At 68.7% G+C, this 57,671-nt stretch carries 31 protein-coding genes and 1 pseudogene (2 of these 32 running past the window's edge); 24 read left to right on the top strand and 8 right to left on the bottom strand.

Features of this window, described 5'->3' with window-relative positions; translation table 11 throughout:
• From gcvP to G6N31_RS06460, 13 genes and pseudogenes are all read left to right on the top strand, one after another.
• Window positions 1-263: the 3' end of an aminomethyl-transferring glycine dehydrogenase gene (gene gcvP / locus G6N31_RS06520; RefSeq protein WP_234815478.1), read on the top strand. Its footprint begins 2,596 nt before the window's first position; the window shows 263 of its 2,859 coding nt (coding positions 2,597-2,859); its start codon lies beyond the left edge, outside the window; it ends in the stop codon at window positions 261-263.
• Window positions 264-281: 18 nt separating this feature from the next.
• A complete protein-coding gene (locus G6N31_RS06515; protein ID WP_098006131.1) occupies window positions 282-1,010 on the top strand; it encodes a thioesterase II family protein in 729 nt (242 codons plus the stop codon).
• A 565-nt stretch (window positions 1,011-1,575) separates the two neighbouring features.
• Window positions 1,576-3,354 (top strand): AMP-binding protein, encoded by a 1,779-nt coding sequence (locus G6N31_RS06510; RefSeq protein WP_098006133.1) that lies wholly within the window; start codon window positions 1,576-1,578, stop codon window positions 3,352-3,354.
• Window positions 3,351-8,808 (top strand): annotated as a pseudogene (locus tag G6N31_RS06505) (type I polyketide synthase). Before G6N31_RS06510 ends, G6N31_RS06505 begins: the two are co-directional and overlap by 4 nt.
• Window positions 8,809-8,854: 46 nt before the next feature.
• Window positions 8,855-10,591, top strand: a complete 1,737-nt coding sequence (locus tag G6N31_RS06500; protein WP_098004618.1) for an AMP-binding protein — start codon at window positions 8,855-8,857, stop codon at window positions 10,589-10,591.
• Complete coding sequence (locus G6N31_RS06495) at window positions 10,588-15,375, top strand: type I polyketide synthase (protein ID WP_163722074.1); 4,788 nt, start codon at window positions 10,588-10,590, stop codon at window positions 15,373-15,375. Before G6N31_RS06500 ends, G6N31_RS06495 begins: the two co-directional genes overlap by 4 nt.
• A 4-nt stretch (window positions 15,376-15,379) precedes the next feature.
• Window positions 15,380-20,836: an SDR family NAD(P)-dependent oxidoreductase gene (locus G6N31_RS06490; RefSeq protein WP_098004620.1), complete on the top strand. Its 5,457-nt coding sequence runs from the start codon at window positions 15,380-15,382 to the stop codon at window positions 20,834-20,836.
• Window positions 20,836-26,232 carry a type I polyketide synthase gene (locus G6N31_RS06485; protein ID WP_098004621.1) on the top strand — a complete coding sequence of 1,799 codons (5,397 nt, stop codon included), beginning with the start codon at window positions 20,836-20,838 and terminating at the stop codon, window positions 26,230-26,232. The genes G6N31_RS06490 and G6N31_RS06485 overlap by 1 nt, the downstream gene beginning before the upstream one ends.
• 44 nt (window positions 26,233-26,276) lie before the next feature.
• A complete protein-coding gene (locus G6N31_RS06480; RefSeq protein ID WP_234815404.1) occupies window positions 26,277-30,629 on the top strand; it encodes a type I polyketide synthase in 4,353 nt (1,450 codons plus the stop codon).
• A gap of 22 nt (window positions 30,630-30,651) precedes the next feature.
• The gene (locus G6N31_RS06475) at window positions 30,652-31,668 is read left to right on the top strand and encodes an efflux ABC transporter ATPase subunit, DrrA-related (protein WP_098004623.1); all 1,017 of its coding nucleotides are present in this window, start codon (window positions 30,652-30,654) and stop codon (window positions 31,666-31,668) included.
• Window positions 31,665-32,483, top strand: a complete 819-nt coding sequence (locus G6N31_RS06470) for an ABC transporter permease (RefSeq protein WP_234815400.1) — start codon at window positions 31,665-31,667, stop codon at window positions 32,481-32,483. The genes G6N31_RS06475 and G6N31_RS06470 overlap by 4 nt, the downstream gene beginning before the upstream one ends.
• A 107-nt stretch (window positions 32,484-32,590) precedes the next feature.
• A complete protein-coding gene (locus G6N31_RS06465; RefSeq protein ID WP_234815405.1) occupies window positions 32,591-33,379 on the top strand; it encodes an ABC transporter permease in 789 nt (262 codons plus the stop codon).
• Between the two features lie 51 nt (window positions 33,380-33,430).
• On the top strand, window positions 33,431-34,681 hold the full coding sequence (locus tag G6N31_RS06460) for a phthiocerol/phthiodiolone dimycocerosyl transferase family protein (RefSeq protein ID WP_098004625.1): 1,251 nt from the start codon (window positions 33,431-33,433) through the stop codon (window positions 34,679-34,681).
• A 5-nt stretch (window positions 34,682-34,686) separates the two neighbouring features.
• Here G6N31_RS06460 and G6N31_RS06455 read toward each other — a convergent pair whose 3' ends face one another.
• On the bottom strand, window positions 34,687-35,517 hold the full coding sequence (locus G6N31_RS06455; protein WP_098004626.1) for a class I SAM-dependent methyltransferase: 831 nt from the start codon (window positions 35,515-35,517) through the stop codon (window positions 34,687-34,689).
• Window positions 35,518-35,604: 87 nt separating this feature from the next.
• Here G6N31_RS06455 and G6N31_RS06450 point away from each other — a divergent pair, with 87 nt between their 5' ends.
• The 3 genes from G6N31_RS06450 to G6N31_RS06440 are packed head-to-tail and all read left to right on the top strand — an operon-like array spanning window position 35,605 to window position 37,531.
• Entirely contained in the window at window positions 35,605-36,279 is a 675-nt protein-coding gene (locus tag G6N31_RS06450) for a flavodoxin family protein (protein ID WP_098004627.1), read from the top strand.
• A 21-nt stretch (window positions 36,280-36,300) separates the two neighbouring features.
• Window positions 36,301-36,804 carry a DUF2505 domain-containing protein gene (locus G6N31_RS06445; protein WP_098004628.1) on the top strand — a complete coding sequence of 168 codons (504 nt, stop codon included), beginning with the start codon at window positions 36,301-36,303 and terminating at the stop codon, window positions 36,802-36,804.
• Window positions 36,797-37,531 (top strand): nitroreductase family protein, encoded by a 735-nt coding sequence (locus tag G6N31_RS06440; RefSeq protein WP_098004629.1) that lies wholly within the window; start codon window positions 36,797-36,799, stop codon window positions 37,529-37,531. Before G6N31_RS06445 ends, G6N31_RS06440 begins: the two co-directional genes overlap by 8 nt.
• 2 nt (window positions 37,532-37,533) lie before the next feature.
• Here G6N31_RS06440 and G6N31_RS06435 read toward each other — a convergent pair whose 3' ends face one another.
• Together G6N31_RS06435 and G6N31_RS06430 are read right to left on the bottom strand one after the other, a co-directional pair.
• The gene (locus tag G6N31_RS06435) at window positions 37,534-38,205 is read right to left on the bottom strand and encodes a cutinase family protein (protein ID WP_098004668.1); all 672 of its coding nucleotides are present in this window, start codon (window positions 38,203-38,205) and stop codon (window positions 37,534-37,536) included.
• Window positions 38,206-38,316: 111 nt separating this feature from the next.
• Window positions 38,317-39,627, bottom strand: a complete 1,311-nt coding sequence (locus tag G6N31_RS06430; RefSeq protein WP_163722072.1) for a PE-PPE domain-containing protein — start codon at window positions 39,625-39,627, stop codon at window positions 38,317-38,319.
• Window positions 39,628-39,930: 303 nt separating this feature from the next.
• Here G6N31_RS06430 and G6N31_RS06425 point away from each other — a divergent pair, with 303 nt between their 5' ends.
• The 3 genes from G6N31_RS06425 to G6N31_RS06415 all read left to right on the top strand — a co-directional run bounded on the left by G6N31_RS06425 (window position 39,931) and on the right by G6N31_RS06415 (window position 43,150).
• The gene (locus G6N31_RS06425) at window positions 39,931-40,803 is read left to right on the top strand and encodes a phthiotriol/phenolphthiotriol dimycocerosates methyltransferase (protein ID WP_098004631.1); all 873 of its coding nucleotides are present in this window, start codon (window positions 39,931-39,933) and stop codon (window positions 40,801-40,803) included.
• A gap of 84 nt (window positions 40,804-40,887) precedes the next feature.
• A complete protein-coding gene (locus G6N31_RS06420) occupies window positions 40,888-42,255 on the top strand; it encodes a cytochrome P450 (protein ID WP_098004632.1) in 1,368 nt (455 codons plus the stop codon).
• A gap of 73 nt (window positions 42,256-42,328) precedes the next feature.
• Window positions 42,329-43,150: a phthiotriol/phenolphthiotriol dimycocerosates methyltransferase gene (locus G6N31_RS06415; RefSeq protein WP_098004633.1), complete on the top strand. Its 822-nt coding sequence runs from the start codon at window positions 42,329-42,331 to the stop codon at window positions 43,148-43,150.
• A gap of 72 nt (window positions 43,151-43,222) precedes the next feature.
• Here G6N31_RS06415 and G6N31_RS06410 read toward each other — a convergent pair whose 3' ends face one another.
• Complete coding sequence (locus G6N31_RS06410) at window positions 43,223-44,545, bottom strand: hypothetical protein (protein WP_133117708.1); 1,323 nt, start codon at window positions 44,543-44,545, stop codon at window positions 43,223-43,225.
• Between the two features lie 378 nt (window positions 44,546-44,923).
• The gene (locus tag G6N31_RS06405) at window positions 44,924-46,075 is read right to left on the bottom strand and encodes an LLM class flavin-dependent oxidoreductase (RefSeq protein ID WP_098004635.1); all 1,152 of its coding nucleotides are present in this window, start codon (window positions 46,073-46,075) and stop codon (window positions 44,924-44,926) included.
• A gap of 23 nt (window positions 46,076-46,098) precedes the next feature.
• Here G6N31_RS06405 and G6N31_RS06400 point away from each other — a divergent pair, with 23 nt between their 5' ends.
• The 4 genes from G6N31_RS06400 (at window position 46,099) to G6N31_RS06385 (ending at window position 51,835) form a co-directional block, all read left to right on the top strand.
• A complete protein-coding gene (locus tag G6N31_RS06400; RefSeq protein ID WP_098004636.1) occupies window positions 46,099-46,890 on the top strand; it encodes an alpha/beta hydrolase in 792 nt (263 codons plus the stop codon).
• Between the two features lie 401 nt (window positions 46,891-47,291).
• Complete coding sequence (locus G6N31_RS06395) at window positions 47,292-48,902, top strand: hypothetical protein (protein ID WP_098004637.1); 1,611 nt, start codon at window positions 47,292-47,294, stop codon at window positions 48,900-48,902.
• A gap of 68 nt (window positions 48,903-48,970) precedes the next feature.
• On the top strand, window positions 48,971-50,455 hold the full coding sequence (locus tag G6N31_RS06390; protein WP_098004638.1) for a flavin-containing monooxygenase: 1,485 nt from the start codon (window positions 48,971-48,973) through the stop codon (window positions 50,453-50,455).
• Window positions 50,456-50,467: 12 nt separating this feature from the next.
• Window positions 50,468-51,835 carry a cytochrome P450 gene (locus G6N31_RS06385; protein WP_098004639.1) on the top strand — a complete coding sequence of 456 codons (1,368 nt, stop codon included), beginning with the start codon at window positions 50,468-50,470 and terminating at the stop codon, window positions 51,833-51,835.
• Here the strand turns inward: G6N31_RS06385 and G6N31_RS06380 are convergent.
• From G6N31_RS06380 to G6N31_RS06370, 3 genes are all read right to left on the bottom strand, one after another.
• Entirely contained in the window at window positions 51,832-52,665 is an 834-nt protein-coding gene (locus G6N31_RS06380) for a class I SAM-dependent methyltransferase (RefSeq protein ID WP_098004640.1), read from the bottom strand. The genes G6N31_RS06385 and G6N31_RS06380 overlap by 4 nt on opposite strands.
• 45 nt (window positions 52,666-52,710) lie before the next feature.
• Window positions 52,711-53,946, bottom strand: a complete 1,236-nt coding sequence (locus tag G6N31_RS06375) for a PE-PPE domain-containing protein (protein WP_098004641.1) — start codon at window positions 53,944-53,946, stop codon at window positions 52,711-52,713.
• A 309-nt stretch (window positions 53,947-54,255) separates the two neighbouring features.
• Window positions 54,256-55,542: a PE-PPE domain-containing protein gene (locus G6N31_RS06370; RefSeq protein ID WP_098004642.1), complete on the bottom strand. Its 1,287-nt coding sequence runs from the start codon at window positions 55,540-55,542 to the stop codon at window positions 54,256-54,258.
• A gap of 866 nt (window positions 55,543-56,408) precedes the next feature.
• Between G6N31_RS06370 and G6N31_RS06365 the strand changes: the two genes are divergently transcribed.
• Window positions 56,409-57,671, top strand: partial view of a flavin-containing monooxygenase gene (locus G6N31_RS06365; protein ID WP_098004669.1) — the 5' portion only. Its footprint extends 222 nt past the window's final position; 1,263 of the gene's 1,485 nt are visible here — the first part of the coding sequence; it begins with the start codon at window positions 56,409-56,411; its stop codon lies beyond the right edge, outside the window.

Raw genomic sequence — 57,671 nt, 5'->3', positions numbered from 1 at the left:
CGATGATCGCGATCCGTGCCGAGATCGACAAGGTCGGCTCGGGAGAGTGGTCCGTTGATGACAACCCGCTGCGCGGCGCGCCGCACACCGCGGAGTGTCTGCTGGTCGGCGAGTGGACGCATCCATACACCCGCGAACAGGCCGCCTACCCCCTCGGGGCAGCGTTCCGGCCCAAGGTGTGGCCTCCCGTCCGGCGCATCGACGGCGCCTACGGGGACCGCAACCTGGTGTGCTCGTGCCCGCCGGTGGAGGCCTTCGCCTGACCGGTAGGGTTACTCCCCATGGCAGAGGACGCTGCGGGCATCACCCCGAAGTTGTTCATCTTTCCGCACGCCGGCGGCTCGCCGCAGTACTACGTGCCGTTCGCGAAGGCGTTCGCGACCGACATCAAGCGCACGGCGGTGCAGTACCCGGGTCAACGGGGCAAGCAGGACTTCGCCTCCTTCACCGACCTGCCGGCGCTGGCCGACGAGGTGGTGAAGATGGTGTCGCCGGACGCCGACCACGGCGGTCCGATCAGCTTCTTCGGGCACAGCATGGGGGCCCTGCTGGCTTTCGAGGTGGCGCGCCGGTTCGAAGACGCGGGCCGGCCGATCGCGGCGCTGTTCGTCTCGGCGTGCGCGGCCCCGGGGCTGGTCGGCTTCGAGGACGTGCCCGACACCGACGAGGGCCTGTTGGCGGCGGTGAGCACGTTGACCGGCGCAAGTCCGGAGTTCATGCAGAACTCCGAATTCGCCGCCGCGATCCTGCCGACCCTCAAAGGCCTCAAGGCCATCGCGAACTACAACGTCGCCCCCGAGGTGAAGTTGTCGTGCCCGATCCATGCGTTCTACGGCGACGACGACGAGATCGCGACCCGGGAGAAGGTCATGTCGTGGGCCGAGCGGACCACGGGGGAGTTCACCGCGCGCGAGTTTCGCGGGCACCACTTCTACCTGCTCGAGCATCTCGGGGAACTGGTGCCGGATCTGGAGGACAAACTCTGGTCGCGGTGCCGCGCCGCGAGTTAGAGATCGGTGTGGTGTTCGCCACACCAGTCCGTTGCCGAATGTGACCCCACGGCGAAGCCGAGCACATTCTGCGAATCGCCGTGAGCATCGGCGCGCGCCATGTATCAGGCGTTGTCGTAGCTCGCTTGTTACCGGCGAGTCAGAAATTTTCATGCCCGGATGTGCGATTACCGCAAATCGTTTACGCACACGTCAAGACGATGCGAGCACTGCATTCGGCTGCTGCGGAGGCGTAACCGCGTACCCGGCAGCCGCATTGACGAGCAACTGAAAACCGCTGTATGTAGTGGGGTGTTTCCGCAGCTGGCAAAATCGGGTAGCCGTTGTGAGCAAGGAAAAAAGCCGGCGACCACCCGGTCCGCGGGCGAAAAAGGGGGCCGATCGTGCGCTTTCGTCTGGCAAGCAAGTCGTGGTCTAATCCTTCGTTGGATTTCACGACACGATCGGTGGGTCGGTGTTAGCCTTCGGGTCGAGCGGGGGCTGCGCGGCTACAGCTGCGAATCGGTTTTGCCAACCACGGCAATGGGGCCGGGGCGCACAGAGATATTGATGAAAGGACGTCGCCATGCCGTTGCTTGAGTCGACCATTCCTGGCCTTCTCGCCGACCGTGCCCGGTTGCAGCCCGACGATGTGGCCTACACCTTCATCGACTACGACGTCGACCCCAACGGCTTCGCCGAGACGCTGACCTGGGCCCAGGTCTATCAGCGTGTGCAGGTCGTTGCCCAGGAACTGCTGCGGCACGGGACCAAGGGGGACCGCGCGGCGATTCTCGCGCCGCAGGGCCTCGAGTACATCATCGCCTTCTACGGCGCGATGCAGGCAGGCTTCATCGCCGTGCCGCTGCCGGTGCCCGCCATGGGCCAGCTCGACGAGCGCGTGAACGGCGCGCTGCGCGACTGCCAGCCCGTGGCCGTGCTGACCACCTCGGCGGCCGTCGGCGAGATCATGACCTACGTCGGCGCGCAGTCGGGGGCCGCCACCCCCGCGGTCATCGAGGTCGACGCGCTGGACTTCGATTCGCCGAACACCGTCGAGGTCAACGTCGGGCCGCTGCCCAAGACCGCCTACCTGCAGTACACCTCGGGTTCCACCAGGGCCCCGGCCGGCGTCATCGTCACGCACCGCAACGTGATCGCCAATCTCGAGCAGATCTTCACCGACTACATGTCGCATCGCGGTGGGGTACCGCCGCAGGACACCACCATGGTGTCGTGGCTGCCCTTCTACCACGACATGGGGCTGATTCAGGGCGTCTTCGCGACGCTGCTGTGCCCGCCGGACGGCCCGGACGGCTCCTGGGGCCGGCCCGCGGTGCTGATGAGCCCGGTCGCGTTCCTGCAGAAGCCCGCCCGCTGGATCCAGCATCTGGCGACCTGCTCGCATTCCTGGTCGGCGGCGCCGAACTTCGCGTTCGAACTGTCCGTGCGCCGCACCAAGGACGAGGACCTCGACGGCATGGACCTCAGCGGCGTGCTGGGCATCATCAGCGGCAGCGAGCGCATCCACTCGGCGACCATCCGCCGCTTCAACGAGCGCTTCGCGAAGTTCGGAATGCCCGACACCACCGTGCGCCCGTCCTACGGCCTGGCCGAGGCGACGCTGTACGTCATCTCGGCGCCCACCGGGCACACGCCGGCCACCGTGCGCTTCGACTACGAGAAGCTCTCCGCCGGGCACGCCGAGCGGTGCGGCAGCGAGGGCGGCTCGGAGTTGGTCAGCTACGGCGCGCCGCGGTCATCGACGCTGCGCATCGTCGACCCGGAGACCCGCACCGAGCACCCCGACGGCAAGATCGGGGAGATCTGGGTGCACGGCGATCAGGTCGCGATGGGGTATTGGCGCAATCCGCAGCAGACCGAGCGCACCTTCGGTGGCGAGATCGTCAATCCCACGCCGGGGACGCCGACGGGTCAGTGGCTGCGCACCGGCGATCTGGGCGTGATGAGCGAGGGCGAGATGTTCATCATCGGCCGCATCAAGGACCTGTTGATCGTCGACGGCCGCAACCACTACCCCGATGACATCGAGGCCACGATCCAAGAGATCACCGGGGGCCGCGTCGCCGCAATCTCGGTGCTCGACGACACCAGCGAGCAGCTGGTGGCGATCGCCGAGCTCAAGAAGCGGGGCGACTCCGAAACCGAGGCGCTCGACAAGCTGCGCGCCGTCAAGCGTGAGGTCGCCTCGGCGATCAAGAAGTCTCACAGCGTCCGGGTCGCCGACCTGGTCCTGGTGGCGCCCGGTTCCATCCCGATCACGACCAGCGGCAAGATTCGTCGCTCGGCCTGCGTGGACCGCTATCGCCAGGACGAGTTCAGCCGGCTGGACGTCACCACATGACGGCAGAATTCGATGAAGCCGCGATCCGGCACTGGCTGGTCGACTACCTCGTAACCAACATCGGGTGCAGTCCCGACGAGATCGACTTCGACGCGCCGTTGAACGATCTCGCCGTCGGGTCCAGCGACGCGGTGGTGCTGACGGGCGAGCTGTCCGAGCTGCTCGGCCGCACCATCTCGCCGGTGGAGTTCTGGCAGTACCCGACGATCAACTCGCTGGCGAAGTTCCTCACCGGCGGTGAGGTCGAGCCGGTCGCCGAGGCCGCGCAGGTCAACCCGTCCGACGAGGCGATCGCCGTGATCGGGCTGGGCTGCCGGTTCCCCGGCGATGTGCACGGCCCCGACGAGTACTGGCAATTCCTCACAGAGGGGCGATCCGGAGTTCGCGAAGTACCTCCCGAACGGTGGAAGGTATTCGAGAACGGCTCACCTGAAGACGCCGCAGCCCTGGCGGGTACCACCCGCTGGGGCTCGTTTCTGAGTGACGTCGACGCATTCGACGCGGAGTACTTCGAGATCTCGCCCAGCGAGGCCGACAAGATGGATCCGCAGCAGCGGCTGTTGCTGGAGGTGACCCAGGAGGCCCTGGAGCACGCGGGCATCCCGGCCGAGTCGCTCCGGCACACCCAGACCGGCGTGTTCGCCGGCGCATGCGTCAGCGAATACGCGTTCCTGTCCACGGCGCACTTGAGCCAGGTCGATTCATGGTCGGGCACCGGCGGGGCGTTGAGCATCATTGCCAATCGGGTGTCGTATTACTTTGATTTGCGGGGTCCGTCGGTGACGGTGGACACGGCGTGTTCGTCGTCGTTGGTGGCGATTCATCTGGCGTGTCAGAGTCTGCGGTCGGGGGATGCGAACCTGGCGTTGGCCGGTGGGGTGAATCTGGTGTTGGCCCCGGCGGTGACCCGCAGCCTCGACCGGGCCCAGGCCCTCTCGAAGTCGGGTCGTTGTCATGCTTTCGATGCGCGTGCTGATGGGTTCGTGCGGGGTGAGGGTGCCGGGGTGGCGGTGCTCAAGCGGTTGTCGGATGCGGTGCGTGACGGGGATCGGGTGCTGGCGGTGATCCGCGGGTCGGCGGTCAATCAGGACGGTCGGTCCAACGGGTTGATGGCGCCGAATCCGGCGGCGCAGATGGCGGTGCTGCGCTCGGCGTATGCCGCGGCCGGTGTGGAGCCGCGCGAGGTCGACTATGTCGAGGCCCATGGCACCGGCACGCTGTTGGGTGATCCGATCGAGGCGCGTGCGCTGGGCACCGTGCTGGGGCGGGGTCGCGGCGCGGAGGCGCCGTTGTTGATCGGTTCGGTCAAGTCCAATCTGGGCCATCTCGAGGCCGCCGCGGGTATCGCCGGGTTCGCCAAGGCGGTGCTGGCGCTCAGCCACCAGCAGATCCCGGCCAATCTGGGTTATGAGACTCCCAACCCGCATATTCCGTTCGACAAGCTGCGTCTCAAGGTCGTCGACACCCCACCGACTGGGCCCCCAGGGCCGGCCCCGGCGGGCCGGGGTGTCCTCGTTCGGGTCTGGCGGCACCAACGCCCACATCGTGCTCGAACAGGCCCCCGCGATGGCGCCCAGCGCCGCGCCGGCTGAGCCGGTCATCTCCACCCTGGTCATCTCCGGCAAGACCCCGGCGCGCATCGCGGCCACCGCGGCCATGCTCGCCGACTGGATGAGCGAGCACGACCCGAGGTCAGCGTCGCCGAGGTCGCCCACACCCTCAACCACCACCGCACCCACCACCCGAAATTCGCCACCGTGGCCGCCCGCGACCGCGACCAGGCCATCGCCGGCCGCGCCCTGGCCGCCGGCCACCGCGCCCGGCGTCGTGCCTGCCCACCCCGGCAGCTGCCGCACCGGGACGGTGTTCGTCTACTCCGGACAAGGCTCCCAATGGGCCGGCATGGCCCGCCAACTGCTGGCCGACGAACCCGCCTTCGCCGAGGCCATCGACCGCATCGAACCCACCTTCACCGAACAGGTCGGCTTCTCCCTCCGCCAGATCATCGCCGACGGCGAAACGGTTGTCGGAATCGAGCGCATCCAGCCGGTGCTCGTCGGAATCCAGTTGGCACTCACCGAGCTGTGGTGTTCCTACGGCGTCCAACCCGACGCGGTGATCGGCCACTCCATGGGCGAAGTCGCCGCGGCGGTGGTGTCGGGCGCACTGAGCCTGGCCGACGGCCTCAAGGTCATCGCGACCAGATCCCGACTGATGTCCCGACTGTCCGGTCAAGGCGCCATGGCACTGATCGAACTCGACGCCGACGGCGCCGGCGAGCTGCTCGCCGACTACCCCGATGTGACGCTGGCGGTGTACGCCTCGCCGCGTCAGACGGTGATCGCGGGCCCGCCCGACCAGGTTGACGCGGTGATCGCGGCGGTGTCGGCGCGCGACCTGCTGGCCCGCCGCATCGAGGTCGACGTGGCGTCCCACCATCCGACGATCGACCCGATCCTGCCGGAGCTGCGGGAGGCGCTGACCGACCTGTCGCCCAGCACCCCGACCGTCCCGCTGGTCACCACGACGGTGGACCACACGGGTCCCGCGCCGACGTTCGACGCCGACTACTGGGTGGCCAACCTGCGCAACCCGGTGCGGTTCAGCCAGGCCGTCACCGCGGCGCGCGCCGAGCTGGGAACGTTCATCGAGGTCAGTCCGCACCCGCTGCTCACCTACGCGATCAGCGACACGTTGAGCGGCACCCACCACCACACCGTCGCCACGCTGCAGCGCGGCGAGGACGACACCCTGACCTTCCACACCAACCTCAACGCCACCCACACCAGCCACCCGCCCCAGGTCCCGCACGGGACCGAGCCCCACGTGCCGCTGCCGCTGACCCCGTGGCACCACAGCCGGCACTGGATCAGCACCGAGTCCTGGGTGGGCACCGGCGGCGGTTCGGCGCCGCGGCACGGCACGCTGCTCGGCGAACACACCGCGGTCGCGACGACGCCACCGGCTCACCTGTGGCAGGCCCGTCTCGTGCCGGAGGCCACGCCGTACCCCGGCTACCACCGCATCCAGGGCGTCGAGGTGGTACCGATGGCCGTCCTGCTGAACACGCTGTCGGCCGCCGCGGCCGAGCTCGGCGCGACCGGGGTCGCCGATCTGCGCTTCTTCCAACCGATCGTGCTGAATCAGCCGCAGGTGATCCAGGTGGTCGCCGAGGGCGAGACCATCACGGTCTCCTCGGCGCCGAGCGCCGATGCTCCGGCGCACCGGTGGGTCAAGCATGTCAGCGCCCGTGCCACCAGCTCGTGCGTCGACGTCACGGTCACCAGCGACGGCGATCTGCAGGCGCTCGAGGCCGCGGAGATCACCGAGCTCCAGCAGAAGTGGGGCATCGACGGCAATCCGTTCCGATGGACCATCGATTCGTGCCGGTCCGGGCGCGGCGCGTTGCGCGCCGAGGTCACCCTCACCGACGAGGTTCTGGCGGCGCTGCTGGACGCGGCGGTCAACGCCGCCCGGCTGGTCGACACCTCCGACATCCGGTTGCTGGTGCCGTCCGACGTCGACAGCATCCGGATGAGCGACGCCGCCGTCGGCGCGACCGGGACGGTGCAGGCACGCCGTCGCGACGACTCCGGTGATCAGCTGGTGGTCGACGTGGTCGCCGCCGGCGCCGACGGCGCGCCGAGCATCGAGATCCGCGGGCTGCGTTTCGCCGACGTCGATGCCGACGCCGGTCACGGCGCCCGTGACGCCAACCCCCGGCAGGTCGCGCACGGCATCGCCTGGCAACCGTGGCAACCCGACACCGCCGACGCACCGCAGCGGCACCTCGGCGTGGCGATCATCGGGGCGGGTGACACCGCCGATGCGCTGCGCGCCGCGATCAGCTCCGCCGGCCACACCGCTGCCGAGCCGGCCGACGCCGACTGTGTGGTCTACGTCGCCGATTCGACTACCGCGGACGCGCCCGACCTCGACGTCGCGGTGCAGCAGTCCGCCGAGGTCGCCGCGCTGGTGAGCCGCCTCGTCGCGCAGGGCGGCGCCCATCCGGCAACACTGTGGCTGGTCACTCGCGGGGTCCTGGAGGCCGACTCGCCTGCCGCGCTGCGCCAGAGTCCCCTGTGGGGTCTGGCCGGCGTGATCGGCGCCGAACAACCCGAGGTGTGGGGTGGTCTGGTGGACCTGCCCGCCGACGGGCACGTCGACGACGCGCTCGGTGCGGTGGCCGCGCTGCTGTCCACGCCGGCCGCCACGACCCTGGCCTGGCGCGACGGGCAGCTACTGCGCCGGGAACTGGTCGCGCTGGACGCCGAGCCGGTCCGCGAGCCGCTGCGCTGCCGCCCCGACGGGACGTACCTGATCACCGGCGGCTTGGGTGCGCTGGGCCTGCTGACGGCCGAATGGTTGGCCGACCGTGGCGCGCGCCGGCTGCTGCTGGCGGGACGCACGCCGCTGCCGCCACGCCGGGAATGGGACAGCGACGGCCTCGACGCCGGAGTGCGCGCCAAGATCGCCGCAGTCCGCGGCCTGGAGGCGCGCGGGGTCACCGTCGAGGCGGTCCGCCTCGACACCGGCTCGACCGATGCGTTGCGGCAGCTGGTCGCCAAGCGGGACGCCGACGGCGCCGCACCGATCCGCGGGGTGGTGCATGCCGCGGGCATCAGCGACAGCCAGCTGCTCACCGACGTCGACGAGGATCGACTGCAGGCGACGATGTGGCCTAAGATCGCCGGCGCCGCCGCGGTGCACGAGGTCTTCCCGGTCGCGGAGCTGGACTTCTGCTACCTGACCGGCACCGCCGGCACCGCGTTCGGGATCTCCGGGCAGGGTGCCTACGCCGCGGCCAACGCGTACCTCGACGCGCTGGCCCGGGCCCGGCACCGGCAGGGCGGACACACCGTCAGCCTGGCGTTCGTGGCCTGGCAGGGGCTCGGCTTCGGCGCCGACGCACAGATCGTCGTCGCCGAGTTGGCCCGCCTCGGGTCGCGGCCGATCACCCCGACCGAAGCGTTCGCGGCCTGGGAGTACACCCATCGCTATCCGGTCGCGCAGGCGGTCCTGGTGCCGATGGACTCCGACGACACCGGAGACGTCGACGGCACGGACGGCGGTGCGGCGGCGCCGGCCCGCGACTGGTCCACGATGTCGCCGGCCGAGGTGCACTCCGAGCTGCAGCACGGCCTGCGCACCATCCTCGCGTCGGAGCTGCGAATCCCCGAGGACCAGGTCGAGGTCGATCTGCCGTTCGCCGAGCTGGGGCTGAACTCGGTGATGGCGATGTCGATCCGCCAGCAGGCCGAGCAACTCGTGGGCCTGCAGCTGTCGGCGACCATGCTGTGGAACCACCCGACCATCGGGTCCCTGGCGGCGTTCCTGGCCGAAAAGCTGCTGCCCGAGGAGACTTCCGAAGCCGAATCCGGCGATACCGACGACTCGTCGGGCAGCGTGCTGGACTCGCTGTTCGACAGCGTGGAATCGGAGAGCAGAATCTGATGCCGACGGGAGTTCCTCGAACCGTCGTTTGGGAAGGATGTAACTGATGGCAAGTGCTGAGTTCTCGATTCCCGCGCTGGTCGCCGAGCGCAAAGCCGACAATCCGGATGGGGTCGCCTACACCTTCGTCGACTACGACGTCGACCCGGCCGGTGTCGCCGAGAGCATCACCTGGTCGGAGCTGCACGAGCGCACCCTGGCCGTCGCCGAGAAGCTGCTCCAGTACGGCGAACCCGGTGATCGGGCCGTGATTCTGGCGCCGCAGAACCTCGACTACGTGGTGGCGCACCTCGGCGCGATCGCAGCGGGTTTCATCGCGGTGCCGCTGTCTGCCCCGCTGTTCGGTCACCACGACGAGCGCATCGTCGGCGCGCTGGCCGACTCGACGCCCGTGGCGATCCTGACCACGTCGCAGATCGTCGACGACATCCGCCACTATGCGCAGGACCAGCCGAACCAGCGCGCACCCAAGGTGATCGAGGTCGACCTGCTCGATCCGTTCTTCGGGGAAACCGTGGACGTTCCGTCGCGACCGAAGACGGCCTATCTGCAGTACACGTCCGGATCGACGCGGACCCCGGCCGGTGTCGAGGTCACCCACAAGAACGTGATCCGCAACATCCAGCAACTGCATCCGGACTACTTCGCGGGGTTCCCCGACGGCGAGTACCCGGAAGGTCTGCGCGCGGTGTCCTGGCTGCCGCTCTACCACGACATGGGGCTGGTGATCGGGATCTTCCTGGGCATCGTCAGCGGCTGCCCGACCACGCTGCTGAGCCCGATCTCGTTCATGCTCAAGCCCGCGCGCTGGATGCAGCAGCTCGCCGTCGACGGATGGGTGGTCACCGCGGCACCGAACTTCGCCTACGAGCTGGCCGCACGCCGCACCAAGGACGAGGATCTCGAGGGCAGAGATCTGCGCAACGTGCGCGTGATGATCAACGGCGCGGAGCGGGTGCACGGCGCGACGCTGCGCCGGTTCAACGAGCGGTTCGCCGGGCACGGTCTGCCGGCCACCGCGGTCCGTCCGTCCTACGGTCTGGCCGAGGCCACCATCTACGTGTCCTCCACGCTGGCCGAGCGGCCGGCGCAGTCGGTGTTCTTCGACCTGGAGAAGCTGTCGGCCGGCCACGCGGAGCTCAGCGCGGATGGGGGATCCGAGCAGGTCAGCTGCGGGCCACCGCGCTCGACGACGGTACGCATCGTCGATCCGGAGACGTGCGTCGAGAAGCCCGCCGGGCAGGTCGGTGAAGTGTGGCTGCACGGTGACCATGTCACCGCCGGCTACTGGCGCAATCCCGAACAGACCGCGCGGGTGTTCCGCGGCAAGATCGCCGAGCCGACGTCGGGCACCCCGGCGGAGCCGTGGCTGCGCACCGGAGACCTCGGCATGATGTTCGACGACGAGCTCTACATCGTCGGCCGGATCAAGGACCTGTTGATCGTCGACGGGCGCAACCACTATCCCGACGACATCGAGGCCACCGTGCGGGAAGTCACCGGCGGCCGGGTCGCGGCGATCTCGATACCCGACGACGCCACCGAGAAGCTGGTGATCGTCGCCGAACTCAAGAAGCCCGAGGAGCGCGATCAGGCCTCGCTCGAGGCGCTCCAGCAGCAGGTCACCGCCGCGGTGTCGGAGGGCCACGGCGTGCGGGTCTCCGATCTCGTCCTGGTCGGCCCCGGTTCGCTTCCGCTGACCACCAGCGGGAAGGTGCGGCGCGCCGCCTGTGTCGACCGCTACCGGCTGGGGGAGTTCAGCCGGCTGGGTGCTGCTACATGACCTCACCTCTTGACGAGGCTGCTGTCCGGCGTTGGCTGGTCGATTATCTGGTGACCAACATGGGCGCCAAACCCGATCAGATCGACGCGGGCGCGTCCATGCACGATCTGGGGGTCGGCTCCCGCGACGCGGTGGTGCTGACCGGCGAGCTGTCCGAACTCACCGGCAGCACGGTGTCGCCGGTGGAGTTCTGGCAGTACCCGACCGTCGACGCGCTCGCGCGCTTCCTCAGCGGCGGCGAGGTGGAGCCGGTCGCAGCCCCGATGCCCCCGACCGCCGGCGGGTACGACGAACCGGTCGCGGTGATCGGGCTGGGCTGCCGGTTCCCCGGCGGCGACGGCGGTGATGTTCAGGGCCCCGACGAGTACTGGCAGTACCTGCTCGACGCGCGGTCCTCGGTGACCGAGGTGCCGACGGCGCGGTGGACGCCGTTCGACGACGGCTCGGCCGAATCGGCCGCCGTGCTCGACGACGTCACCCGCTGGGGTTCCTACCTGCGCGAGGTCGATCAGTTCGACGCCGAGTTCTTCGAGATCATCCCGCGCGAGGCCGCCCGGATGGATCCGCAGCAGCGGCTGTTGCTGGAGGTGATACAGGAGGCCCTGGAGCACGCAGGGATCCCGGCCGACTCGCTGGCCGAATCACAGACCGGGGTGTTCACCGGCGCGTCGGTCACCGACTACGGGTGCATGGGTGCGCTGGATCTGCCCGGTGTCGACGCGTGGTACGGCACGGGCAGCGCGTTGAGCATCATTGCCAATCGGGTGTCGTATTACTTTGATTTGCGGGGTCCGTCGGTGACGGTGGACACGGCGTGTTCGTCGTCGTTGGTGGCGATTCATCTGGCGTGTCAGAGTCTGCGGTCGGGGGATGCGAACCTGGCGTTGGCCGGTGGGGTGAACCTGGTCTTGGCCCCAGCGGTGACCCGCAGCCTCGACCGGGCCCAGGCCCTCTCGAAGTCGGGTCGTTGTCATGCTTTCGATGCGCGTGCTGATGGGTTCGTGCGGGGTGAGGGTGCCGGGGTGGCGGTGCTCAAGCGGTTGTCGGATGCGGTGCGTGACGGGGATCGGGTGCTGGCGGTGATCCGCGGGTCGGCGGTCAATCAGGACGGTCGGTCCAACGGGTTGATGGCGCCGAATCCGGCGGCGCAGATGGCGGTGCTGCGCTCGGCGTATGCCGCGGCCGGTGTGGAGCCGCGCGAGGTCGACTATGTCGAGGCCCATGGCACCGGCACGCTGCTCGGTGATCCGATCGAGGCGCGTGCGCTGGGCACCGTGCTGGGGCGGGGTCGCGGCGCGGAGGCGCCGTTGTTGATCGGTTCGGTCAAGTCCAATCTGGGCCATCTCGAGGCCGCCGCGGGTATCGCCGGGTTCGCCAAGGCGGTGCTGGCGCTCAGCCACCAGCAGATCCCGGCCAATCTGGGTTATGAGACTCCCAACCCGCATATTCCGTTCGACAAGCTGCGTCTCAAGGTCGTCGACACCCCCACCGACTGGGCCCCCCAGGGCCGGCCCCGGCGGGCCGGGGTGTCCTCGTTCGGGTTCGGCGGCACCAACGCCCACATCGTGCTCGAACAGGCCCCCGCGATGGCGCCCAGCGCCGCGCCGGCTGAGCCGGTCATCTCCACCCTGGTCATCTCCGGCAAGACCCCGGCGCGCATCGCGGCCACCGCGGCCATGCTCGCCGACTGGATGAGCGAGCACGACCCCGAGGTCAGCGTCGCCGAGGTCGCCCACACCCTCAACCACCACCGCACCCACCACCCGAAATTCGCCACCGTGGCCGCCCGCGACCGCGACCAGGCCATCGCCGGCCTGCGCGCCCTGGCCGCCGGCCACACCGCGCCCGGCGTCGTGCCCGCCCACCCCGGCAGCTGCCGCACCGGGACGGTGTTCGTCTACTCCGGACAAGGCTCCCAATGGGCCGGCATGGCCCGCCAACTGCTGGCCGACGAACCCGCCTTCGCCGAGGCCATCGACCGCATCGAACCCACCTTCACCGAACAGGTCGGCTTCTCCCTCCGCCAGATCATCGCCGACGGCGAAACGGTGCAGGGCGACGCGCAGGTGCAGCCGGTGCTGATGGGGCTGCAGCTGGCGCTCACCGAGCTGTGGCGATCGCATGGGGTGCACCCGGACGCGGTGATCGGCCACTCCATGGGCGAAGTCGCCGCGGCGGTGGTGTCGGGCGCACTGAGCCTGGCCGACGGACTCAAGGTCATCGCGACCAGATCCCGACTGATGTCCCGACTGTCCGGTCAAGGCGCGGTCGCACTGCTCAACGTGGACGCGCCGACCTGCGCCCGGCTGATCGCCGACCATCCCAGCGTCGAAGAGGCCGGCTACGTGTCGCCGCGTCAGACCGTGGTGGCCGGAATGCCCGACGAGATCGAGGCGTTGCTCGCCGAGATGACGGCGCAGAATCGGTTCGCCCGCAAGGTCAACATGGAGGTCGCCTCCCACACCGCGCTGATGGACCCGATCCTCGACGAGTTACGCGGCGCGTTGTCCGACATCGACCCCCGGGTGCCGACCATCCCGTTCCTGTCGACCGTCACCGGCCCCGAGTCGACACCCACGCTGGACGCCGACTACTGGGTGGCCAACGTGCGCCGCCCCGTGCGCCTGCACGAGGCGGTCACCGCGGCGGCCGCCGACCACGGCACGTTCGTCGAGATCAGCCCGCACCCGACGATGGGCCAGCCCATCAGCGACACCCTCGACGACGTCCACCACCACAGCGTCGGCACGCTGCACCGCGGCGAGGACGACACCCTGACCTTCCACACCAACCTCAACGCCACCTACACCAGGCGTCCGCCGCACACCGAGCACCGCCCGGAACCGCATGTGGGACTGCCGATCACGCCGTGGCAGCACAGCCGCCACTGGGTCGACGTGGCGCCCCGGCAGGCGGGTCCTCGGCGCATCCGCGTTCAGGACGCCGGCGACAGCGCGCTTCCCGCGGAGTGGTTGTGCGAGCTGACGTGGCCGGCACAGGCCGCGCCCACCGACGTCGAGGCGGCGGGTGACGCATCGTGGCTGGTGATCGGCGACGCGGCGCTCGGCGACGAGTTCACCCGGGTGCTCGGTGACTCGGTGTCGGTGCTCACCGGCGACGCCGACGCGCTGCCCGCAGGACTGGCCGACGCCAGCCACGTGCTTTACGCGCCGGGGCCGACGACCCCCGACGACCTCGGGTACGCCGTGTTCGCGACCGCCCGTTCCCTCGTGACCACGGCTGCCCGCCGCGACGATCCGCCGAAGGTGTACTTCCTGACCCGTAACGCCCAACCTGTCGAACTCGGGGACCGGGCCAACCCCGCTCACGCCGTGCTGTGGGGTCTGGGCCGCACCCTGGCGCTGGAGCATCCGGAGGTGTGGGGCGGCGTCGTCGACGTCGACGAATCGGTACCTGTCGAACTGGCCACCCGATGGTTGCTTGCCGAGGCCGACGCCGGCACCGGCGAGGACCAGGTGGTGTACCGGGCCGGCGTACGCCGCGTCGCGCGGCTGCAGCCCGGCGCGCCGCTGCGCACCGACGGACGCCTCGATCGTGACGGCGCCCATCTCGTGGTCGGCGCCACCGGCAAGATCGGCCCGGCGCTGATCGAGCAGTTGGCCGCGATGGGCGCCGGCACCGTCGTGGCGGTGTCGCGCAACCCCGGCTCACGGCTCGACGAGCTGGCCGAACGGCTGTCGGCGGACGGCACCACCCTGGTCACCGTCGCCGCCGACGCGTCCGACGAGGCCTCACTGGCGCCGGTCTTCGCCCGCTTCGGCGCCGATCTGCCCCCGCTGCACGGAATCTATGTCGCCGCGTTTGGCGGCGGCCCCGTCACGTTGACCGACATGACCGACGACGACGTCGCGGCCATGTTCCGGCCGAAGATCGACGCGGTCACCCTGCTGCACAAGCTGTCGATCCGGCACCCGGTGCGCCAGTTCGTGCTGTTCACGTCGATCTCCGGGGTGCTGGGTTCACGCTGGCTGGGCCACTACGCGGCGACGACGACCTACCTGGACACGTTCGCCTATCAGCGCCGGGCCGCCGGGCTCCCGGCGACGGCGGTGAACTGGGGGCTGTGGAAGTCGCTGGCCGACGTGCAGACCGGAATCGAACAGCAGACCACCGTCGAGTCCGGACTCGAGCCGATGCCCGACGACGTCGCGATCACCGCGCTGGCCGCACTGACCGGCCCCGACGCGCCGGCCCGCGCGACCATCGTCGCGGCGGACTGGCCCCGCCTGGCCACCGCGTACCGCACCCGCGCGGCCCTGCACATCCTCGACGATCTGCTACCGGCGGTGACCGAGGCATCCGCCGCGCCGACGACCGATACCGCGTTCCGGCTCGAGCTGCGCGACGCCGAGCCGCACCGGCGGCTGGACCTGCTCACCGCCCACGTCACCGAACAGGTGGCGGCCGCGATGGGGCTGGCCTCGCCGCAGTTGCTGGACCCGACAGTCGGTTTCTTCCAGTTCGGCATGGACTCGTTGATGAGTGTCACCTTGCAGCGCTCGCTCAGCGAAAGCCTTGGTCAGACGCTTCCGGCGTCGGTGGTGTTCGACTATCCGACCGTCGAGGCGCTGACCGATTATTTGGCGACGGTGATTCCTGAGATACTCGAGGCTGCCGAGTCGGCGGGAGCCGAAACGAGCGACGGCGTCGGGGGCGGCGCGGGACAACGCGACCGGGAAGGCGTCGAGGGCGTCACTGGGGATGTCTACGACGATCTGGCCGAGGACGAATTACTGCAGAGACTTTCGGAAAGATTGAGTTGAGACGATGACAGCTGCATCGCCGGATCGCCGCGCGATCATCACAGAGGCACTGCGCAAGATCGACGACCTCTCGGCTCGCCTGGAGGTCGCCGAGAAGGTCGAGACCGAGCCGATCGCCGTGGTCGGCATCGGGTGCCGGCTGCCGGGTGGGGTGAACAACGCCGACGAGTTCTGGACGCTGCTGACCGACGGTGCCAGCGGCGTGATCCGGGTGCCCGAGGACCGCTGGAACGCCGACGAGTACTACTCGCCCGACCACACCGTGCCGGGCACGATCTGCAACCGCGAGGGCGGCTTCCTGACGTCGTGGCAGCCCGACGAGTTCGATGCGGAGTTCTTCGCGATCAGCCACCGCGAGGCAGCCGGGATGGATCCGCAGCAGCGGTTGCTGCTCGAGGTCGCCTGGGAGGCCCTCGAGAACGCCGGGATCAACCCGCGCGGTCTGCGCGGGTCGGCCACCGGGGTCTTCGTCGGGATGACCACCAGCGATTACTACGCCTCCTTCATCGGCAAGCTGCGCCCCGAGGAGATCGACCCCTACATCCCGTTCGGCAGCGCGCCGAACTTCGCGGCCGGACGGCTGTCGTACTTCCTCGGCGTGCGCGGGCCCGCGGTGGTCAGCGACACCGCCTGCTCGTCGTCGCTGGTGTCGATCCACCTGGCCTGCCAGAGCCTGCGCCGTGGCGAGAGCGACCACGCGCTGGCTGCCGGCGTGAACCTGATCCTGACCCCGCAGAACAACATCGCGTGCTCGCGGTGGGGGATGCTGGCGCCGGACGGCACCTGCAAGACTTTCGACGAGGACGCCAACGGTTATGTGCGCAGCGAGGGCTGCGGTGTGGTGGTGCTCAAACGGCTGACCGACGCGCAGCGCGACGGCGACCGGGTGCTCGCGGTGATCCGCGGCTCGGCGGTCAACCAGGACGGTGCGAGCAGCGGCCAGACCGTCCCCAACGGTCCCGCGCAGCAGGTCCTCATGCGCCGCGCGCTGGAGACCTCCCGGCTGGCGCCGGCCGACATCGATTACATCGAGGCCCACGGCACCGGCACCGCGCTGGGCGACCCGATCGAACTCGACGCGCTCAACGAAGTCTACGGCGAGCGCGACGGTTCCGCACCGCTGGTGCTCGGATCGGTCAAGACCAACCTCGGTCACCTCGAGTCCGCCGCCGGCGTGACGGGTTTCATCAAGACGGTGCTCAGCGTGCACCACGGCCACATCCCCAAGCAGTTGTACTTCAAGAAGCTGACGCCGCAGGCCTGCGAAGGCGCCAAGCGGTTCAGGATCGCCGCCGAGCCGATGAACTGGCCCGCGGTGGACCGGCCCCGCCGTGCGGCGGTGTCGTCGTTCGGCGTCAGCGGGACCAACGCCCACGTCGTCATCGAGCAGGCACCCGCCGCCGAGACGGCCGAGACCGTCGACGCGCAGCCGACGCCGGAGCCGGCGGTGACGACCCTGGTGGTCACCGGCAAGACCCCGGCGCGCATCGCGTCGACCGCGGCGCAGCTCGCCGACTGGCTGGCGGAACCCGGGGCGGCGCATCCGCTCTCGGCGGTCGCGCACACGCTCAACCATCACCGTGCCCAGCACAGCAAGTTCGCCACGGTCGCCGCGACCGACACCGCGCAGGCGGTCGCCGGTCTGCGCGCGCTGGCCGGCGGCTACCCGGCCCCGGGTGTGGTCGCGCCGCACGACGGCATCTGCGGCACCGGCACGGTCTTCCTGTACTCCGGTCAGGGGTCGCAGTGGGCCGGGATGGGCAAGCGGCTGCTGGCCGACGAGCCGGCGTTCGCCGACGCCGTCGCCGAGCTCGACCCGGTGTTCACCACGCAGGTCGGCTTCTCGCTGCGCGAGGTGCTCGAATCCGGTCAGGCGGTCGAGGGCATCGATCGCATCCAGCCGGTGCTCGTCGGTGTGCAGCTGGCGCTGACCGCGCTGTGGCGCTCCTACGGCGTGGTCCCGGATGCGGTGATCGGGCACTCGATGGGCGAGGTGACCGCCGCCGTGGTCGGCGGCGCGCTCAGCCCCGCCGATGGCCTGAAGGTCATCGCCACCCGCTCGCGGCTGATGAAGCGGCTGTCGGGGCAGGGAGCGATGGCGCTGCTGGAACTCGACGCGGACGCGGCCGAGAAACTGATCGCCGACTATCCGGGCCTGACGGTGGCGGTGTACGCCTCACCGCGGCAGACCGTCATCGCCGGACCGCCCGATCAGGTCGACGCGGTGATCGCGGTGGTCGACGCCCAGGACAAGTTGGCGCGACGCGTCGACGTCGACGTCGCCTCACACCACCCGATCATCGACCCGATCCTCGATGACCTGCGTGCCGAACTGGCCGGTCTGCGGCCCTCGGCACCAAGCATCCCGGTCATCGTCACCACCGACGGCCGGCCCACCGACGGCAGCAACATCTTCGACGCCGAGCACTGGGTGGCCAACCTGCGCAACCCGGTCCGCTTCGGGCGGGCGGTGGCCACCGCCGGCGCCGACCACGCGACCTTCGTCGAGGTCAGCCCGCACCCGCTGCTGGCCTACGCGGTCAAGGAGACCTTGGTCGAGCACCATCACCACTGCCTGGGCACGCTGGCGCGCGACGCCAACGACACCCTGACCTTCCGGACGAATCTCAATGCCGCACATACGATTCGGCCGCCGAAGGTGCCCCACCCGGCGCAGCCGTGGGTGCCGCTGCCGACCACGCCGTGGCATCACACCCGGCACTGGATCACCCCGGTGGCCGACACCGACCCGGCGGCCGCCCCGGCTCCGCACTCGGCGGCCCGCAACGGTGCCGATATCGCATCGGGTTCGCCGGCGGCGCAACACCATCCGTGGTTCCACACACTGGCCTGGCCGGCCCGGGAGCTGCCGCAGGGCACCGATACCGACGGCGCGTCGTGGCTGGTGATCGCCGACCCGGAGACCGGTGCCGAACTGGCCCGCACCCTGGGCGGAAACGCGCAGACCCTCGATCCGTCGACCCTGGCCGACGAGGCCGCTGCCGCGACGCTCCGGGAGGCGCTGACCGGAGCGGACCGCGTGGTCTTCGCGCCGCCGGTGCGCTCGGCGCGCCTTGACGTCGCCGAGGGCTACGCGCTGTTCAGATCGCTACGCGCGCTTGCCCGTTCGCTGTCGACACTCGGCGCGGACGCGCCGCGCTTGTATGTGGTGACCCGCAACGCGCAACCGCTGGAGGAGGGGGACCGGGCCAACCCGGTGCACGCGGTGCTGTGGGGGCAGGTGCGCACCCTGGCCGTGGAGAACCCCGAGTTCTGGGGCGCGATCATCGACGTCGACGAATCCGCACCGGCCGAGCTGGTGGCGCGCTACCTGCGCAGCGAAGCCGCGGCCGGCGAGGGCGACGCGAACCGCGACGACCAGGCGGTCTACCAGGGCGGTGTGCGGCACGTGCCGCGCCTGCGCCGGGCGTCGATGCCCGCGACGACGCTGACCCGCCTGGAGCCCGACACCAGCCATCTGGTGATCGGCGCGACGGGCAACGTCGGCCCGTATCTGATCCGTCAGCTCGCCGAGATGGGCGCGGCCACCGTGGTCGCGGTGTCGCGGCGCGGCTCGCAGCTGACCGAACTGGCCGCCGAGGTGGCCGCCCACGGCTGCTCGCTGGTGGAGGTGGCCGCCGACGCGGCCGACGAGACCGCGATGCGTGAGCTGTTCGGGCGCTTCGGCACGGACCTGCCGCCGCTGGACGGCATCTACCTGGCCGCGCTGTCGGGCGGAGAGGCGCTGCTGACCGACATGACCGACGAGGACCTGAGCACGATGTTCCGGTCCAAGCTCGACGTCACGGCGGTGCTGCACAAGCTGACCCTGGCCACCCCGGTGCGCCGGTTCGTGCTGTTCTCGTCGATCACCGGGATCCTCGGATCGCGCGCGGTGTCGCACTACACCGCCGGCAACGCGTTCATGGACACGCTGGCCTACGCCCGCCGCGCCCTCGGCCTGGCGGCCACCGTCGTGGACTGGGGCCTGTGGAAGACCTGGGCGGACATCCATCCGGCGCTGGCCGCGGCCGGCCTCGAGCCGATGCCCAACGACGCCGCGATCCGGATGCTGCCCGCGGTGTTGAGTCCGGAGGCCGGCGTGCACTGCGCCGTCGTCGGCGCCGACTGGGGCCACCTCGCCGACGCCTACCGGATGCGTGCGCCGGTGCGCGCGCTCGACGATGTCCTGGCCGGTCCTGACGCGGACATCGGCGATCTGGGCGACGTGGCCGAACCTGTGTACGGCACGCTGCTCGGCGAGCAGGAGGCCGGACCAGGGCACCAGACGGTGTGGCGGTCCCGGCTGCTGCCGGAGGCCCAGCCCTACCCGCACGCGCACCGGGTGCGCGGCGTCGAGGTGGTGCCGGTGTCGGTTCTGCTGGAGACCCTGGCAGCGGCGGCCGGAGCGCTGGAGGCCGCGGCGGTCACCGACGTGCGGTTCGAGTATCCGATCGTGGCCGGTCAGCGGCGCGTGGTCCATGTCGTCGCCGACGGCGGCGCGTTGACCGTGTCGACCAGCGCGACGGCCGACACCCCCGCCGAGCGGTGGACCCGGCATGCCAGTGCCCGCATCGTCACCGAGGCCCCCGCTCCGGCCGGCGTATCCGTCGGCGCGATCCAGGGCGAGGGCTACGACGCGGCGGTCATCGCCGAGTTGCAGCACAGTTGGGGCATCGAGGGCCAGCCGTTCGACTGGACCGTCGGCGACAGCGCCGCGGCCGGCAGCGCCGTGCGCGCGCGCATCACGCTGCCGCAGGCCGACACCACCGCCCTGACCGCGGCGCTGGTGGACGCCGCGGTGCATGTCGCGCGCCTGGCCGACAAGGACAATCCGCAGCTGCTGCTGCCCGCCGGCGTGGAGACGCTGTGGGCGGACGCGGCGGCGGCCGGGACCGAGGTGGTGGTCGAGGCGCTGCGCCGCGACAGCAGCGACGGCACCAACGACCTGGTCGTCGACGTGACGGTCAGAACCCTCGACGGCCGCCCGTGCGTCGACGTCCGCGGACTGACCTTCTCCGCGGTGGAGTCGACACCGGTACCGGCGATGGACGACACCGCGAGTGCGGCAGCGGAATTCGTCGACTGGTCGGCGATGTCGGCCGCCGAGCGGCTCGAGCAGCTGCGCACCCGGTTGCGGGCCATCCTGGCCCGCGAACTCGGGATGCCGGATACCGCGCTCGACTTCGACATGCCGTTCCCGGACCTGGGCATGGACTCGATGATGGCGATGAACCTGCTCCGGGATGCGAAAGCCCTGGTGCGCGTGGACCTCTCGGCGACGATGCTGTGGGACAACCCGACCATCGCGTCGTTCGCGGCCCACATCGCCGAGTTGATCACCCCGGAAGACGAGCCGGACGAGGAGCTCGAGGAGATCACCGACGACTCGTTCAGCGTGCTGGACTCGCTGTTCGAAAGCGTCGAGTCCGCCTCGAGCGGTAGCGAAAGCAGTATCTGATGAAGACGATTTTCGACCGTATCTCCGGCATGAACGCCGAGCAGCGCGGGGCGCTCTCGGAGCAGTTCGAGAAGGCGTCCCGCATCGCGGGCGCCGAGCCGGTGGCGGTGATCGGAATCGGCTGCCGGCTGCCGGGCGGGGTGAACGGGCCCGAACAGTACTGGAACATGCTGGCCGCGGGCACCGACGCCGTCATCGAGGTGCCGAAGGACCGCTGGGACGCCGAGGCGTTCTACGACCCGGACCCGCTGGCGCCGGGCCGGATGCCGACCAAGTGGGGCGCCTACCTGTCCGACATCGACGGCTTCGACGCCGATTTCTTCGGCATCACCCCGCGCGAAGCGCTGGCGATGGACCCGCAGCAGCGGTTGAGCCTCGAAGTCGCCTGGGAGGCACTGGAGAACGCCGGCCTGGCGCCTGACCAGCTGGGGGAGACCCGCACCGCGGTGATGCTCGGCGTGTACTACAACGAGTATCAGAACGCCTCCGGCGGCAACCCCGACACCATCGATCCGTACTCGGCGACCGGCAACGCCCACAGCGTCACGGTGGGACGCATCGCCTACCTGCTGGGCCTGCGCGGACCGGCGGTCGCGGTCGACACGGCGTGCTCGTCGTCGCTGGTGTCGATCCATCTGGCCTGCCAGAGCCTGCGGATGCGCGAGAGCGACCTCGCGCTGGCCGGTGGTGTCAACCTCAATCTGCGTCCGGAAACCCAATTGGCCCTTGCCAAGTGGGGAATGATGTCGCCGAAGGGGCGCTGCCACGCGTTCGATTCGCGCGCCGACGGCTTCGTCCGCGGCGAGGGTGCCGGCATCGTGGTGCTCAAGCGCCTCACCGACGCCGTCCGCGACGGCGACCGGGTGCTCGCGGTGGTGCGCGGCTCGGCGGTCAACCAGGACGGCCGGTCCAACGGCCTGACCGCCCCGAACGCCCCGTCCCAGCGCGACGTCATCACCCGCGCGCTGCGCTCGGCCGACGTGACCGCCGGGTCGGTCAACCTCATCGAAACCCACGGCACCGGAACGGCTCTGGGTGATCCGATCGAGTTCGACGCGCTGGCCGCGGTGTACGGCAAGGGCGAGACCCCGTGCGCGCTGGGGGCGGTCAAGACGAACTTCGGCCATCTGGAGGCTGCGGCCGGTGCCGCCGGCTTCATCAAGACCGTCCTGGCGCTGCGCCACGGCGCGATCCCGCCGAACCTGCACTTCTCGCAGTGGAATCCGTCGATCGACCCGTCCAAGACGCGGTTGTTCGTGCCGACCGAGTCGACGCCGTGGCCCGCCCAGGACGGTCCGCGCCGCGCCGGCGTCTCGTCGTTCGGCATGGGTGGCACCAATGCGCACATCGTCCTCGAGCAGGGACCCGAGACCACGACGGCGGCGCCGGGCGACGCGCCGTCGGTGACCACGCTGGTGGTGTCGGGCAAAAGCCCGCAACGGCTCTCGGCCGCCGCGGGCGCGCTGGCCGACTGGTTACAGGAATCCGGAACGGCCGTCAGCCTGCCCGCCGTGGCCCGCACCCTGGCGCGGCGCAGCCGCTACGCCACGGTGGCCACGGTCGCGGCACGCAACCACGCTGATGCGGTGGCCGGGCTGCGGGCGCTGGCCGCGGGCCAGCCGGCCGCCGGGGTGGTCGCGGCGCACACCGCACCCGCGGGAGCAGGCACGGTGTTCCTGTACTCCGGGCAGGGCGCGCAATGGGCCGGCATGGGCAAGCGGCTGCTGGTCGAGGAGCCGGCCTTCGCCGCCGCGGTCGACGAGCTGGAACCGATTTTCGCCGAGAAGGCCGGCTTCTCGCTGCGCCAGACCCTCGAGGCCGGTGAGCCGGTGGTCGGCATCGATCGCATCCAGCCGGTGATCGTCGGCATGCAGCTGGCGCTGACCGCGCTGTGGCGGTCCTACGGGGTGGAGCCCGACGCGGTGATCGGCCACTCGATGGGGGAGGTGTCGGCGGCGGTGGTCGCCGGCGCGCTGACCCCGGCCGAGGGCCTGGACGTGATCTCGACCCGGTCGCGGCTGATGAAGCGCTTGTCCGGGCAGGGCGCGATGGCGGTGCTCGAACTCGACGCGACCGCCACCGAGAGGTTGATCGCCGACCGGCCCGAGGTGACCGTCGCGGTCTACGCGTCCCCGAAACAGTCCGTCATCGCGGGCCCGCCCGAGGCCGTCGACGAACTGATCGCGATCGTCGACGCCAAGGGATTGCTGGCGCGCCGCGTCGAGGTGGACGTGGCTTCCCATCACCCGACCATCGATCCGATCCTGCCCGAGCTCGGCGAGGCGCTGGCCTACCTGGCGCCGACCACCCCGAAGATCCCGCTGCTGAGCACTGTCGGCTACACCGGCTCGGCGCCGCTGTTCAGCGCCGAGTACTGGCAGGCGAACCTGCGCAACCCGGTGCGGTTCAACCAGGCGGTCACCCAGGCCGCGGCCGACCACGCCAACTTCGTCGAGATCAGCCCGCACCCGCTGCTGACCCACGCGATCACCGAGTCGCTGGCCGCGCTGACCCCGGCCCCCAGCGCGAAGGTGCTGGGCACGGTGACCCGCGACTCCGACGAGACGCTGGCATTCCACGCACAGCTGGCGAGCCTGCGTCCGCCCGCCGATCAGGACGACGCTCCGGCGTCCGCGGTGATCGACCTGCCGCCGACGCCGTGGCTGCACACCAGGTACTGGATCGCCAACACCTCGGCGGGTCTGGAGTACACCGGCGCGCATCCGCTGCTGGGCATGCACGTCGAGCTGCCGGTCGGCGGCGGGCACGCCTGGCAGTCCGACGTGGGCACCGAGCTGCACCCGTGGCTGCTCGATCACAAGGTGCACGGCCAACCCGTCATGCCGGGCGCCGGTTTTGCCGAGATCGCGCTGGCCGCCGGCTGCGAGGCGCTCGGCGTCGACGCGTCCGGTGTCGCGGTCAAGCGGCTCGAAGTGGACCAGATGCTGCCACTGGATGCACGTACGCGGCTGACCACGCAGCTGCTGCGCGACGGTGACGAACTGCGGGTGGAGATCCACTCGCGCTCCGAGGACGGCAACTGGACCCGGCATGCCCTGGCCCGCATCGAGAAGGCCGAAGGCGCCGAATCGGCGACCCTGCCCACCGGTGGATCCGGCTCGGCGTCGGCGTCGACGATCTCGCCGAGCGATTTCTACACCGCCTTGCGCCGCACCGGCGCCCACCACGGGCACGCGTTCGCCGCACTGACGCGGATCGCGCGGTCCGCCGACGGCTGGGCCGACACCGAGATCGTGCTGCCCGAGGAAGCCACCGCGCACCGCGGAATCCGGCTGCATCCGGTGATGCTCGACGCCGCCCTGCAGGGTCTGGCCGCGGCGATCGGCGCCGAATCGCTGGCCGAGGGGGCCGAGGTCACCTACCTGCCGGTCGCGATGGAGTCGATCCGGGTGTTCGGCGATGTCGGCCGACGGGCCCGCTGCCGCGCCGAGCTGGTCAGCATGGACTCCGACAGTGGCGATGCCATCGGCCGGGTCACGCTGGCCGATCAGGCCGGCCACGTCACCGCCGAGGTGACGGGGGTGTACCTGCGCCGCGTGCAGCGCCGCACGGTGCCGTTGCCGTTGTCGCAGAAGGTTTTCGACACCGCCTGGCAGGAGGCGCCCGCCGGTGCGGGTGCCGTGCCGCCGGGAAGCTGGCTGGTGCTGACCGAGGGCGCCGGCGCTCAGGGCCGGGCCCGTGAGTTCGCCGAACGGTTCGGCACCGACGCGCGGCGGGTGGTCACCGCGGCGCTCGACGACGAGTCAGCCGTGGGGGAGGCGTTCGCGACGGCGGCGGCCGATCCGGACCGGCCGCCGATCGGGGTGGTCGTCTTCCTCGACAGCGTGACCTTCGACGAGTCCGACGCGGGGGCATTGACCCGGGCCCGCGACCTGGTGTGGGCGGTGTCGAGCGCAGTGCGCGCCGTCAGCACGGGCTGGCACGGCAAACCACCGCGGCTGTGGCTGGTCAGCCGAAACGGTCTGATCGTCGATGACGGCGAGGCCGGTGACCCCGCGGTCGGAGCCCTGCGCGGGCTGGTGCGGGTGCTGGCCTACGAGAACCCCGATTTGCGTGCCACGCTGGTCGACCTGGACACCGATGCCGACGCCGCGGCGGTGCTGGCCACCGAGTTCGACGCCGACGGCGGCGACGACGTCATCGCGCGCCGCGCTGGGCGGCGCGTGGTCGAAAGGCTGGTCCGCGCGACCGTTCCGGCGCGGCGTGCGGAACCGGTGGTGCGCTCCGACGGTGCGTACATCGTGACCGGCGGCCTGGGCGGCATCGGCCTGACCGTGGCGCGCTGGCTGGTCGACAACGGTGCCGGACGGGTCGTGCTCAACGGCCGCAGCGCACCGTCCGACGAGGTCGCGGCCACGCTCGAGAGCTGGGGAGAGCGCAGCGAGGTGGTCACGGTGCTCGGCGACATCGCCGAACCGGGCACCGCTGAGCGGCTGGTCGGCGCCGCCGAGGCCACCGGGCGCGCGTTGCGCGGCGTGATCCACTCCGCCGCGGTGCTCGACGACCAGTTGGTCGCCGCCATGTCCGAGGACAGCCTGGACCGGATCTGGGCGCCCAAGGCCACCGGCGCGGCGCGGCTGCACCAGGCCACCCGCGAGCGGCAGCTGGACTGGTGGGTCGGTTTCTCGTCGGTCGCCTCGCTGCTGGGTTCGCCGGGGCAGGCGTCCTACGCCTGCGCCAACGCCTGGCTCGACGCGTTCGTCGGGTGGAGTAGCGCCACCGGCGTCCCGGCCACCGCGATCAACTGGGGTCAGTGGGCCGATGTGGGCCTGGCCAAGACCTTGACGTTCAGCGTGCTCGACCCGATGTCGACCGACGAGGGCATCGAGGCGCTGCAGACCGTGGTGGCCGGCGCCCCGACCCGCATCGGGGTGGCACGGCTTCGGCTGGACCGCGCCGCGGCGGCGTTCCCGGAGATCGCCAAGCTCGGGTTCTTCACCAATCTGGTGGCCGAACTGGGGGCGCTGGACGAGGACGATGACTGGGCCGGCACCGACGCGCTGCGCGAGATGGCGGCCGGGGAGGCGCACCGCGTCGTGGTGGCGCGCCTGCGCCGCCGGATCTCGGCGATCATGGGCTTCTCCGACGAGAACGCGATCGCCGTGGACCAGCCGCTGACCCAGCTCGGCCTGGATTCGCTGATGGCGGTGCGCATGCGCAACACCGTGCGCAGTGACTTCGGTGTCGAGCCGCCGGTCGCCCTGCTCCTGCAGGGCGCTACGCTGGCTGACCTTGCCGTGGACCTGATCCGCCAGCTCGGCCTCGCCGAGGACGACTCGGGCGATCGGCCCAACGCGGTGCGTGACCGGGTGCAGCAACGAGCCGCGGCCCGTCAGCGGGCGGCGGCCCGGCGAAAGGTAGGACAACGACTGTGACGAGCGGTAACCCGCTGCCGGACAACGCCATCGCCGTCGTCGGCATGGCCGGGAGGTTTCCCGGGGCCGAGTCGGTGTCGGCGTTCTGGCGAAATCTGCGTCTCGGGATGGAGTCGATCGTCGACCTGTCCGAGGATGAGCTGCTCAACAGCGGCGTCACCGAGCAGACGCTGGCCAACCGCTCCTATGTACGCCGCGCCGCGTTGATGACCGGGATCGAGGAGTTCGACGCCGAGTTCTTCGGCTTCACCCCGGCCACCGCGCGCACGCTCGACCCGCAGCACCGGCTGTTCCTGCAGGCGGCATGGCATGCGCTGGAGGACGCCGGACTCGACCCGGGCGAGATCGAGAGCACCGTCGGTGTGTTCGGCACGAGTTCGACCAGCGGGTACCTGCTGCACAACCTGATGTCGCAGTACGACCCGAGCATGGTCATCGGGCAGGGCGCGAGCTTCGACATGGTCAACCTGTCGCTGCTCAACGACAAGGATCACCTCGCCACCCGGGTGGCTCATCAGCTCAACCTGCGCGGCCCGGCGATCTCGGTGGCCACCGCATGCTCATCGTCGCTGGTGGCGGTGCATCTGGCCTGCCAGAGCATCCTCAACGGCGAGTGCGACCTCGCGTTGGCCGGCGGGTCGTCGATCCGGGTTCCGCACAAGGTCGGTTACTGGTACGAGCCGGGCACCATGGTCTCGCCGACCGGCCACTGCCGGCCGTTCGACGTGCGCTCCGACGGCACGATCTTCGGCAGCGGGGTCGGGGTCGTCGTGCTCAAACCGCTGGCCGACGCCGTCGATGACGGCGACCGCATCCACGCGGTGATCCGCGGGTCGGCGCTGAACAACGACGGCGCGGTGAAGATGACCTACGCGGCACCCACCGCGATCGGACAGGCCGAGGTGATCGCCGAGGCGCACGCGGTGGCCGACATCGACGCATCCACGGTGGGCTACGTGGAAACCCACGGCACCGGAACCCCGCTCGGCGACCCGATCGAGATCGAGGGTCTGCGCCAGGCGTTCGACCTGGCAGCCGAGAAGCGTTCCGGCCCTTGCTACATCGGTTCGGTGAAGTCGAATATCGGCCACCTGGAGACCGCCGCGGGCATCGCGGGCCTGATCAAGACGATCCTGTGCCTGAAGCACCGCGCCATCCCGCCGACGCTGCACTACACCAGCCCCAACCCCGAGCTGCACCTCGACCGCAGCCCGTTCCTGGTGCGCGACGAGGACGGCCCGTGGGACTGGGACGGCATCCGCCGCGCCGGGGTCAGCTCGTTCGGCGTCGGCGGCACCAACGCCCACATCGTCCTCGAGGAGGCCCCCGCGACGGCACCGTCGCCGGTGGCCGGCGGTCCGCAGGTGCTGCTGCTGTCGGCCCGCACGGCCGACGCGCTGACGCAGGCCCGCACCGCGCTGAGCGACGAACTGGCCGCCGAGGACGAACTGAACCTCGCCGACGCCGCGTACACGCTGGCCCGCCGGCGTAAGGAGCCGCACCGGCTCGCCGCGGTGGTCGACGATCCCCAGCACGCGGTCGCGGTGCTCGGAAACGACGAGCACGACAACGTCTTCGTCGGCCAGGGGCCCGAGGCGCAGACCGAAGCCGCCGCGGATCGGGTGGTGTTCCTGTTCCCCGGGCAGGGCGCCCAGCACATCGGCATGGCCCGCGGTCTGTACGACACCGAACCGGTGTTCGCCGAGCATTTCGACGCGTGCGCCACCGCGTTCGGCCAGGAGCTGGGCTACGACCTGCGCGCCGAGGTGTTCGACGGTGCGGGGCGCAACCTGGAGCGCACCGATCGCGCCCAGCCCGCACTGTTCACCGTGGAGTACGCGCTGGCCAAGCTGATCGAGTCGTACGGGGTGCGTCCGTCGGCGCTGGCCGGCCACAGCATCGGCGAGTACGCCGCGGCCGCGTTCGCCGGCGTGTTCGACCTGCCGACCGCGGTCAAAGCGGTGTCGATGCGGGCGCGGCTGATGCACGCGTCGGCGCGCGGGGTGATGGTCGCGGTCGCGCTGAGCCCCGACGCGATCACCGAATACCTCTCCGACGACGTCGATCTGGCCGCGGTCAACGACCCCGGCAACTGCGTGGTCGCCGGCTCGGAGGAGGCGATCCGCACCTTCCAGGCGCGGCTGGCTGAGAAGGGCATCGTGGCCCGCCGGGTCCGTACCGCGCACGCCTTCCACTCGCGGTTGATGGACCCGGTCATCCCGGAGTTCTCGGCGTTCATGTCCCGCCTGACGTTGAACGCGCCGCAGATCACGTTGCTGTCCAACGTCACGGGTGCGCCGATGTCGGCCGCCGAAGCCACCGACCCGACCACCTGGGCGCGCCAGATCCGCGCCACCGTCCGGTTCGCCGACGAACTGGACCTGCTGCTGTCGGATCCGAACCGGGTCGTCGTGGAGGTGGGACCCGGCGGAGCGCTGACCTCGTCGGCGGTGCGCCACCCCCGGTGGTCGGCCAACCACCGCGCGGTGCGCCTGATGCGCCACCAGGCGCAGAATCGCAGCGACCGGGACACCTTCCTGCTGGCCCTGGGCCAGCTGTGGGCGGCCGGGGTCGAGGTGGACTGGACGCCGCTGTCCGGGGCGCAGCCGCACATGATCTCGCTGCCCGGCTATCCGTTCGAGCGGCAACGGCACTGGATCGAGTACAACGCCGGCGCCGCGTGGCTGTCGGGCCGCGCCGCCGGCAACGGCGCGGTGACCGGCCCCGGCAGCGCCGCGGCCGCGACCAGCAGCAAGTCGCAGATGGAAGCGGCGCTGCAGGGCATCTGGTGCCAGTGCCTCGGGGTGGCGACGGTGGACACCACCGCGAACTTCTTCGAGCTCGGCGGCGACTCGCTGATCGCGATCAGCGTGGCGATGACCGCGTCGAAGCAGGGCCTGGACCTGACACCGCAGGACCTCTACGAGAACCAGACGATCGCGTCGCTGGCGCGCACCCTGGTCGCGCGCTACGCCGAGGGCGGGCTGGCCCGGCACTCGCTGACCGAGGAGGCCAATCCGCCGGTGCCGCCGAACGTCGCGCACTTCCTCGACCACGGTCTGCGGGACGGCGGCCGGTGGCGGATGCCGGTGGTGCTGGCGCTGCGCTCCGACATCAGCGTCGACGCGGTGCGCACCGTGCTGGGCGCGGTGGCCAACCACCACGACGTGCTGCGCGCCCACATCGTCGAGCACGCCGGCACCTGGGAGCAGCGCATCGCCGAGCCCGGCGAGTTCACCGAGCTGACCGTCCGGTCGCTGCCCGACGGGGTCGCGTCGGGCAGCCCGCAGGAGCGCGAAGCAGTGCTCGAGGTGCTGACCGAACAGCTCGCCGAACACCAGTTGCTGACCGCACCGCTGACCGCCAGCTACGTCCACGGTGTGCCGGGCGGGTCGAACTACCTGACCATCAGCGTGCACGGGATCGCCGGCGACGAGACGTCCCGCGACATCCTGGTCACCGACATCTTCACCGCGATCCACCAGCTGCTCGCGGACGAGGAGATCACGCTGACCCCGGTGCCCACGTCATGGCGGGAGTGGTCACAGCGGTGCGCGGCGCTGGCCACGCATCCGGCGGTGCTGGAGAGCCGGGACTACTGGGTGCAGACGGCCACCGGCGCCACGGTCAACATGGTGGGGGCCGAGGCCTCCGAACCGCCGCGGGCCGACGACATGAAACGGCTGTCGGCCGGGCTGACCGTGGCCGAGACCGGTGAGGTCGACGACGCCCGTCGCCGGCTGCGCCTGCCGGTGGAGGAGATTCTGCTGGCCGCGCTGAGCCGCACGGTGGCCGCCACGGTGGGTGAAGGCGCGGTGGCCGTCGACCTCGGCGGCCGGGGCCGACTGGTCCTCAAGCCCGACGTCGACCTGCAGCGCACCGTCGGCTGGTTCACCACCGTCCATCCGGTGTTGCTGCGCAGCGCCTCGGAGAAGAGCGCCAGCGCGGGCGAGGTGCTCGACGACGTCCGCGAGACGTTGAAGGCCGTGCCGCACTACGGGATCGGATACGGGCTGCTTCGCTACAACTACGCGCCGACGGCGCGCGTGCTGGGCAGCGCCCGCCCGGCCGACATCCTGGTGTCGCACATGGGCACCATCCCGGATGTGCCCGGCGAGCAGCCCGACGATGCGCCGGTGCGCTTCGACAGCGACACCGCGATGCCGGTGCGGGACTCGGTATCCGGCCTGGGCCATCCGATCGAGTTGCGCGTCTACCGGACCGGCGGGGTGCTGCACCTGGACTGGTGGTACGACAGTCGCCGGCTGGGCCCCACCGACGTGGAGTCACTGGCCCGGCAGTTCTCGACCGCGCTGCTGGACCTGACCCGGGAGGCGCTGGCAGAAAACGAGATGGAGTCCGGCAGCGGCGAACTCGCCCTGGTGGACCTGTCGTGACAGCAGCCCAGGAGGTACAGCCGTGACCGGCTCGGACAAAGCAGTCGTCGTCTCGGACCTGAAGAAGTCGTTCGGGTCGGTCGATGCCCTGCGCGACGTCACCTTCGAGGTGGGCAAGGGTGAGGTGCTCGGCCTGCTGGGCCCCAACGGCGCCGGCAAGACCACCACGGTCAGCATCCTGTCGACGCTGACCAAGCTCGACAGCGGAAGCGCCATGGTCGCCGGCCATGACGTCACCAAGAATCCTGCCGGAGTGCGCGAGTCGATCATGCTGACCGGTCAGCACGTCGCGCTGGACGACATGCTGACCGCCCGCGAGAACCTGGTGATGTTCGGCCGGCTGCGCGGCCTGAAGAAGGCCGAGGCACGCACCCGTGCCGTCGAGCTGCTCGAGCACTTCGATCTGGTGGCGGCCGGCGACCGCAGCGTCAGCACGTTCTCCGGTGGTATGCGTCGCCGGATCGACATCGCCTGCGGGCTGGTGGTGCGCCCCGAGGTGGTGTTCCTCGACGAGCCGACCACCGGGCTGGATCCGCGGAGCCGCCAGAGCATCTGGGAGTTGGTCAACGACTTCAAAGAGGCCGGCATCGCCACGCTGCTGACCACCCAGTACCTCGAAGAGGCCGACACGCTCAGCGACCGCATCATCGTGATCGACCACGGGACGATCATCGCCGAGGGCACCGCCGACGAGCTCAAGGAGCGTACTGGCGGAACCTTCTGCGAGATCGTGCCGCGCCGGTTGTCCGACACCGCCGCGATGGCCGCAGCGCTCGGTCCGCTGCTGCCCGAGAAGAACCGCGCGGCGCTGGCCGACGGCGCCGACCGCATCTCCATCCCGGCACCCGACGGCCCCAACACCCTGATGCAGGCGCTGCACCGGCTCGACGAGGCGAACATCGAACTGCTCGACATCGCGTTGCGCCGCCCGTCGCTCGACGAGGTGTTCCTCGCGCTCACCGGTCAGGCCAGGGCCACCGGTGACGCCGAGAGCGCCGACAAGGACGTCGATGCCGTGGTCGCCGAGGCGGTCCCGTGACCTCGAGCGCAGTCGCCGGTCTCGGCGCGCGACCGCAGACCTCGGCGATCCAGCAGTGGTGGGTGCTGACGGTTCGGATGATCACGCCGTCGCTGCGCAACGGCGAGATCGCCACCTTGGTCGCGGGATCGATCATGTTCACGGTCGGGTTCTACATCCCCCTGAAGGAGATGACCGGCTCCGCGACCGGGATGAGCAGTTACGCGCAGTTCCTGACGCCGATGGTGGTGATCGTCGCGATCACGTTCGCCGCCGTGTCGGCGGCGTTCCGCTCGGCCAGCGACGCCGGCCTCGGAATCAACCGACGGTTCAAGGCGATGCCGATCCCCGCGCTGATCCCGCTGTCGTCGCGGATGTCGGCGTGCCTGTACCGCTGCACGGTGGCGATGGTGGTGTCGCTGGCGTGCGGCCATGTCATCGGTTTCCGATTCCACAACGGCGTGGTCTATATCGCCGCGTTCTGCGGGCTGGCGCTGCTGGTCGGCTTCGCGCTGTCGATCCTGGGCGACTTCATCGGCACCTCCACCGAGAACCCCGAGGCCACCACCCACCTGATCATGCTGCCGCAGTTGATCTTCGGCTTCCTGTCGGTGGGGGTGCAGCCGGTCGAACGCTTCCCGGAGTGGATCCAGCCCTTCGTGCGTAACCAGCCGGTGTCGCAGTTCGTCTACGCGCTGCGCGCTCTGGCCGGTGACACCACATCCGCCGTCCCGCCGGTCAGCTGGTCGGTGATCGGGCCGTCGTTGATCTGGGCGGTCGGGATCATCGCGGTGCTGATTCCGCTGCACGGCCTCGTCGCGACGAGGCGCCAATGACGGACCTGGCATCCGGCCCGGCATCGAGTGACACCCGCCACGTCACCGAACTCTGGCCGGCCGACGCCGCGGAGACGCGGCGCACCAACGGGGAGGGACGCCACCGCATGCCTCAGGCGTGGGAGAACTCGCCGCGGCGACTGCTGCTGCACACGTGGGTACTGACCGCGCGGATCCTGCGGCGCTGGAGCCGCGACGTCTCGACGATGACGCAGTCGCTGGCCATGCCGGTCGTGCTGCTGATCACCATCAACATCGTCTTCGACGACGGTGTCTCGGCGGTCACGGGGGAGAGCGCGCTGTACGGCAGCGTGCCGCTGATCGCGATGATCGGGACGATGACCGGCGCGATCACCGGCGCCATCGGTGTGATGCGGGAACGCGACGACGGGTTGCTGTCGCGCCTGTGGGTGATGCCGGTCCATCGTGGGGCGGGCCTGTTGTCGCGGCTGGCCGCCGACGCGATCCGCATCTTCGTCACCACCCTGGTGATCATGGCTGCCGGGATGGTGATGGGGTTCCGTTTCGAGCAGGGGCTGCTCAGCGCCGTGGCGTGGGCGTTCATCCCGGTGATCTTCGGCATGGCCTTCTCGGTGGTGGTGTTCCTGCTGGCGCTGTACTCGGCCAACACCATCGCGGTGGAAGCCACCGACCTGCTCGCCGCCACCACGATGTTCTTCTGCACCGGCCTGGTGCCGCTGAGCCAATATCCCGATTGGATTCAGCCCGTCGTCGAGCACCAGCCCGTGAGCTACGTCGTCGAAACGATGCGCGGGCTGTCGATCGGCGGCCCGGTCCTGCAACCTTTCCTCGGCACGGTGGCCTGGTCGGTGGGGATCATCGCGGTGTGCGCGGTACCGTTGGCGCTCGGATACCGCCGGGCCAGCATGCGATAGCTCGCCGCCAGGAAGGTCCGGCCTGCTCGTAACTGTCTCAGGAGTCGTGAAGTGTTTCCGTCATCGGTGATCCGCAAGCTGGCGCGCAGCGAGGAGATGTACGCCGAGTCCCAGAACTTCATCGGGCTGGGTGCCACGGTGCGGGGTCCGGTCGACCTCGACGCGATGTCCACCGCGTTCGACGCGATGCTGCAGGCCCACCCGGCACTCGGTGGGCACCTGGAGCAGGACACCGACGGCCGCTACGCGATCGTCGTCGACGATCTGCTGCACCCCGGCATCGAGGTGGTCGAGCTCGACGACCCCGGCGCGGAGCCCCCGCCGATCTTCTTCGACCAGACGCAGGCGCTGGTGGCCTGCCGCGTGATCCGGCGCGGCGACGAGACCCAGATCGTCCTCTACATCCACCACAGCCTGGCCGACGGTCAGCACCAGTTCAGCCTCATCGAGAAGATGCTGGCCAATTACACCGATCTGGTGACCACCGGCACGATGCGCCCGGTCAAGGTCGCGCCAGCGCCGGATTCGCTGGAAACGGTGCTGGCCGACCGCGGTGTCGAGAAGAAGGGGCGGTCGGGGCTGGAGCGGCTGATGGCCGCGATGTTCACCTACGACCTGCCGCCGTCGCGCCGCGCCGCATCGACCGAGACGCCGCCGTATCCGATGCGGGTGCCGATGGTCTACTGCAAACTCAGCGCACAGGACACCGAGAACCTGATCGCGTTCAGCCGCTCCCAGAAGCTCGGGGTCAACGGTCTGCTCTCGGCGGCGATCCTGATGGCCGAGTGGCAGCTGCGCGACACCCCGAAGATCCCGGTGCCCTACGTCTATCCGGTCGACCTGCGCTACGTGCTCAGCCCGCCGGTCTCGGCGACGGCGTGCACGAATCCGGTCGGGGTGGCCACCTACCTCGCCGAGATCTCGGAGCACACCGATCCCGTCGAGCTCGCCCGCGACATCGTCGACACCTTCCGGGAAGACCTGAGCGAAGGCGTGATCCAGCAGTCGATGCTGCACTTCTCCCCGCAGTATGTGGGCAATCCGCCCGGCATGCCCGACGTGGTGATGTTCACCGACAACGGCGTCATCCCGCCCATGCGCACCCCACCGGACCTGGAGCTGACCGCCAGCCACGGTGAGCTGTACTTCCAGGTCAATGCCGGCATCGAGATCTACACCAGCAAGATCTTCAACGGTCAGCTGATGGTGGAGTACCACTCGCACGGGCCGGAGCCGCAACGCTCGATCGCGGCGATCGAGGCGTTGCTCAAGCGCTTCGCCTCGATGCACACCCCGGTCTGAGGCCGCTAGTCGGCACTGCCGAATGCAAAGCGGTGGTACTGCAGGGACTTACGCAGCGCGGGCACGGCCCGCACCAACCGCCGGGCCACCTGGAAAGCTCCCGTGACCCGCGCAAAGGTGCTGGCATCGAAGAAGGTGGTGGCCGCCAGCAGCCGCAGGCCCGGAACGTGGTCGAGGATGTCGTCGGGACGGTTGACCGCCCAGTACAGCGTCGAATTCGAACGCCGCACCAACGTCTGGGTCTTCTGGGACTTGATCGCCAGCCAGTTGAAGAAGTCGATCTGCACCTCCCCGGAGTCGAAGCGTTGCACCACGCGGCGCAGCAGCGCGATGCCCTCGGCGTCGGTGAGATACATGCTGATGCCCTCGGCGAGGAACAGCACCGGACGGTCGGCGGGGATCTGCTCGAGCCACGACGGGTCGGTCGCCGAGCTGGCGATCAGGTGATAGTGCGGCCGGGCGGGGTAGACCTTCTCCCGCAACTCGATCACGCCGGGGAAGTCGACGTCGTACCACTCGACGTCGGGCCCGGGGTCGAGCCGGAACACCCGGGTGTCCATCCCGCAGCCGAGGTGGATGACCGTGGCCCGGGGGTGCGCGGCCAGGAACTGGCGCGCCCAGATGTCGTACTGCGCCGTCCGCACCGTCAGCAGCGGCGCCCAGCTGCTGGTGATGCCCAGGTCGTCCCAGTCGAAATCGATCCGCTCGATCGCGCTCTTGGCGAACTGATCGCCGAGCACCGGCCGGTCGAAATCGGCGTCCAACGCCTTCAGGTACAGGGTGGATAGCATGGTCTTCGCCGGGCCGGTCAGGTCGACGGAAACTTTGTTCGTCACGTATGTGAGGCTATTCGCCGGAGCCGACGTCGAGCACGTCGGGGCAGACATCGAAGCCCGGAGACGGGATACAGGGAGGGCGCACCCATGAGTGAGGTTGCCGGCGACCGGAAACCGCGGGTCCTGCTGCTGTATTACAGCTACACCGGGCAGACGGTGAAAGTGCTCGACGCGGCCGAAGAGGTGCTCCGCAAGCGCGGTTACCTCGTCGACCGGGCACCGATCGAGTTCACCGACCCGAAGTACTCGGTGAAGTTCAGCCGGTTCCCGATGCGCCGGGTGTGGCCGGACTTCTTCAGCGTGCTGCCGGCCCAGACACGCGGCGTGACCGGCGACATCCGCACACCCGAGGTCGTGCGCACCGGTGGCTACGACCTGATCTGCATCGGATCACCGACGTGGTGGGACACCGTGTCGATGCCGCTGCGCAGCTTCCTGGTGTCCCACGAGGCTCGACCGCTGCTCGACGGCACACCGTTCGCGGTGTTCGTGGTGTGCCGGCGCAAGTGGCGCAAGAATCTGGCCGGGGTGCGCAAACTCGCCGAGAAGAAGGGCGGCCGCTTCGTGGACAGCATCCACTTCACCTATCCCGGCAGCGAGTTGTCGTCGATGCTGTCGCTGACCAGCTACCTGGGGTCGGGCGAGTACAAGGAGCGGTATCTGGGCGTCAAGCTGCCACCGACCAACATCAACGAGGAACACGTCGAGGAAGCACGCCGGTTCACCGCGAGGGTGGCCGACAAGGTGTTCGGCAAGCGATGAGCCTGCAAGAAAGGAGCAGCCGTGCCCCGGCCCTTTGACGTCTGCACTGATTCGACCGCCGGCGTCGACGCCATCCACACCGCATTCGGCAACGAAACCTACTGGCGGGCCAGACTTTTCGAATTCGGCAAGGACTCCATCCGGCTGGATTCGCTGACTGTGGACGACGACGGTTCGGTGCATGTGTCCACCACGCAGGACATGGGTCGCGACATGCTGCCCGCGGTGATGGCCAAGGCCATTCCGGGAGGTCTGCGGGTGATGCGCGAGGAACGCTGGCGCCGGACCGCCGACGAGCTGCACTGCCAAGCCGTCGTGACCGCCACCGGAGCCCCGCTGCACGCCACCGGCAGCGCGCAGATCACCCCGGTGGGTACCGGTTCCCGGCTGCGCTTCACCGGCACGCTGCAGGTGCGGATTCCGCTGCTCGGCGGTGCCATCGAGAAGTTCATCGTCTCCGCGCTGGCGGATGAGATCCCCGCCGCGCAGCGCTTCACCACGCAGTGGATCGCCGAACATGGCTGAGCGCGAGCCGTCCCGCCCGCCACAGCCCGTCCCGACGACCGAGGAGGCGCTGGCCCGGCTGAACATGCCGCTGGTCGAGGCGATGATGACCCAACGGGCCATCCGCCGGGTCCGTCCGGATCCGGTCGACGACGCGGTGGTGCTCAAATGCATCGAACTCGCCTTGCGGGCCCCGAACGGTTCCAACGGTCAGAACTGGGAGTTCATCGTCGTCAAGGACGAGCGGATCAAGGCCAAGCTCGCGCGCCGCTACCGCATCGCGTGGTGGGCGTTCTACCACAGCAAGATTCGCGACGTGGCCGGCTACGACCCGGAGATGGCCAAGACCGTCAAAGCCATCCAGTGGCAGCTCGACCACTTCACCGAGATCCCGGTGCTGGTCATCGCGTGCCTGAAGCTGGGCGCACACGACGGCCGGGTCCCGTTCACTCCGAAACCGCCGGCTGCGGAGTCCGGGTTCTACGGCTCGATCTATCCGAGCGTGCAGAATCTGCTGCTGGCCGCACGGGCCATGGGGCTCGGCGCCTCACTGATCACGCTGCCGCTGTGGAACCTGACGTCGGCACGGCGCATCCTGAAGCTGCCGATCTCGGTGACCCCGTGCTGTGTGGTCCCGCTGGGCTGGCCGAAGGGCCGCTACGGTCCCACCACCCGCCGACCGGTCGACGAGGTGGTCCACCTCGACACCTACGGCAACCGGGCCTGGTTCGGTCCCGCCGATCTCTGACGCTAGCCGACCCGGCTTGCGACGAAGTCGGCGGCCTGATCGGTCATCCCGTTGCGCGGGTACGCGCCGTGGGCCAGGAAGTCCCGCCCGTTGGAGCAGAACGGGTCACCGCCCGCGCACAGGTCGATGGTCTTGGCGCCGAACAGCGGACTGATCACGTTGAGCGGCCCGCCGCCGGTCATCTTGCGCACCGGGTTGCCGAAAACCACCACCGCGGCAACGCGATCCGCCAGTTGCGGAGGCAAGGGCGCCGGCGTGAACCCGCGGACCGGTTCGTCGACCGCGGTGATCAGCGTGATCACGCCCGCACCCTGCGACGTTCCGCCGAGCACGATCTTCGTGTCGGGGCACGCCGCGGCGATCGATTCCACCTGGGCGCGCGCGTCGGCGGCACCCGCCGAGGCCGACGGCCGGAAGTCCCAGTTGGCCGGGTAGTTCACCGGCCGCACGTCGATCGACTGGCCATTAACGCGCGGACGCAGCTTGTCGATGAAGTTCTCGCCGACGGCGCCGACGCCGCCCGACCCGCCGGTACCGCGCGCGAACACGATGGTGATGTCCGAGCACGGCTGGGCGACGGCGGGGGACGCGGTGATCGCCGGTGCCACCGCTGCGACACCGAGCAGCCCGACAGCGACTGCCTTCCATCGAGAACTGTGTCCGGACCGCGACATGCTGACCACCCAACCGGCGAGAACTGTTCGACGGCGGCCCTTCGCTCAGCGCTGCGGGCGCGTCATCTCCTTAGTGGTATCGAGGATACCTAAGGAAACGTTTCAGACGGTTCACGCGGCGTCGCGGTCGGCTCCCCGTGCGCTGCTGCTGGATTCGCTCGAACCCGACGAGCCCGACTCGGCAGCCTGCGTGGTGCGCGCCTCGCCGGATTCCGTGCCGCTTTCGTCGGCGGCCTCGGCCTCGGTGGTGCTCTCGGCGTCAGCCTCGGCTTCCTCGGCCAGTCGGTTCTTGATCTCGGCGACCGTGATCTTCTCGGTGTTCTCGCTGCCGCGCTTGGTCCGCTGCGTACCCGTCGACGAGGTGGTCGACTCGCCGGCCGTCTCCTCGGTCGCCGTCTCGGCGTCTTCGGTCACCTCGTCGTCGGCAGGTTCCTCAGCCGCCTGCTCGGCCGGGACGACGGGCTCCGCGGCCGGCTCCTGCTCGAGGGCGGTTTCCTTCTCCGGGGCCGCGTTCTCCGTTTCCTGCTGCGGCGTCTCGTCGGCGACGACCTCGGTCACGTCGGCGGTCTGGCGGGCGGCCGCCCGTGCGGTGGTCTCCGGCTCGGCCGGCTCGTCCTTGTCGTCGTTGCGGCTGTAGCCGGCGTCGACGATCCGCTTCAGGGTCTCCTCATAGGGCTTGAGCCACGGCATGAACTTCACCAGCGGCAGCGTCTCGGTCGGGATCAGGTACTTCGTGATCACGCCGCCCTTGGCATTCGGAGCGTAGACGGTGATGTTCTCTTCCGGGACGTCGTCGAGGTCGGCTTCGGTGGTCTGCACATGCAGATACAGGGCACCCAGGGATGCGTTCCAGTTGGCCAGTACGTTCCACCAGCGGTCGGGGGCGTCGGCGATGCCGTCGTACTCCGTGGCCACGAGGATGATGTCGTACTTGGTCGGGGGAGCGAGCCAGTTGGTGACGTTGGTGTTCGGGCCCCGATACGGGTCGGCGACCAGCACGAACCGCAGCTGATCCTTGTCCGGGGCTTCGTCGCCCATCAGCTCGAGCCGGTAGAGCAGCTGGCTGGCCACGGCCGCGCCCTGCGAGAAACCGCCGATGACCAGGTTCGCTTCGGGATCCTCGGCGAGCACCCTGTTGACCTCGCCGCCGAGGATCAGCGTGCCGATGCCGATGGACGGCAGGAAGTCCCAGGTACCGGGGTAGCGGACGTTCTGGCGGGTGAAGCGGGTGTCGTCGGCGAAGTACCCGCCGAGCGCTTCCTCCATTTGCTGTTCGGTCAGCCGACCGCTACCGGTGCCGCCCAGCAGCAGCGCGGAGCACTTGGCGTCCGCGGTGCATTCGGGAACGGGTTGCGGCACCACCACTGCGGCGGCGGGCGTCGCCGTCCCCAGGGCAATCGCCGCAGCGGCGAGGGGGGACACGATGCCGGCTACTGCCGATCGACGACCGACGCGCATGGGAATCCTCCAATTGACGAGACAAGACGACAATGAATCTAGGTTGCTGAACAGAATCTAGCAACATAATCGTGATGTTTGCTGAAGACCCCGGAATCGAGCCCGATCCGACGGGACCCCACCACCGGGACCACAGGCACCGGGCCATCGAGCGGCATTGATCGATAGTCGGTGCGTATTCCTGTGCATACTAGGACAATCGGCACCGCACGGGCGGCCTCTGTCGCAGATTGCCGTTGTCTCGAGCATGCTGGCATACTCCGTGCCATGGCCGACCCCAATTCGAACCTTGCCGACGCTGCTCGGGACGCCCTCAAGCACAACCCCGTCGGACAGCGTGTGGTCGGCTCCCGCGGACTCAACGTGCCTTTCGTCCGCAAACTCAGCCGGAAGTACTTCTATCCGTTCATCAGCCGCCGCCTCGAGGCCGACGACGTCACGTTCCTCAACTGGGGATATGAGGAAGACCCCCCGGTGGGTCTGTCCCTGTCGAAGGCCGACGAGCCGAACCGGTATCACATCAACCTCTATCACCGCACCGCCACCCAGGCCGGCACCGACCTCGCAGGTAAGGATGTGCTGGAGATCAGCTGCGGCCACGGCGGAGGTGCGTCGTACCTGACACGGACCTTCAAGCCCGCGTCGTACACCGGCCTGGACTTCAATCCCGACGGCATCGCCTACTGCAAGAAGCGCCACGTGTTGCCGGGACTGGATTTCGTGCACGGTGACGCAGAGAACCTGCCCTTTGCCGATGCATCGTTCGACGCGGTCGTCAACGTCGAGGCGTCGCACGTGTACCTGGACTTCTCCCGGTTCATGGACGAGGTCTACCGGGTTCTGCGGCCCGGTGGACGGATGCTCTACACCGACATGCGGAGCCGCGACCAGATCGCCGAGTGGGAGCAGGGCATCGCCGACGCGAAGCTGCGGGTGATCGACCAGCGGGTCATCGACGCGGAGGTGCTGCGCGGGCTGGACCTGACGGCGGACGTCAACCTGGAGACCGTGACCAATGCGCTGCCGGCACTGCTGCGGCCGATCGGCCGTCAGATCGTGGTGTCACCCGGGTCTCGCCTGTACCGCCAACTGGCCGACGGCGACATCTCGTACCGTTTGTACTGCTTCAGCAAGGACTGACAACACTTCCCGCTCGCGGACCTGAGGCGGGGAGCTCGAGCCGGAAACCGCGCTCCCGCCGGCCGGGCGCGTAGGAGGGTGACGATGGCGAAAGCAACGACCGATCCCGTCAAACTGCCGCCCGGGCCGCGGCTGCCTAAACTCCTGCAGGGAGCGGCCTTCCTGACGGCTCCCTACACGCTGCCCGCGATGCTGGCACGCCGTTACGGCGGTGCCGTCAGCATGCGGATGCCCGTCTTCGGCCAGACCGTCGTCGTCACGGATCCGGCCCTGGTCAAAGACCTGTTCAGCACCGGCAACGACCTGATCGAGCGGCCCACGAACCTGGGCCGGGTCGTCGGCCCGGGGTCGATGTGGAGCCTGAACGGCAAGGCGCTGATCGAACGACGCAAGCTGTTGGTGCCACCGTTCCACGGCAAGCGGGTCAGCGAGTACGAGCGCATCGTCGAGGAGGAGGTGATGCGCGAGATCGCCACCTGGCCGGAGGGCCAGGAATTCGAGACGCTGAACTCGATGATGCGCATCACCCTCAACGTCATCCTGCGCACGGTGTTCGGAGCGCAGGGCTCAGAGCTCGACGAACTCCGCGAGGTGATGCCTTCATCCGTCGAACTCGGCTCCCGGCTGGCCATGTTGCCCGATGTGGTCCTGCGCGACCTGGGCGCGTGGAGTCCGGGCGGCCGGATACTGCGGTACCGCCGACGTATCGACGCGGTGACGCAGAAACTGATGGCCGATGCCCGCTCCGACCCGGCGTTCGACGAACGGTCCGACATCCTGACTTTGCTCCTGGCCGCCCGGTACGAGGACGGGCAGCCGATCTCCGACAGCCACATCACCGACGAGCTGGTCACCCTGATGGCCGCGGGCCACGAGACGACATCGCTGTCCCTGGCGTGGGCCGTGGAGCGACTGCGTCGCCACCCCAACCTGCTGGAGAGGTTGGTCGCCGAAGTCGACGCCGGAGGATCGGAACTGCGCCAGGCAACGATCTGGGAGGTGCAGCGCACCCGGCCCGTCGTGAACGCCACCATGCGGCGGACTCTGCAGCGGATTCGCCTGGGCGACTGGGTGATTCCAGAAGGCAGCACCCTGTTGATCAGCATCGAACTGGCTCAGCACGCGCCTGACCAGTTCACCGATCCCGAGGCGTTCAACCCGGATCGCTATGCCGAGATCGGCAAGCTGCCGCCGGCGTGGGTGGCTTTCGGTGGCGGTATCTATCGGTGTATCGGGTCGGCGTTCGCCACGATGGAGATGGACGTGGCGCTGCGCACCATGCTGCGCGAGCTGCGATTCGAACCCACCACGGCACCGGCTGAGCGTCGCCACAGCCGGGGCACCAACATGGCGCCGGAGAAGGGCGGCCGGGCCGTCGTCTATCGCCGCTCAGGCACTTCGCTGGGCGACGCGCGAACGCGCAGCGTCTCCACTCTCGGAGACCGGCACTGACGCGCGTTCCGGACCCGGCGAGAGTTTGCCCCGATGTCGCTTTCACGGGACCTGCCTGGCATACTCCCCGGACATGGCCACAAGTCAAAGAGACCGAATTGACCGCCTCGGAAGCACCACGCTCTTCAAGAAGATTGTGGCGAAGTACTGGTATCCGATGTGGACGCGGCGGCTCCACGCCGACGACGACGTCCAGTTCCTGAACTGGGGGTTCGAAGAGGACCCGCCGATGGGACTGCAGTTGGACGAAGCGGACGAGCGTAACCGCTACTACATCCAGCTCTACCACAGCACGGCGACCCAGGCGGGCACCGACCTCGCGGGCAAGCAGGTCCTGGAGTGCAGCAGTGGTCACGGCGGCGGCGCCTCCTACATCACCCGGTATTTGAAGCCCGCCAGCTACACCGGGCTGGACTTCAACCCCGACGCCATCAAGTTCTGCTCGAAGCGGCATCAGATGCCGAACCTGCAGTTCGTGCACGGGAACGCCGAGGATCTGCCCTTCCCGGACAACTCCTTCGACGCGGTGATCAACATCGAGGCCTCGCACGCCTACCCCTCGCTGGAGAAGTTCCTCTCCGAGGTTCGCCGGGTGCTGCGGCCGGGTGGACGTTTCCTGCAGTCGGACGTGTACGGGCGCCAGGAGTTCGACCACTGGGAGAGCGCCTTGAAGAACTCCGGAATGAAGATGATCAACGAGCGCGTCATCAACGACGAGGTGTTGCGCGGTCTGGACCTCACCGCCCACCTGTCCGACGAACTCATCAAGCGTTACCTGCCGGGATTCCTGCACGGCTTCGGACGCAACTTCACCGGCGTTCCGGGGTCACGGCTGTACCGCGACGCCCAGAGCCACGCGGTCGAATACCGGTCGTACTGCCTCGAGAAGGTCTGACCCGGACCTGAAAGCCCAAAAAAGGGGCCACGCGGACAGCGTCCGCGTGGCCCCTTTTCGCGGGGCTTCCCGTCAGGCCGCGGCCTCCGAGCCGGCCCTGCTGCTCGACCTGCTCTCGGAGGAACTGTCGCTGTCCGAGCCGGAACCGGTGGACCGTTTGAACGCATCGGCCACCTTCGACAGGCTCGATCCGACCCGCTCGGCTGAGCGGCTCCAGCTCCGGTCGCTGTCGTCGTTCCGGCGGTGCCGGCCGCCGGTCTGCTGTTTCGGCTTGGACTCCTCGGCCTTCTCCTCGGGCTCGGGCGTCACCACCTCGGCGACCTCGTCGGCCTCTTGGGTCTCCTCGGATTCGGCGGGCGCCTGCACCGTCTCCGTCTCGACGGTCTCCGCGGCGACGATCTCCGTCTCCTCGACGGCCTCCGCCTCCTCGGTATCCGGGGCCTCGGCGGCCGTGTCGACCGTCAGGGTGAAGGTCTGGGCCGCGTCAGTGGCCCCGTCGGCGAGCGTCTTGGTGTCGGCGACCCGCATCAACCCCTCGGCAGGCGGTTCCGGCGTCTCGTCGGTCTCGGTGTCGGGGTCGGTGTACGCCGGATCGTCGGGGTTGACTGGCGGGATCTCGGCGATCTCCTTCGGCTTGCGCACGAACAACTTGAAGAACGTCTCGATCTCATCGACCGCGAAGAAGTCCGGCACGTGTCCGGTGATCTGAAGCGCCCGAGCGAGATTCGCGAACGCGGTGATGACCTCGTAGGCGCTCGGGATGTGAATTGCCTCCGGCTTGGAGACCAGGTAGTTCCACACCGACTTGACCGGCTCGAGCGGGTCGAGTTCGACGTTCTTCTCGGACCAGTCCGTCTCCCATTCACCGACCGGGTTGACGACTTCCGGGAAGGTGTACCCGCCGGGCTTGTAGAACTCCGACATCGGGACCTTGAACATCTTGCCCAGCATCCCGCCCAGGTCGGGGCATTCGAAGGCGCAGCCCTCGTGCATGGGCAGGTTCGCGGCCAGATACCAGTTCAGGTGTTTCCCGAGCGGACGGGACAGCGCCGGGAAGGGCACGAACATGTTCATCATGCTCCACGCGTGCGCGGGGTTCGCGTCGTCCCAGCCCCACACGTTCATCGGGTGCGACGCGTTCCAGTCACCGCTGGCGGCCATCGCTGCCGCAAACTGCTCGACGCCGAAGATGAAGTTGCCCGGCGCATTGATCAGCGCATGAATCATGTTGATCGGCACGTAGGCCAGCGACGTGGTGGCGGTCAGGGCGACGGTGGCCTCGATGTTGCGGACCTCGGGCTGGGCCGGCGGCACCATGATCGGTGAAACAGCCATGACACTGGCCCCCACCAGTGCGACACCTGCGGTGGCGTACGGGCGAACCGATGCGAGCATCGACGGCCCCCCTTTCGGATTCATCAACGGCGACATGGTGTTCCACCACATCGGAAGGCTCCGGCTCGGAGCCTGGTCAGCAAACTTACCTTATCTGCTGGGTCCCACCTAGTCCGGCGGATCGAGTTATTTCACAGAAGTCACAACTTTCGGGCTGTCGTACCGTCTCCGCCGACGTCGGCACGCCCCGGGTGCACCAGCCCGGGGCCGCTGCCAGCGATTTAACGCATTCGTCAACGAGGGTCGACGGGGGCACCCGGCCGCAATCTGATTGACCGGCGTCAGTCGGATCCCGCCTGCGCCCGCCCGCGTCGGCGCCGGGCCACGCATTACGCTCATCCACACCGCGATCCGGGCAACGCCGTGACCAGCGCGGCGTCACATCCGCTTCAACCCGCGCAGCACCCGCGCGAACGGCAAGCTGGCCGACACTGCTTTGGTCAACCTCGGATTGAGCTGGCTGCCGTTGATCACCAGCAGGTAGCCCAGGCCGGCGTCGCGCCATTCGGCGACCTGATCGAGGACTTCGCCGGGGGTGCCGTGAAAGCACAGTTCCTTCATCAGCGACACCGGCACCTTCTTGATGTGCGACAACGCCGACTCGTAGTCCATCGTTTGCGGAATCAGGTCCTGCACGCCGGAGAAGTCGGCGCCCAACGGGTGCTCGACGCCGTGCCGCGCCCACGCGTGGGCGGGCGCCGCCAGCGCCATCGTCTTGAACAGGACCCCGTCGAGCGCCTCGTCGACGTCGTCGCGGGTGCGCCCGCACACCACGGCGCGGTTGAGCGCGGGAACGATCGCCATCGGGTCGCGGCCGGCATCGGAGGCCGCGGCCCGGACCGTCGCCAGTGAGTCGGCGTAGTCGGCCGGACGCGAGATCGTGAAGGGAACCCAGGCGTCGCCGTAGCGGCCGGTGAGGCGCAGCATGCGCGGACCTTGGGCGGCAACCCAGATCTCGGGCCACGTGCCCTTGTACGGCGGGAGGTCGAAAAGCGCGTTGCGCAACGGGAAATAGGGCGAGTCCCGGGTGACCAGTTCGCCGCCGCTGTCCCACAGGGCACGGATGGTGGCCAGCGCTTCTTCGAAGCGTGCCACCGGCTTGGTCCACTCGACGCCGTAGGGTTCGTTGCCCTCTCGTTCACCGACACCGATGCCCAGCAGCCCGCGGCCACGGGTGAGTAGGTGCAACGTTGCCGCGGCCTGCGCGGTCACGGCGGGGTTGCGGCGGCTGGCGTCGGTGACGCAGACCCCGAGCCGCAGGCGGCGGAACCGGTTGCGCGCCGCGAGATGACCCAGCATCGTCCACGGTTCGAGTACGGCGTCGACCTTCGGAATGAGTCTGGCGCCGACGCCGAGGTGCTCGGGGGTGGCCAGCGACCGGGGGACCAGCGAGTTCAGGTGGTCACCGACCCACAGAGAATCAGCCCCGGTCGCGGCGGCGGTCAGCGCAGCCGACGTGGCGGGCAGGGATGCCGAGAACCTGGTGTTGACAATGCCGTCGAGCAGACCGAACCGAAAACCGCGCGTCACTTCACCGACCGTACTATCGGGTCGTGCCCGAAGCACTCGAGGTCATCGCCAAGGGCTCCGCGACCGATTCCCACCCGATCCCACTGCTGTTCGTCCACGGGGCCTGGCATGCCGCATGGTGCTGGGACGACCACTTCCTGGACTTCTTCGCCGACCGCGGCTACCACGCCGTCGCGCTGAGCCTGCGCGGGCACGGCACCAGCACCACCGCCAAGCCGCTGCGCCGATGCTCGTTCGCCGACTACCTCGCCGACATCGCCGCGGTGGCCGACACGTTGCCGACCGCACCTGTTCTGGTCGGCCATTCCATGGGCGGCTACCTGGTGCAGAAGTACCTGCAGACCCGCGCGGCGCCGGCGGCGGTGCTGATGGCCTCGATGCCGCCCTCCGGGTACATCGCATCGGGGTTGCGCTGGCTGCGCCGGCACCCGTGGCACTTCGCGCGGATGTCGGCGACCGGCAGGTCGCTGCCCTATGTCGGCACCCTCGCGCTGGCGCGCGAGCGATTCTTCTCCCCGAGCACCCCTGACGACGTCGTCGCGAACTGCGTGGCGAGGCTCCAGGAGGAGAGTGCCCGCTCCGGCCTCGACGGCCTCTACGACCGACCCCGTCCCGAGCGCGTCGAGACCCCGGTCCTGGTCCTCGGGGCGCGACGCGACGGCGCCGTCACCGAGCTCGAAGTCCACGAAACGGCGCGGGCCTACCGCACGACCGCCGAGTTGTTCCCCGATATGGGGCACAATATGATGCTGGAACCCGGTTGGGCGGCCGTTGGCAACCGAATCGACGAATGGCTCGGCGCCCGCGGTCTGTAACGCTGACGCGCCCGACGGCGATTACCCGGCGAAGCCAGAAAACGAAACTGACGTGTACCGCGTCCTATTTGCGCACAGCCGGGTGTCACCTGCTCGATGCGCCATCTTTCTTTGCCTCGAAGCCGCAGCTCAAGTAACTAACGCATCCGTCAGCAAAGTTGTGAATTGTGACAGGATCGATTCGTTTGCTAGACACTCGGTCTCTTTTTGGATACGGTTCTCGCTGTCCTAACATCGCTCAGCAATCTGAATTCGAAAGGGGCGTCATGCCTGCTGCCGTACGTTCGTATGTCACGGCTGGCGTTGCGCTGGTGGGGGCCAGTGTCATCTCCGTTACTCCCGTTACGCCTACTGCTCTCGCGCAGGCTCAGCAACCGGAAGCGCGAAGTGTCACCGCGGATGTGAACCTGACCGCCCGGTCGGCGGCCAACATCCTGCCCAACTTGATCAACGCGGTCCTCAACGCCCCGCAAGCTCATGTCGACGCGGTCAACTTCTGGGCCGACTCGTGGGCCAAGAGTGGCAACTGGTGGGTCTACTCACAGGTCAACGTGCTGGGCTGGGATCCGCCGAACCCCGCCATGGCCTACGCAACCGTCGCGCTGATGACGCCGTTCAAGCCGCTCTGGCAGCCGTACGGCGAGGCCGCCGAATCGTGGATGGCCGCCAATCTGCCCATGCACAACGGCTGCTCGGGCCTGCCGCCGTGCCCCGAGGGCGACAAGATGCTCAACAGCATGTTCCGCGTCAACCCGCTGTCCTTCTACTTCGGTGACGGGTTCACCTACGGCGCCCCCGACGGCCCCGAGGGCACCCCGAAGTGGAATCCGGTCAGTTCGCGGGAGAACTACTGGGGTTACGAGATCGGCGAGGATGCCTCGGCGGACTTCAAACTCAAAGACGAGAACGGGAACCCGACGGACGAGTGGGACCCGGCGCTGTATGACGAAGCGACCGGGAAGCCGACCGCACTGGGCGAACAGCTCTACCCCAACAGCTACATCCCGTGGCACGGTGAGACGCGCAAGCTCGACCCGAACGCCGGATCGAATGCGCTGTGGGATTACCTGCTCGAAGACCCCGAGCCGGTCAAGTTCCCGACGTTCGACGAGCAGATGATGGCCTACCGCAAGTTCGCCGAGACGCTGGCGATCATGTGGAACCCGTTCGAGCCGCAGAGTTACATCTGGAACCCGCGCTACTCCACCGCGGCGTACTTCGTGCGGCCGTTCGCGAAGATTCTGTGCCCGCAGTGCAACCCGTATGACCCGTTCATGCCGGTGGGCTGGAAGCCGTCGGACGGCTTCCCGGAGCCGGTCAACGACGGCTGGCAGCCGCTGTTCCCGTGGCAGGCCAAGACGCCCACGGGGCTGCCGCTGCCGACCGAGGACTACCTCGAGCCCGATTATGTGCCGGCGGACGAGAGCGACGCCGGCGCCGAGGACACCACCGTGCTCGCCGCGCGGCAGGCCGAGGCTGAGGAGAGCACCGAGGAAGCCGCTCCCGCGGAGAGCGATCTCAGCAAGACGCTGCAGGCCATCCAGGCCAAGGCGACCGAGATCCTGAAGCCGCAGGACAAGACCGAGGAGCCCACCACGCCGGTCGAGGAAACCCCGGTCGAGGAAACCCCGGTCGAGGAAACCCCGGTCGACGAGACCCCGGTCGAGGAGACCCCCGTCGAGGAGACCCCCGTCGAGGAAACCCCGGTCGAGGAGACCCCCGTCGAGGAGACCCCCGTCGAGGAGACCCCGGTCGAGGAAGCCCCGGAGGAGACCGAGGCCGCTGAGGAGGCCACCTCCGATCCGGTCGCCGATGCGGTGAAGTCGGTGCGCGACAAGTTCAAGCGCAGCAACGAGGCCCAGGAGAGCAAGACCGAGTCGAACGAGTCGAAGGAATCCACCTCCACCTCGTCGTCGAGCTCGTCCTCGTCCAGCGGCTCCGGCACGAGCGGCGACAGCTCGAGCTCCAAGCGCTCGTCGGGCTCGGGCTCGGACAAGGGCTCCGACAGTTAGCTAGTGGGTAGCCGAAGCTCGTCTGCGGCCGGTGGGATTCACCCCCACCGAGCCCGTAGTATCGCCGAGTGACCACCACGCAGTTCGACGCCGTCATCGTCGGTGCAGGGTTCGGCGGCATGGGCGCGGCCATCGCGCTCAACGAGCTCGGCTACCACAACCTCGCGATCCTCGACCGCGAGGACGACCTAGGTGGGACGTGGCACGTCAACCGTTATCCCGGATTGACGGTTGACGTCCCGTCCACCACCTATTCGTACTGGTTCGAACCCAACCCGTACTGGTCGCGGCTGTATGCCCCGGGTGCTGAGCTGAAGAGCTACGCCGAACACGTCGCCGACAAGTACGACCTGCGCCGCTACATGCGCTTCAACACCGTCGTGGACGGCGCCCGCTGGGATGACGAAACCCAGCGCTGGCTGGTGACGCTGGCCGGTGGCCAGACGCTGCAGGCACAGTTCCTGGTGCTCGCGACCGGGTATCTGTGCCAGCCCAAGAAGCCCGACATCCCCGGCATCGACACGTTCGCCGGCACCGTGCTGCACGCCCAGGATTGGGACGACGACTATTCGCTGCGCGGTAAGCGCGCTGCGATCATCGGGACCGGTTCCACCGGCGTCCAACTCATCCCGAAGCTGGCCGAAGATGTCGCCGACCTGACGGTCTATCAGCGCACCCCCATCTGGGTGATGCCGAAGCTGGACCTGTCATTCGGGCCCCGCACTCAGCGCATTTTCGCCAGGTTCCCGGCGACCCAACGCTTCGTCCGTCTCTCCAGCGACATGTTCATGGACTTCATGACGACGCTGGCGATGTGGAAGTTCCGTCAGCTGCGGCCGATCAACACCATCGCCGCCAAGATCGGTGCGCTGCACCGGTTCCTGGCCATCCGCGACAAGGAACTGCGCCGCAAGCTGACGCCGGATTACGACTTCGGTTGCAAGCGGCCCACGTTGTCGAACGTCTATTACCGCACCTTCACCAAGCCGAACGTGCATCTGGAGACCGGGGGCATCGATCGGATCGAACCCGACGGCATCGTCGGCAGAGACGGCACCAAGCGCGTCGTCGACACGCTGGTGCTGGCCACCGGGTTCGACGTGTGGGAATCGAATCTACCCGCCATCGAGGTCATCGGGCGGGAGGGCCGAGACCTCGGAAAGTGGTGGCGCGAGAACAGGTTCCAGGCCTACGAGGGAATGACGGTGCCACTGTTCCCGAACATGCTGACCCAGGCCAGTCCATACGCCTGGGTGGGGATGAGCTGGTTCGACACCGTCGAGACCCAGATGCGGCACATGCGGCGGCTGTTCGGCGAGTTGCAGCGACGCGGCGCGACCACCTTCGAGGTCACCGAGGACGCCAACGCCCGGTTCCTCGACGAGATGCTGCGCCTGCTCGACGACTCGGTCTTCCGATTGGGCAACTGCGCCACGTCGCGGTCATACTGGTTCAACGGCAGGGGCGAGTCCCCGCTGTTCCGGCCGACGTCGGTACGCAGTGCGGTCAAGGCGCAGGAGCGCTTCCCGCTCACCGACTACACGATGGCCTAGAGGGGTGACGAAATGACCACGGCGACAACAGATCCGGTGCGTCTGCCTCCCGGACCGCGGGCGCCGAAGGTGCTGCAGGGCCTTGGGATGGTGGCGATCCAGAGCAGCATGCTGACGGCGCTGTCCAAGAGGTACGGCAGCGCCTTCACGCTGAACGTGCCGCTGTTCGGCCGGATGGTCATCCTGAGCTCGCCGAGCGACATCAAGGAGCTGTTCAGCTCCAGCCGCGAACTCATCGGACGGCCGAAGAAGAATCTCAGCGCGATCCTGGGTGAGGGCTCGGTGTTCGCCCTCGAGGGTGATGAGCTGCTGGCACGCCGCCGACTGCTGCTTCCGCCGTTCAACGGCAAGAGCATGCGCTCCTACGAGACCATCACCGAAGCCGAGGTGCGCTCCGAGCTCTCCACGTGGCCGGAGGGCGTCGAGTTCGAGACCCTCGAACCGATGATGCGCATCTCGCTGAACACCATCCTGCGTGCGGTCTTCGGCGCCGAGGGCGCCGAACTCGAGGAGATGCGCACTCTGATGCCCGCCGCGGTGGAGTTCGGGTCGCGTATCGCGTTGCTACCCGAGGTGTTTCGGCGCGATGTCGGCAGATGGAGCCCCGGGGGTCACTTCGCCCAGTACCGCCGCCGGATGGACGATCTGATCGCGAAGCTGATTTCCGACGCCCGCGCCGATCCGGACTTCGACGACCGTCAGGACGTGCTGACGCTGCTGCTGCGCACGCGCTACGACGACGGTACGCCGATCTCCGACCAGCACATCGCCGACGAACTGCTGACCCTGCTCGTCGCCGGGCACGAGACGACGTCATCCCAGCTGTCCTGGGTGATCGAACGCGTCCGGCGTCATCCGGAGCTGCTGGCCCGGCTCACCGAGGAGGCTGACGCCGGCGGCTCGGAGCTGCTGCGGGCGACGATCCAGGAGGTGCAGCGCACCCGCCCGGTGCTGACGGCGTCGCTACGCCGCACCAGAACGCGGGTTCAGCTGGGGGAGTGGGTGATTCCTGAGGACACCACGGTGATGGGAGCGCTGCACCTGGCGATGACATCCGCCGACAGCTTCCCCGAACCGGAGAAGTTCAACCCCGACCGTTTTCTTGGTGCGAATCCCAATCCGTTCGCCTATGTGCCGTTCGGCGGCGGCATGAACCGCTGCATCGGTGCGTCCTTCGCCTCCATGGAGATGGAGGTCGCCGTGCGCGCGATCCTGCGCGAGTTCCGGATCGAACCGACCGACGCCGCGGACGAGCGTCCGTTCAACCGAGGTGTCTCGATCGTGCCCAACAAAGGGGGCCGCGTGGTGGTGCACCGACGGAAGACGCCGGCTGCGAAGCCGCGTTCGGCGTCGGTGTCCGCCGAACAGCGCAGCAGCTAGCTGCGCGCGAACTCGAATCGCAGGATCCGGGCCTTCCTGGCGATTGCGGGGACCCGGCGGGCGAGCCGGCTGGCGGCCCGCAGCCCCCGCGGGAACTGCTCGGTCTCCGGTTCGAACATCGCACTGGCCTCCTCCACGAGCCGCAGATCGGAGTTCCACCGCTCGGGTTGGCGGGGGTCCTTGAAGCCTGCGAAATTCCACTGCAGGTGCGGCGAGTTCGACCCGCGCATCGCCAGTTGACCGGTGATGCGGTTGAGCTTGCTCACCCGGCCGTAGTCGTTGAACGCCACCGCTCCGGAGTCGAAGTGGCCGGTGATCCGGCGCAGCAGCGACACGATCGCCGGTTCGGTCAGGAAAGCGAACAGGCCATCCGCGACTGCCATGGTCGGACGGTGCGCCGGGATCGCGTCGCACCACCCGGGTTCGGCGACTGATGCCGCAACGGTGTGCGAGCCGGTGCGCGGCGGCAGCAGCGCAGAGCGCAGCGCGAGAACCCCCGGCAGGTCGACGCTGTACCAGTCCACCGAGCCCGGCGGGTCGACTCGGTAGACCATGCTGGACAACCCGGAACCGAGATCGACCACGACGGCATCGGGATGCGCGGCCACGAACGCGCGGACCCGGTCGTCCAACATCCGTGCCCGCAGCGCGACCAGGCAACGCACGCTGGGGGTGACCCCCAGCGTGGAGTAGTCGTAGTCGATCTTCCGGACGACCTCGTCGGCGAGTGGGTCGCCGAGGATGGGTCGAGGCTGCCGCGCATCAACAGCACGGGCGTACTCGGTCAGCAGCGTGGTTCGTTCGACAGGGCTGAGGTCACCGACATCCATCCCGCCACCCAAGCACACCGTTGCGAAGTGCCGCCGGGGCGGCGCTCAGTCGTCGCTGCGCGCGTCGCGTTTGGCCGCCCTGCTCTTCTCGCGAGACGTCGTCCGGCTCTTCTCGCGGTCGGACTTCTCGACGCGGCGGGCGGCGGGGACGCCCAGTTGCCGGTCCTCGGTGTTCTCGACAACCGAAGGGCTGTCCTCGTCGAGGATGGTCGCCGTCGCGGATCCGTCGTCGGTCTTCGTGGCCACGGCTGTTGTCGACGCCTCGTCGGTTCCCACGGTCTCGCCCGCCTCCGTGCTCGCCTCGGCGCGGTCCTCCGACAGGCGGGGCCGCGACTCGGCGCCGGCGGCGTCCGTGGCTTGCGGCTCTGCGTCGGCGGCGGTCACCGTCTGCGCCGTGGGTCGGCTGACGCGCGTCGTCGCGCTCTCGGCCGTCGTGGACTGGGCGACGGTACGCGACTCTGGGAGCGGATCCCTCTCCCAGGGGCGGTCGTAGGCGCGTTCGATGATCTCCTTCAGCGGCCCGTTCAACCGGTCGGCCAGCGCCGAGAGGCCGAGCATCCGCAGCGGTGCCAACAGTGGCAAGTCCTCGGTGGGCACCAGGACGTAGGTGGTGTTGCCCTCGGTCCAGCGGTAGTTGTTCGGGTCGTTGATGTCGATCGTCGAGTAGTCGTAGTGCAGCGGTGACAGGAAACCCAGCGTGAGGTTCAGCCTCGCCAGGATGCTGAACCGATCGGGGGTGTCGGCGACCGGATCGTACTGCCGGGCGATGTCGAGCACCTTGTACTGCGTCTGCGGCATGGTGTCGAAGCGACGATTGGCGCCGCCGTACTTGCGGGTCGGGTTCCCTATCACGACGAACGACAGCACCTCCGGCGACGGGGCGTCAGCCTCGCCGGCGTTCCAGTCCAGCCACTTCGATACGCCGATGGCGCCGCCGCTGAGCGCGAAGACGGTCACTGTGTCACCGTCGGTCACCTCACCGACGGCACCCGTGGTCGGGTCCGGGGCGGTCACTGCGGCAGTCGCTGCCCTGATCGCGTAGTCCAGGTTCTCGATCGACCTGTTCATCGCGAAGGAGTACTTCACCTCGTTGCAAGTGTTCGGGCTTGCGCACATCACGCCCTGGAAGGCAGGAAGCATGCGGTGCGGCAGCGGACTCAAGGTCAGCACGTTGGCCGCGCCCGCCGTCGGCGTGGTAGCCAGCAGCGAGATGGCGGTCACGATCGCCAGCAGTGTGGTCGTCAGCGCGCTTCGGAAAGCCCGCGAGGTCCCGATCGTCATGTTCGTCCCCCAGAGTGAGACCGCAAACCCCCCGTTTGCAGTATTGATGTTACGCGCGTGGTGCCGCTCGAAGTCGCCTTTTCGGATGCGTGCCGCGCCTGCCAGGTCAGCCGCCCCGGGGCCGCGCCGAGCCCGTGGATGGCCGTGTGACCGTCAGACCGAATCGTTGTGTCAGACATGACGTTTACCCACGCTGAGCCGAACCCAGCATGCCGACCGTCCGCCACGAAACGGTGAACGCACCGTGGGCCAGACCGGTGAGGATTGGCTGGCCGCACGATGCGTTCTCTCCCTATGCGGTGGCGGGATCTAGGAATCAGATCCCCGGCGGGATGTCGAGGCCCGTGCCCTGTCCGCCCTGTCCGCCTTGGCGGCAGAGCGTGCGGCGCTGCGCAGTTCGCGGGTCTGCTTGCCGGACGCCACGGCGCTGTCATCGCCGTTGTCCGCGTTGCGCGTCGCCGCCTTCTCGCTGGCGGCTTCGACGTCCTCCGCCAGAACCTTGGCGTCGGCCGCGTCGTCGACGGTGGCCTCGACGGTCTCGGCTTCGGTCGACTCCTCCTCGGTCGCAGCCGGGGTGCTGGACTCCGCCTCCGTCGAATCGGCCTCCACCGACTCGGTTTCCACCGTCTCGGCTTCCACGGTGCGGGCAGACTCGCCAGGTGTGGTGTCCTCGGCCCCCTCGGCGACGGCCTCATCGACACCGTCGTCGGCGGTCTCCTCGACCACGACCTCACGGCTGACGGCGGCCCGGCTGGCGGCGGCACTGCTCTTGTCGTCGTTGCGGATGTAGGCCTTCTCGATCCTGGCCCGCAGCGAGTCCTGCCGTGACTTCAGCCAGGGCATCAGCTTGACGATCGGCAGGGTCTTGGCCGGCACCAGGTAGTGGGTCGTCTTGCCACCCAGCTCATTGACCTCGACGGTGATGTTCTCCAGCGGCACCGCATCGAGGTCGGCGAAGGCCGAGGGCATGTGCTCGGTGATCATGCCGGCGTAGGCATTGATCAGAGCGAGCAGGTTCCACGGGCGATCCGGGAAGTCGGCGAACCCGTCGTACTCGCCGGTTACGACGATGACGTCATAGGGCGTGACCGGTGCCGGCTGATAGGTGTAGTCGAATCGCGAGTTGTACTTCACTTTGTCGATGAACCGCTGACGGCTGGAATCGGCGACGATGACGAAGGTCAGGTTCTCCTTGGACGGCGCACCCTCGGGGGTGTCGAGCAGCATCCGCATCACCTCGTCGACGACCAGCGACCCGGCCGAGAGCCCCACCACGGTGACCGGCGTTTCCGACGTGAGCACCTTGTGATAGAGGGTCGCCTGTCCTTCGGCGATCGACTGACCGAGGGTCATGTGGTTGCGCCCGGTGTACGGCGCCGCCTGCGCGGGCCACTCGATGTCTTCGCGGATGTCGTTGATGAACCGCTTGTTCAGCAGGTTGCTCATGATGAGATCCGAGACCCGGGGGTTGGCGATTCCGCCGACCACCAGGGCGGTGCCCGCCCCGGCGGGCCCGAGGGCCGTGGTGAGCCCGAGAACTAGGACGGCGAACAGCGACAACAACGCCGCGCCCGCCGATCTGAACAGTACGCGCATGGGAGCCTCCAGGTCATGCAGCAGTAATCGAAATGTGGCCGCTTCGCGACCGCACGGCTACATCAGCATGGGGCACATGTAATGACGCTGCTAGCAAATTCGGGACATTGTCTCAGCGCGGGCTTTGTGGCAAACATCACCACGACAGGCTAAACACCCGCTGACCTCACGCTCTTCAGCGGGTCGCTTACGCGGGCGAAAAAAAGTTTTCCCGGTGAGGTCGTGCAGTCGCCGATGGTATTCCCAGGTGAGGCGCCCGATTGGCGGCCAGGGCGGTCGTTGGTGGTGGCCACCCGCGAGACCTCCAGTGACGTGTGTCACATGGCCTCGCGGGGCGTCCGACGGCGACCCCTATCGGATAGTTGACGCTTCCGTTAACTGAAAGGTGCGGTTTACCGACTGCTTTTGCCAACGGTCTCGTTAATTTCCAAACATGCAATTGCAGTTAGCGATGGATCGCAATCCGGACAGGTTGACACCGATCCCGTCGGCCACACAGCAAAAGGTCGCCGAACACCTTCCACGACGCTCTTTTGCCTGCTCTATGTGATGGGTGTGGCTTTCGTATCGTTTGCTGAGATGCGGGGGGCCGGTCCGAATGCTCAGGCCGGTGACGCGAAACCGTTCGCCGAATGTTCATCGTGGCAACCACCAATGGCTGAGATTGCGGGGTTCGCGGTCGCGCGCTCACAGCGTGCGGTCCCGGTCCGTCCATGCCGGGTTCTGGCCAGCGCGTTTTGGCCGCTGTGGTGGGCAAACGCGTCATCTTGACTGCGGGATGGTGGGTTGCCACGCGCCGCGCGACGGCCGTGCAGGCGGGGCGGATCAAGCTGAATGTTGTCGGCGAGTCAGTTACGGTGAAGGCCATGAGTGCCCAGCAACCCCTCGATGTCGTCATCGTGGGAGCCGGATTCGGCGGTATCGGCGCGGCGATCCAGTTCAAGCAACTGGGCTACCACAACATCGCCATCCTGGAACGGGAGAACGACCTCGGGGGCGTGTGGCACGTCAACCGGTACCCGGGCCTGGCTGTGGACCTGCCGTCGCCCACCTACTCGTTCGACTTCGAGCCGAATCCGTACTGGTCCCGCCTGTACGCGCCCGGCGCAGAGATCAAGCAGTACGCCGAGCACGTCGCCGACAAGTACGACGTCCGCCGGCACATGCGCTTCGACACCAAGGTGGAGAACGCGCGCTGGGACGAGGAGGACAAGGTCTGGCGGGTCGCGATCGCCGGTGGTGACACCGTGACCGCTCGCTTCCTGATCGCCGCCACCGGGTTCATGTCACAAGCCTGCTATCCCAACATTCCCGGCGTCGCCGAGTTCGCCGGCAAGGTAATTCACACCACCGCGTGGGATGACAGCTACGACCTGCGGGGACGTCGCGTCGCGATCATCGGCACCGGCGCGACAGCCGTCCAGGTGATCCCGGAGCTGGCCAAGAAGGCCGCAGAGCTGTCGGTGTACCAGCGCACGCCCATCCATGTGGTGCCGAAACAGGACTTCGCCATTCCGACCGCGGTGCAGCGCCTTTTTGCCCGAGTCCCAGTGGTGCAGCGCCTGTTCCGGCTCATGACCGATGTGCAGGCCTCGGTGGTGTTCCTGCCCGCGATCAAGTTCCGCCAGCTGCGGTTTCTGGTCAACTTCACGGCGGTGATCGCCGGCATGCAGCGATTCGCGGCCATCCGGGACAAGAAGCTTCGTCAGGAGCTGACGCCGCACTACGACTTCGGGTGCAAACGCCCGACCTACTCCAACGAGTACTACAAGACCTTCACCCAACCGCATGTACACCTGCGCACCGCGGGCATCGAACGGATCGAGCCGGACGCCATCGTCACCGCCGACGGCGCACGCACCGAGATCGACACCCTGATCCTGGCCACCGGCTTCGACATGTGGGAATCGAATTTCCCGGCCATCGAGATCATCGGCCGGGACGGCCGTAATCTCGGAAAGTGGTGGCGCACTCACGGTTTCCAGGCCTATCAGGGCATGACGGTGCCCTACTTCCCGAACTATCTCGGACTGGCCGCCGGCCCGTACGCCAACAGCGGGCTGTCTTTCTTCAACATGGTCAAGTACCAGAGCCGCCACATCGATCGGTTGTTCACCGAACTGCGCCGG

The organism is Mycolicibacterium duvalii, assembly GCF_010726645.1.
Taxonomy (GTDB): Bacteria; Actinomycetota; Actinomycetes; order Mycobacteriales; family Mycobacteriaceae; genus Mycobacterium; species Mycobacterium duvalii.
This window is presented reverse-complemented; position numbering and strand designations above follow the sequence as displayed.

Excerpts from the sequence above, each read along its gene's own strand:
- G6N31_RS06375 (WP_098004641.1), bottom strand. The coding sequence starts at position 53,946 with ATGACGATCGGGACCTCGCGGGCTTTCCGAAGCGCGCTGACGACCACA.
- G6N31_RS06480 (WP_234815404.1), top strand. The coding sequence starts at position 26,277 with ATGGCCGGGAGGTTTCCCGGGGCCGAGTCGGTGTCGGCGTTCTGGCGA.
- G6N31_RS06435 (WP_098004668.1), bottom strand. The coding sequence starts at position 38,205 with ATGTCGCGGTCCGGACACAGTTCTCGATGGAAGGCAGTCGCTGTCGGG.
- G6N31_RS06450 (WP_098004627.1), top strand. The coding sequence starts at position 35,605 with ATGAGTGAGGTTGCCGGCGACCGGAAACCGCGGGTCCTGCTGCTGTAT.
- G6N31_RS06485 (WP_098004621.1), top strand. The coding sequence starts at position 20,836 with ATGAAGACGATTTTCGACCGTATCTCCGGCATGAACGCCGAGCAGCGC.
- G6N31_RS06465 (WP_234815405.1), top strand. The coding sequence starts at position 32,591 with ATGCCTCAGGCGTGGGAGAACTCGCCGCGGCGACTGCTGCTGCACACG.
- G6N31_RS06490 (WP_098004620.1), top strand. The coding sequence starts at position 15,380 with ATGACAGCTGCATCGCCGGATCGCCGCGCGATCATCACAGAGGCACTG.
- G6N31_RS06420 (WP_098004632.1), top strand. The coding sequence starts at position 40,888 with ATGGCGAAAGCAACGACCGATCCCGTCAAACTGCCGCCCGGGCCGCGG.
- G6N31_RS06515 (WP_098006131.1), top strand. The coding sequence starts at position 282 with ATGGCAGAGGACGCTGCGGGCATCACCCCGAAGTTGTTCATCTTTCCG.
- G6N31_RS06500 (WP_098004618.1), top strand. The coding sequence starts at position 8,855 with ATGGCAAGTGCTGAGTTCTCGATTCCCGCGCTGGTCGCCGAGCGCAAA.
- G6N31_RS06370 (WP_098004642.1), bottom strand. The coding sequence starts at position 55,542 with ATGCGCGTACTGTTCAGATCGGCGGGCGCGGCGTTGTTGTCGCTGTTC.
- G6N31_RS06510 (WP_098006133.1), top strand. The coding sequence starts at position 1,576 with ATGCCGTTGCTTGAGTCGACCATTCCTGGCCTTCTCGCCGACCGTGCC.
- G6N31_RS06425 (WP_098004631.1), top strand. The coding sequence starts at position 39,931 with ATGGCCGACCCCAATTCGAACCTTGCCGACGCTGCTCGGGACGCCCTC.
- G6N31_RS06380 (WP_098004640.1), bottom strand. The coding sequence starts at position 52,665 with ATGGATGTCGGTGACCTCAGCCCTGTCGAACGAACCACGCTGCTGACC.
- G6N31_RS06415 (WP_098004633.1), top strand. The coding sequence starts at position 42,329 with ATGGCCACAAGTCAAAGAGACCGAATTGACCGCCTCGGAAGCACCACG.
- G6N31_RS06385 (WP_098004639.1), top strand. The coding sequence starts at position 50,468 with ATGACCACGGCGACAACAGATCCGGTGCGTCTGCCTCCCGGACCGCGG.
- G6N31_RS06495 (WP_163722074.1), top strand. The coding sequence starts at position 10,588 with ATGACCTCACCTCTTGACGAGGCTGCTGTCCGGCGTTGGCTGGTCGAT.
- G6N31_RS06410 (WP_133117708.1), bottom strand. The coding sequence starts at position 44,545 with ATGCTCGCATCGGTTCGCCCGTACGCCACCGCAGGTGTCGCACTGGTG.
- G6N31_RS06440 (WP_098004629.1), top strand. The coding sequence starts at position 36,797 with ATGGCTGAGCGCGAGCCGTCCCGCCCGCCACAGCCCGTCCCGACGACC.